Origin of the sequence: Pseudomonas sp. xss_2 (assembly GCF_043104195.1) — a bacterium.
GTDB classification, from domain to species: domain Bacteria; phylum Pseudomonadota; class Gammaproteobacteria; order Pseudomonadales; family Pseudomonadaceae; genus Aquipseudomonas; species Aquipseudomonas urmiensis.
In genome coordinates, this window is record NZ_JBICKL010000041.1 from 56,654 (window position 1) to 114,324 (window position 57,671).

Sequence of the window (57,671 nt, forward strand, 5' to 3'; positions counted from 1 at the left end):
CACGCATCTCAAGACCTGGCAGCGCGCAACGCGATTAAATCAGCCCGCATCTGGCGATGCCGCTTGCCATTGAACACCAACAAGGCCAGCAGAGGCAGCGCCAACAAGATTGCCAATAGCACTGTATTCAAATCGCTGCCCAACAGACTCAAGGCCATCAGCAGCGCCACGAGCGGGACGGGCAAAACAACCCACATGGCCCATTTGCGGCCGCGGATCATCGCGAAGTGCCCAGCGCAGAGCAACAGCGCTAGCGTTGCCGTACCCATCAGGGTGTACAACGGATTATCCGCATGATTGCGCCAGTGACTATCGATCCACATAGCCAGTGACAAAGCCCCCGACATCACACAGGTGAAAAAGCCCAACAAGAACGTTGGGAAGTAACGCCGCATGAAGTCCTGGAACTCGCCAAACTTCATCATCACTCGAACTCCTCATAGAGGCCCACGGCGATGCTCTGCACCGTGGCACTGCCCGCTAAACCAAAAGTGGCACCAAGAGAGTCACGCAAAAGCGTCTGGGTGGCATGGTTGATCTGCGTGGGCGTGTAGCGCTTGGTCATGGTGCCTGCAGCCTGCTGTAACTTGAGCTGCTTGGGCGTGAGACTGGGATGCTTGATCGAAAGCAACTCATCGGTCAGTGCTTTGCGCTGCTGCCGGCTGAGTGATCGGGTCAGCTCAAGCCAGCTGCGCCCGGTCGAGGCCTTGTGCACCTGAAGGTATTTGAGCGTGGTCAGCCCCGAAGCCCCGACGCCCAGCAGCGACGCGCCATCGAGCACCTTGGAAGCCGCCTGGTACCACTGGTTTTCATCCAGTGCATCGTTGGCTGCCGGATTGGTCACTTCGCGCACCGTACGGATAATCCCAATGGCGCACTGGGCAGTACTGGCTGCGGCTGCTGTACCGCCGACATAGGTCAGCACCAGGCTGGTACCTGCAGTGAACGGCGCGGCGATGGTCCCGCTGAAAACCACCCACCAGCCGATGAATGCACCGGCGCAGGAAAGCGAGGTGTTGATCGCTTCCTTGACCACTCGCGACTCACGCGGATTGTTTTGCAACTGCTCGGTGTACTGCGCGGGGGTCTGGTATTTGTTGATTTCCCGCAAAATCACGCGCTTGGGCCTGATGCTGCAGATTGGCTGGAATTCACGCAGGGTAATGACATTGAAGTCGGCGTCAATGTACACAACCCCTGCCCCAACGATGCGGGGGTCGGCATCGATCGCTGCGAACATCTTCGGCAAGTTGATTCGTGCCTGGATTCGCTGACGCGCGAGAAACTGCGAGGTATTACCCAATGGGTTTGCCAAAAGGTCTGTCACGAGTGCTGTCCTTGCAGGAGTAGGCGGGTGTGCCTCATAGGGAGGCGGGCTTGCCCCGCGATGAGTCCGCGTCGTGACGGACTCGATCGCGGGCCAAGCCCGCTCCCACGAGGTACTTAACTGCCTTGAAGATCAGGCATCAAACGTTCGGGCAAGGCACCGGCGCCCAGTCACCCATGTCTGGGTTGCGGCACATACCGTTGACCTGATCCTGGCCAGCCTTGGCCACTTGCTGGGCCTCGGTTTTCTTGCTGGTGGCGTTCTGCAGGGTCTTCTCGGTAGCGACGGCTTCTTTTGGCACATCAGGCAGCTTGGTCTTCTTCACCGCCTTGGCCTTCTTGCCGGTGGTCGCGGCTTTCGGCGCTTCGGCCGCTGCCACCACGGTCACATCGGCGCGCTGTACACCCACCTGCTTGAGGTCCTGCTCGTAGGCTTGGGTGTAGTTGTTGAGGTTCTCACCCAGGCGACCGCTGACAGCGCTGATCAGGTTGTTCGACTCTTGCAGGCCAGCGACGATCTCGGCCAGGCGCTTGCGCCCTTCGGTGTCATTGATGCGGTTGGCCTTGCGCCCGTCCATGAGGTTGGCGAACTCGCGCTGGTAGCAGCTCTGCGAAGCCTTGGCGTAAGTGGTGGTACGGTCCATGTCGGCCGCGCTCTTGTCGATGTCGGTAGCGTACGAGGCGATGCGCTGCTTATCGTCGCTGATCTGCTTCTGACGCTCGGTGTAGTAGCCCGCCGCGCCACCGACCAGGGCACCACCTGCGGCGCCAATGGCGGCATTGCGGCCGCGCTTGTCACCGTCGACCAGGGCGCCGGTCAGCGCGCCGCCGACCGCGCCGAGCAGGGCACCGGTGGCGACCGATTTGGTCATGTCGGAGTCGGTGGAGCGCAGGTGCTGCACAGGCTCGTAGCAGCTTGGGTAGTACTCGACCTTGGTGCTGGCACCGACCTTGGAGACCGGCGAGCCAGCACAGCCGGCCAACAGTACGGTGCTGAAGCCTGCGGCCAGGAGCAGTGCGGTACGGGCCTGGGCGGCATTGATCAGAGCGTTACGGGTGAAAAGCATGGTCAGGTTCTCGCTTGGGTTGTACAGGTCCGGGTGGCGTCATGCCGCCCGGGATGGCTTGCTTGCATTGCAGTCGTTCAAGGGCGCGGGGCGGCCGATGCCAGCAGCTCCTTGAGGATCGTCGCCGGATCGGCCCGCCGTTGCTGGCGGTACTCCCCGACGTGGCGGACGAACAGGGTGGCGCGGCTCTCCAGGCTCTTGCCCAAGACCGGCTTGAGATTGAGTTCTTGCTTGACCCGCTGGAACTGCGCCTGGATCACCGCGTCGGTGTAGCGCGTGCCGCTGGCCAGGTTGTCGATATAGATCGCCACCGCGCCATCGAGGGCGCTGCGGCCGTTGGCGATGGCGGCGCCGTACATGCGCGCGCTGGTCTGATCGCCAGCCGCTTGCGCCTTGGCCTGGGTGTTGCGCAGGTTGGTCAGGCGAATGTTGTAGTTGTTGATGGTTTCGGCCACCAAGGCTGCGGACTGGATCAAGTTGCCGGCGGCCTCCTCGCGCTGCTGGGCGATCAGCGAGACGTTGCGCTTGAGCTCTTCGTTGACCAGGCCCAGTTCGGCTTGCAGGCGCGGGTCGGTGGCGCTGGCGATGATCCCGTCCAAGCGCTTGGTCGGGTCCTGGGCGTCATCGATGGCATCGGTCAGGCTGGCCAGGCGACCCTCCTTTTGCCACTGCTCGAACAGCTCCGGATAACGCGAACGCGGCGCCGACAGCGCGCCAATGGCCAGGCGAAAACCGGTGGTCTCGTTGCGTTGCTCGGTGCCGTCGGCGCCAAACAGCGGGTACTCCCGGCGCATGCCGGTAAACAAGGTGCCCTCGCCTTCCAGGTAGTTGCCGCCCTTGACCACGAAGCCGCCATAAGCGCCCTGGCGGCGCCCGGCATGGACCAGCTGGAACGACTCCTGCACCATTTCCGCAGCGTTGCCGATCACATCGAACAAGCCCAACGGGTTCGGCAGCTTGGTGCCGATTGGCAACAGCCGTGCCGCTTGGCCTGTGCCGCCGGCAACCTGGTTGAACACCGCCCAGTCGGCCAACGGCCCTTCGCTGTCGCTGCCCTCGACTTTGCGCGGGAACAACCTGCCCTCCAGCTCCTGGCGACTGACCAGCGAGCCACCGCGCGCGGCGAACTCCCACTCCACTTCGGTCGGCAGGCGCACGAAGCCAATGCCGCCGTCTTCGGCTTTGCTCCCTCGGCCACTGACCGGCAACAGCGCGCGGTGATGCTGCATCAGCCAGGCGCTGTACACCGCAGCAAAACGCTCGGCCTCAAAGCGCGACAGCTTGACCTTGGGCAGGCGCCCGGCCATGTCGGTGACTGGCGCACACGCCGGCGGCTGCTCGCCACTGGCCAGCGCCTGGGCCTGGGCCATCACCTGGGCATACTGGCGGGCGGTGACTTCGTACTTGCCGATGAAATACATCATCGGCTTGAGCGGGCTTTTCGCGTCGACCTTGGGCAAGTTCGGCGAGACCTGCTGTTGCCACTGCGGGGCCAAGTCGGCCAGGCTGAACTGACCGTTGATGAAGTCGCGCCGATAGCCAGAAATGAACGACTGCTTGTAGCCCGCCTCGCCTTCGCTGAAGGGATAACCCAGGCTCACTTCACGATCGTCGAGGCTGCCTTGGGCCAATACATAGACAGGGCGGAAGACGATTTCGCCGCCACAGGGCAGCGGCAGGCTGACATCCCCGGCCAAGGGTTTGGGGTTGTCCAACTTGTCAGCGGCGAGCGGCTGGCCAGTTTCAGCCTTGGCAGCTGCCTTGGGCTGTTCATCCTCTGCCTGAGAGCAGGCGCCCAGGCTGAGGGTGGCTAGGATCAGGGCCAGCGCCCCGAGGCGAAATTCAGACATCACGGATTCCTTCGCAAGCATCGATCCGCGCCACCCGCCAGCCACCCAGGGCGGCAGCCAAGGTGCTGGCCGAGAGGACGGCGAGCAGCGCGACGAGGTAGTGCAGGGGCAGCAGGTGGCTGGCGTACTCGCCCGGCACCTGGGTGAACATTCGGTTCAGGCCGAGCTCGGCCAGGGCATACAACAGGCCGCCAAGGGCCGCGGCGAACACCCCGCTGTACAACGCCTGGAGCACCACGAACAGCAGCAGTGCGCCAGTGCCGAAGCCAAGCAGGCGTAGCACCGCCAACTCGCGCTGCTTGCGCTCGACCGCCGCCACCGCGCCTGCGCCGATGGCGGCGGTAGCACCAGCGACAGCCAGGGCCGCGATGATCCAGAACACCAGGTCAAGATTGCGGCTCAGCGACTGCACCTGGGCGATCTGCGCCGCCTGGGTCGACACCAGCCATTTGCGCTCGGCAAAGTACTGGCGCAGCGGCTCGACATCGTTCAGCGAACGGGCATACAGGCGAAACGCCGGATACACCCTGTGGGTGGCATCGGCCTCGCGCTCACCGGCCCAGTCCAGGGCAGGCACGGCGCGGCCATCGCGATAATCTTCGGCGGCCTCCAGCAGCGTCAGCGAGGCAAATAGTCCATCGCGTTCAAAGGCTGCCAGCGGCAACACCGCCAGCACCTGCAGCTCGCTCTGGCGCCATTGCAACTGCCCCGCCTGCTGGCGGCTGAAGCTGGCCAGTAGCGAGTCACCGGCCTTGACCCCAAGCTTTTCCGCCGCAGTGAAGCTGAGCACCGCTTGTTGCAGGCCGGTTGGCACTGGCGCCCCTTGCAGCAACGGGTCACCGTCAGCGGTGGGAAGCATTTCCACCGTCACCGCACGGCCCTGAGCCGGTAGCCGCAACTCGGCTGTCGCGGCGATCTGCCGGGTCCGGGCAATGGCGAATGCCACCTCCTCGCGGGTAGCCAGATTGGCGATGGACGCGGCATCGAAACGACCACCGCCCAAGGGGATGATTTCGCGCACGCCAGGATCGCGCTGCAAGCGCTCGGTCAGGCTACCGACCAAGCCGAACTTGAGCCCGAACAGCACCAGCAGCGGCGCAATCACCGCCACCAGCGCCAACACGCTGCAGGCCGACAGCCGTGCATCGCTGCGATAGTCCTGCCAGGCCAGGCTGGCGATCAGCAGCGGGCGCATCAGGCGGCCCTGTCCAAGGTCGCCGTGACACCACCATCGGCATCACGCCGACAGCACATGCGCAGCACCCGCAGGCCAGCGTCACGGGCCTGCTGTTCGTCGTGCGTGGCGATCACGCAGGTCACCCGGCGTGCCTCGGCCTGACGCAGCAACAGGCCCATGACCCGCTCGGCGTTGAGCGGATCCAGCGCCGCCGTCGGCTCATCGGCCAACAGCAGCGCCGGCTGATGGGCCAGGGCGCGGGCGCAACTGACGCGCTGGCGTTGGCCGAGCGACAACGCCCCCGGGCGTTTTTCCAACTGGTCGTGGACATCCAGCGCTTGCGCCAGGCGCTCGACACTGCCGTCCTCGTCCAACCCCAGCAGTTGCCGAGGCAGGCGAATATTGCCGCGCACATCGAGAAAGCCCAACAGCCCACCGGCCTGCAACACATAGCCCAGATGGCGGCTACGCAGGGCGGCCAGACGGTCGAGCCGACGACTGCGCCAGAGCGCGGCGATATCTTCCTCGCGGCCATCGAGGGCGAGGCTGAACGCCTGCGCAGCATCAGGTTCGAGCACCAGCGCGAGCAGGTCGAGCAAGGTGCTTTTGCCACAGCCACTGGGGCCGACCAACGCCACCCGCTCACCCGCCGACAAGCACAGCCGCTCGATCTCCAGGCTGTAGCGCTGGCTACCCTCGCCACGCGTCTTGCGCACCTCGTGCAGGTTGATCATCACGGCAGCGTCGACAGCGGGACACGGTACAAGGCGTCACCCGGCTCGGCGTTGCCGAAACGCACCCAGTTGGCCATGTCGTTGTGGAAGGTTTCGTAGAGACGGATCTTCGAGTCGAGCTCGTCGATGAAGTCTTGCTGCTCGGCGACCGACAGCGACAGCCACAGGTCCTGGCTCATGCTCAGCGACTTGCTGCGGTACGGCAGCCCTTCCAGGTACTCGCCGAGCACACCGCTCTGGGCCAGATTGGTGCCCTTGCTCAGTGCACCAGGATCGCGGCTCATGTAGGCACTGGCGCTGGCGATCTCATTGAAGAAATCGCCAGGCGAGCTACGGGTCTTACGCGCCGCATCGACGATCAGCTTGAGCGACTGCTGCAAATCGTTGAGCTGCAGCTTGGTCAGCATCACGCACACCTGCAAGGTGGGCAGCGCAGGGTTGGTCAGGTCGCGGTCGGCGGTCCAGGCGCTGACCAGTTGCGGCGCCTGGCTGGCGCTCTGGCGGCCAAGGAAATCCATGTGCATGGCATAGCCGATGGCCTGCGACTTGGCTGCCAGGCTCGACGCCGAGGTCAGCAATGGCACCGGCTGGGGCTGCTGGCTACGCACCTGGTGGACCAACTCGGCGAAGGTCGAGCCGATCTCGCGCACGCGCTCGCCAAAGGCGTTGACGTCACCGCCGGGCACCGACACATACAGGTCGCCGATCTGCGGGTTACTGTCGGCCGTCAGCACCCGGTACTGCTGCTCGGCGCCAGCATGATTGTTCTGCCCCGCCGGGGTGCGCAGGTGCAGGGCGTAGATCTTGATCTGCTTGCTCAAGGCGGCCTGGCGCACTTCGGCCTCGTTCATCTGGGTGCTGCTGTAGGGGTCGTTCTTGCGCAGCGCGCCAGCATCGCTGACCAACAGCACGATGCGCCCGCCATAGCCGTTCCAGTCCATGCCTTCAACGGCCTGCATGACCCCGGCAAACGCATCTTCATTGAACGAGTGACTGGAAACGTTGGTGGCCTTCACTTGCGCCGCAGCTTTGAGGAAGCGCGCCGGATCGCGGCCCTGCTCCAGACTCACCAAGGTCTTGCTCAGGTAGTCCAGCCCCGGGGTGCGCTTGGTGCTGTTGCGAAAGCCGATCAGGCCAAAACTGACGCTGTCCAGCTCGCCACGTGCGGCCAACTGCTGTTGCAGCTCGCTGACCACTTGGCGCACGCGGTCGATGTAGGGCTGCATGGAAACCGAGGTATCCACCACCAGCACGATACCGGTGCGGAACCCCTTGCCATCGGCACCCGCCACCCCGGCGGCCTTCGGCGGGGTGGCGCGAGCGCTGGCGCCCGGGTCGATCGAGGCGATGTTGAGCAGTTGCACCGGCTGGCCCTGAGCATCGAAGCTTTCGCGGAAATCGAAGATCGGCATCAGGTAGAACTGCTCTTGCGGCACAGCGCTGGCAGTCGGCTCCAACGCCATGACCTGCGGCACCTGCTCGGGATGGTTCTGCGCCTTGAGCAACTGTTCGCGCGCCTGGCCGGTGTCATCGAGCAGGCGCTGCACGTCGTCGGCATTGCGCATGAACATCACCGGTGAGCGGCCTGAGCGCTCGGTGAGTTTGAGCACCAGGCTCTGTTTCCAATCACTGCTCGCGCTGGCCGGCAGCCAGCCATCGCGCTGACCATCGCTGGAGCTGCCGACCTCGATCCAAGGCTTACCGTCGACCTCCTTGCGTTGGTAGACATAGAGCACGCTGAACGCTGGCAAACGCTCGCCAGCACTGCCGCCAGGCTGATCGAGCAGCTGCGCGCCGGGCTGGCTGAGCACACGCTGGTAGAGGGTCTTCTTGCCGGGCATCAGCAACGGCCGCTGGTCATCGACGGCGGCGAGCGGTGTGCGCTCAGGCGCAGTTTGACCGGCGGTCTGCGCCACTGGCGATGGCTCTAGCGGCGCCTGCGCTGCGGGCTGCTGGTCGCCGCCGAGCAGCCAGAAGAACGCCCCACCCAGGCCCAGCGCAGCAGCAATGGCCAAGGCCAGGACTGCCTTGGCGGGTTTATTCGATGCCGATTTGACGGCTGGCGCAGGGGCACTGTCGACAGTGGCGGCGCTAACCGGCTCGGGCGCTGGCGGCGCCTTGGGGATCTCGATAGACACCGGCGTCAGCCCGGCCAGATCTGGCTTGGCCGGTGCCACTGGTGATAGCGGCAGCGGGCGGATGACAGTGCTGTCAGTGCTTTCTGCTGGCAAGCGGTCCAGCGCTGCCAGCAACGCGGCAGCATCGGCGAAGCGCTCGTTCGGGTCCTTGGCCAGCAGCCCGCGCAGGATGTCCTGGTAACGGCCATGCTCGATGGGCAATTCCGGCAGTGGCTCGGTCAAGTGAGCCAACGCCGTGGACAGCGCATCGGTGCCGTTGTACGGCAGCTTGCCGACCAGGATTTCATACAGCACCACGCCCAACGCGTAGAGGTCGGCGCGGCCATCGATCTCAAGCCCGCGGGCTTGTTCCGGGCTCATGTAGCTGGGTGTGCCCACAGCAAACCCAGCCTGGGTGAACTGGGTGCGATCATCCAGCGACTTGGCGATGCCGAAGTCCGACAGCACGGCGGTGCCATCGGCGCGGAACAGGATGTTGGCCGGTTTGACGTCACGGTGCACCAGCCCCTGGGCGTGGGCATAGCCCAGCGCCTGGGCGATCTGGCGCACATACAACAGGCCCTGCTGCGGCGTCAGGCCGTCAGCGATGCGCTCCTTGAGCGTACCGCTGGGCAGAAACTCCATGGCCATGTAGTACAGCTCGCCCACATTGCCGATGTCGTGAATGGTGGCGATGTGCGGATGCGCCAAGCGGGCCAGGGTACGGCCTTCGCGCAAGAACCGCTCGCAGAAGGTCGGGTCGGCGGCCAGGCTCGCGGCCATGACCTTCAACGCCACCTTGCGCTGCAGTGAGCGCTGGGTGGCCAGGTAGACGCTGGCCATGGCGCCTTGGCCAATCTCGCCGTCGATGTCGAATCCGGGGATGTGCATGTCCATGCTCTGTTCAGTTCGCCTTTACGACCACAGCGGTGATGTTGTCCGGCGCGCCACGGGTCAGGCCCAGATGGACGAGGCTGCGCACCACTTGGTAGGGGTCGGCGTGGCCGAGCACTTCGGCGATCTCGTGATCTTCGGCGGTCTTGTTCAGGCCATCGCTGCACAGCAGGTAGGTATCGCCCGGCTGCACCTGCAAGGTGACGGCCTGCAGCTCCAGGTGATCCTCGACGCCAATGGCGCGGGTGACGATGTTGCCGCGTGGGTGCACGCGCGCCTCAGCCTCGTTGAGCAGGCCACTGTCCTGCAGTTCCTGGACGTAGCTGTGGTCGTGGGACAGGCGCTCGATGCTGCCATCGCGCAGGCGGTACAGCCGACTGTCGCCGGCCCACAGGCCAATCGCCTGGTCACCGCGTGCGGCCAGCACGACGACGGTACTGCCCATCATCGCCACGCCCCGGCGCAGCGTTTCCTCGCGCACCGTGCCATTGACCCAGGCCAGCCCGTCGCGCACCTCATCGGCAAATTCGCCCAAGCCGTCGAGCATCGGCAGACTGCGCAGGCTGTCCACCGCCAGGCTGCTGACATAATCGCCCGCCGCATGCCCGCCCATGCCGTCGGCCACCGCCCACAAGCCCGCCCAGGTCAATTCCAGGCAGGCGTCTTCGTTGATCTTGCGGACCATGCCGACATGGCTGTAACTGGCCGCGGTGTAATGCATGGCGGTCATCTGCAATCTACCTCGTTGCCCAGGAGATACCCGGCGAAATCCTCACTGCGCGGCAACCCCACGCAGCGCATCAGGCCGGCGGCGATCCGCTCCGAACCCCTGCCCCACCACAGGCTCATGCCCTCGCAGGCACACTCGGCCAGGGCCAGTGCACGCCCTTCAGGGGTGGTGACGTGCAGCCTGCGCATCCCAGTGAACGAAGCCCGTGCGCCCGGCAGCTGGGGGCTGGCACCTGGGAAAGGCCGCAAGGCCGCCTCGAACTGTTCAAACGAAGCCTGCGGCTCAAGCGTTGCCAGCAGATCGCTCTCCACCTGCTCGAACCACTCATCCCCCCCAGACACTGCGGCTGCCAGCGACTCACCCGGTGCCAGTAGCTGCGCCACAGTCAGCGGAAAATAGCGCCCGACCCGGTCGATGCTCGGCATTACCACGCCGACCACCGGCGACTCGCCGCATACCCCCGGCGCCAGGGCAAAGCGCCACAGTGGGCTGACCAGATACGCCTGCAACCACTGCTCGCCCAACTGCTGCTGGCTGGCCTGCAGCCCCGCCGCCAGCCATTGATCCCAGGGCTGGATGAAGCTCTGCGGCAAACCGCGACTGACAAAATCGCCGCGACTGGCGAGCTTGCCGTAGAAGCCGAAATCGTTCACAGGCGCTCCGGCAGGCTGAAGCCACTGACGCGGCTGCGGAACGGGTTGAACGCGCTGCTGGCGCGCAGCTCGTACGAGACACTGGCACCATCGACGCGCAGACGCAGGTTGAAGCGCTCAGGCGAGCCGGCGGCGACCAGGTCGGACTGATCGAGCAGGCGGAACCAGGCCCACGGCCCCTCCATGGTCAGCCCGGAGCGGCCGCTGGCCGCAGGCGGCGAGATCGACAGCCGGACCACGCCAATGCTGTTGGGATTAGGCCATTGCAGCGCTACCGGCCGGCTCGGGCCGTGGTCATAGCTGACCTGCTGGCCATCCAGATCGAGCAAGAACTGGGTGATCGAGGCATCCATCGCCACTGGTTTGAGCTCGAAGCGTACCCCCGGCTGCATGCCGCCGCTGGCACGGAAGTAGGCATCGCGAATGGCGGCGGCGCGCTGGAAGGTGGCCAGGACGTTGCTGTTGATACCCAGCTTCTGCGCCGCCCCCGGCTGCCAGCTCCACGGCGTCGAGGAGGTGTTGACGTAGGGTTGCAGGTACTTGCGGAAGTAGTTGTCCATTACCCCACCCACCCCGAAGAACTGACCGAAATCTTCCAGGGTGGCATCGCGCGCACTGCCGGCCACTAACGGATAACGGCCGCTGAGCGACTGGCGGTAGACGTTGAGCACTTCGCTGTTCCAGGCGGCGTTGAGCTGGTTGCGCACCCCGCCCATGACAATGGTGTGGGTCGAGCCGAGCACCGAACTCACCAGGTTCTGCACCACCTCAGGCTGACGCGCAGCGCCCAGGGCGACACGCTGCGCAGCGGCCTGGGCCTGGTTCTTGGCCTCGCCCAGCAGCGCGTCGCCACTGGCGCCGACCATGGCGCTGACCTGCACGTACAGGGCATTGAGGTCGCTGAGCAGTGCATCGATGGCCGCTGGCTGGCCTTCGCTGGTTTCCACCAGGGTGGCCAGCTCGGCGAAGTGCGCGGTCACCGGGTCCAGCTCACGCGCGGCGGGGTCGTCGCTGGGTAGCGGCGCATCACCCAACAGACCGCCCAGGCGCTGACGCAGCTGATCGGCCCCGGCCTGCTCGGCCTTGGCCTGGACCTTGTCGAGGCTGGTCGGCTGCGCCAGGTTGGTTTGCTTGGCCGCCGCCTGCAGCAACTTCTTCATCGGCGAGGTCGGACCGGACAGCACCCGCAACACATCGGCGGCCTGTCCGACACTGGTGATCGGCACGAAGTCGAGGTCGGCCAGCAGCGCATCCCAATGACGGATGTAGTCCTGGTAATACAGCTGCTGCACATCGGCGGCCAACCGCTTTGCATCGCCCGACTCGCTGGCCTCGCGGCCCAGCACCCAGCGTTCTTCGGCCAGCGTCTCGCTGTGCGCAATGCTCGCAGCGAGAAACGCCTTGCGGTAGCCCTCGACGGAGAAGATGCCCGGCAGCGGCTCGTCCAAAGGCTTGCCACTCTTGCGTCGGAACACTAGCGCCGCATCGCGCCCGGCAGCGTCGCTGATACGAAAATCGCTGACCCCAGCCGGCAGTTTCTGCCGTTTGACCCGGTCATAGACGCGCTGGGCCACCGGTAACTGCTGCAGCTGGCGGCGCACGTCCTCGACCAGGCGCTGGTCCAGGCGGGCATTTGGCGGCCGGCGCTCGAACAGCGCCTGCAAGTGCTGCTCCAGGGCCTGGCGCTGCTCGGGCGCCAGGTCACGCGGCAGGCTGCGCTCCCAATCGAGGCTGATCCAGGCCTTGATGAACTCAGGGTCGTAATGCTCGCTGTCGGCGAGCATCAGGTAAGCCTTGAGGCCCTCGTAGAGGTAATCGGACGGGCCACCGGCATACAGCTGCTCCTCGATGCGCGTCACCAGCCGGGGGGCGAACACAGCGATCAGCAATTTGCGATAAACGCTGTTCGATTCGCCTTCGAGCATGTCGCCCTGGTACAGCCCCAGGCCCTCGGCCCAGCTTGGCGGGTTGTCGGCCAGGCCGCGCACGGCATTGAGCAGCCCCAGCACTTCAAGCACGTTGCGCTGCGCCGGGCTCAGCTCCTGAACACTCCTGCCCAACGGCTTGAGCCGGCTGTCGACTTCGGCGATGTACTGCTGGTTGGCGCGATAGCTGAGGGTCCACAAGGTGCCGACCACCAGCACCAAGGCCACGCTCAGGGCCAACGCGCCGCGGGCGATCCACTTGCGCCGGCGCTCGACCTGCGGGTTGTTGCCGACCAACCCGCGCTCGGCGAAGGCTACGGCGCTGAACAGACGCTCGATGAAATAACTGCGGCCGGTACCGCTCTGGCGGGCCAGGTGGGCACGATCCAGGCCCATGCTCTGGGCCATGCTGCCGATCAGCCGGTCGATCGGGCTGCCTTCCTGGGTACCGCTGGTGAAGTAGACGCCGCGCAGCAGCGCGCGGTCTTCGAAGGCGTTGGGTTTGAACACGCCATCGAGGAAGGTCTTGAGGTTGCCGCGCAAGGCCGCGAACTGCTGCACGAAGCCGTACACCAAGTCACGCCTGGCCGGGTCGCGCTCCTGTTGCAGGCGCTCGACCAGACGCTGGTTGAGGCGCTGCTCGAGCAATGCGAACTCGCTGCCGAACTGGGCCAGCGGGCCTTCGCCGTGCTGGCCGTCGTCCAGGCCAAAGGTCATGCCCCAGACCTGGGCGCGCTCGTCCTTGCCGAGGTTGTCGAAGAACTCCATGAAGCCCGGCACCAAGTCGAGCTTGGTCAGCATCAGGTAGATCGGGAAGCGCACGCCCAACTGGCTGTACAGCTCCTGGATCCGCGTGCGGATCGCCACGGCATGCGCGGCGCGCTCGGCCTCGCTGCCCAGCAGCAGGTCAGACAGGCTGATGGCGATGAACGCGCCATCGATGGGCCGGCGCGAGCGCTGGTTCTTCAGCAGGTCGAGAAAGCCCAGCCAGGCCGCCTTGTCGACTTGCGCGTGGCTGTCCTGGGTGGTGTAGCGGCCAGCGGTGTCGAGCAGCACCGCCTGGTCGGTGAACCACCAGTCGCAGTTGCGTGTACCGCCCACACCACGAATGGCGCCCTCGCCCATCTGCGCCGCCAGCGGAAAGTGCAGGCCGGAATTGACCAGCGCCGTGGTCTTGCCCGAACCGGGTGGGCCGATGATCACGTACCACGGCAGCTCGTACAGGTTGCGCCGCTCATCGCCCCCCAGGCGGGCCTTTTTCAGCAACTGCAAGGCTTCGTCCATGCGCTGGCGCAGGGTCGCCAGCTCTTCGGCGGTGGCGACGCTGGCAGGGTCGGGCGCGCTCTCTGCGGCCAGGCTCTGGATCACCTTGGCCGCCTGCCGGCGGGCCTGGACGATGCGCCACAGGCGATAGCCGAGCCAGCCGGCGAACAGCAGGATGATCAACACCCAGCGCGGCGCCGCTGGCACCAGCACATCGAGCAGCGGGCCGACGAACCAGATGATCAGGCTCAGGGCCAACAGGCCCAGCAGCGGAATCACCCAGCGGATGACAAAACTGAAAAACGCCTTCACTCGACGCCCTCCGCCAAAACGGTGATTTCAACCCGGCGATTCTTCGCGCGGCCTTGGGCGCTGTCGTTCGACGCCAGCGGTTCGGTATCGCTCAGGCCTTGCGCGGTGAAGCGCTCAGGCTGGCCAGTACGCGCCGCGAGGATTTCGCGCACTTGTTCGGCGCGGGCTTGCGACAGTGCCCAGTTGGAGGGGAAGCGCAGTGTCGCGATCGGTCGGTTGTCGCTGTGCCCGGAGACCCGCACGTTGCCCTTGACCTTGGCTACGGCCTCGGCGATGCGCAGCATCAGCGGCTCGAAATCGCCCTTGATGCTGGCGCTGGCGGAGGCAAACAGTTCATCGCCACGAATGGTCACCACCGAGCGGTCGACCGCATCCTCGACACTGACTCGACCGGCCTTGATGTCGTCTGCCAGGAACCCCGCCAGGCGCGGGCGCTCCACCGGTTTTGCCTGGACCACTGGCCGGTCCATCGCCTGCACCGGGATTTCCCCCAGCGCATGGATGCCACGAAACACCGGCTCGGCATCGGCGGCCAGCTTCAGGCGCAGGCCGAACAGCACCAGCAACAGCAGGGCCAGGGCCACCGCCAGGCCAACCCAGGGCGGTACGAACTGCGCCAAGCGATCACGCGTCACCGTCACCCCACGCCAATGCGGCGACAGTTCGCGCTCGACCTCACCGCGGGCACTACGAATCGCCGAGGCGGTGCGTTCGCGCAGCGCTTCCAGTTGCGCCCGGCCGCCGTTCATCACCCGGTAGCGACCTTCGAAACCGAGGCTGGTGCACAGGTACAACAGCTCCAGCAGGTTCAGCCGCTCACGCGGGCTCTGCAGGCAATGTTCGAGCAGTTGGAACACCTTCTCGCCGCCCCAGGCCTCGTTGTGCACGGTGATCAACAGGCTCTGCTTGCTCCAGTCACTGCTGCTGCCCCAAGGCGTGCTGAGCACCGCCTCATCGAGCGCGGTGCACAGGGCGTAGCGCGCCAGCAGCACCTCGTTGCGCGCCACCCCGGCAGCCTCGGCGCGCTCCTCGAACTGGCGCAGGTAGGCCAGCAGTTGCGCGCGCAAACTGGCCGGAGCCGGGTGCGCAATGGTATTGCGCAAGCGAGTGAGCAGTGCCAGCAGCGGACCCGCCGCCTGCTCCAGCGGATTGAGCCCCTGGGCCTGGCCCAGCGCCAGTGGCTCGGCGGGCAGGTTCAGCGGCGCCGGGGCTGGCTGGGCCGCTGCGGCCGGTTGCGGGCCACGGCCACCGGGCCTGGGCATGAACTGGGTGCGGTCGAACGCCTGCGGATCGTCGGAGTGCATCGCGGCTTATCCTCGAATGGCCCAGAAGGCCAGGCTCAGGCCGGGGAACTCGCCGGCGACATAGAAGGCGAAACCACCGGAATGCTGCAATTGCTTCCAGTGCTCGCTGCCGCGGTCCAGCTCAAAATAGGTCGAGCCGGCATGGAACGGGATCTGCCGTGGCGCCACCGGCAACGGCAGCAGGCCGATACCCGGCAGTTGCAGGTTGACCATGTCGCGGATGTGCTCCACCGAGCCGACCTTGCTCTGCTGGCCGAACCGGCTACGCAGGGTCTCGCTGGGCACATCGGCGCGCACCACCAGGATGAAGCTGGCGCTGTCGAGCAGGCTGCGGTCGGCGAGCATGGCCACGTGGATGCCGTAGGCCTTCTCGATGATCGGGATGGCTACCGCCTTGCTGTCGATCAGCATCGACAGCGCTTCGCGCAACGCGCTCATGACCGGGGTGAAAGTCGCCGCAAGATCGTCGTGCTGGTACACCGGATAGCTGGCCGGACGCCGGCCTTCACTGCAGAAGGTGGCGAATTCACCGGCCAGGCTGACCAGCTCGCTGTACAGCCGCTCGGGGTGCAGCGGGCTGAGCTGGTTGAGGTGCTCGAGCAGTGGCTGGGCGCGGTTGACCAGTTGCAGCAGCATGAAGTCGGCAATTTCCGAGGCGCCGCCGTTGGCCGAGGCCACCACCCGCCCGGCCAACGCTTCGCCACGCTGGTGCAGCAGGCCCAGCAGTTCGCTGCGAAACCCTGAGAGCACGTTGTTGGCACTGACATCCAGTAGCGGCGCAATGTAGTTGTCGTCGAGCACCAGGGCGCGGTCGGCGCGCTTCTCACGGATACGCACCACACCCAGCGCGGCATGATCGCTGACCCCATCGACCTCACTCAGCAAGCGCAGGGCGCGGCTGCCCAAGGCCAGCGGCGCTCGGTTCTCGAACGGGGCGTTATCGTCACGCACCTCGCTGATACGGCTGACGTAGCGCGCCCCCTCGGCAGCTTCGCCTTCATCGACGGTATCGCGGGCGCCAGAGCGCTTGAGCGGCAGGCCCAGGTAGATCAGGCCATCGCGCAGGTCATCAGGAATCTCCAGCGGCGGCGGCGGCAGGTCATCGCGAGGGATATCGAACGGCGTGCCGTCAGGCAGCAGGCCGCGGGCGCTGAGGATCGCCAGCTTGCCCTGGGCCAGCAGGCCCTGGTCGATCAGCAGCTCGGAGAAACCCCAGGCAGCGCAGGACAATGGCCGGCTGCGGGCATCGATGAAGTTCTCCAGGTAGCGGTCTTGCTGCTGGAAGTGCTGGGTCGTGATGAACATGCCTTCCGACCAGACCACGCGATTGTTCCAGGACATGGGTTCTCCGATTGCCTAGCGGGCAGACTCAATGGGTTGGACGGCCACGGCGCTGCGCACGGCGCGCACATCGAGGCTGATCTGATAATCGCGCGGTGGCACAGGGAGCACGCTGCGCCACTGGGCCTGGTCGATTTCGCGGTAGCCGACCACCAGGCCAATCTGGCGGGTGGCCGGGTCAAGGGGGCGCTCGACGCTCAATTGTTCACCGGGCTGCAGCAGCACCTCGTCCTGGTCGAGCAGGTCGGCGGCCAAGGTCGCCTGGGCGCGCTCGGCCAGGGCGAAGTAGTCGGCGCGGGCAAACGCCGCGCTGTTTTTCAGCTCGTAGATACGCACCCGGACAGGCGCAGGTACACCGCTGGCACCTGGGTTGAGGCCTTCGGCGGCGCTGAAGTACAGGGTCACGGCATGGCCGGCGGCGGCCTGTTCGGCCACTGGCGCTACGCTCGCATCCTTGCTGCAGGCACTGAGCAGTGCGAGAGCCGCGACTGCGATCAGTCTTGTTGCATTCATCCTCGTCCTCATGACGTCTTGGTGTTCTTCCTGTCCTGCTGCGTGTGCCTCAGGAGCGTTGCAAGCGAGCGCTGTGAGCCTCGTAGGCGCGGCTGAACTCGCGGCCGAACAAGTCTTGGAAATCGTCCTCGGCCTCGCGCGAAATCTGCCCGTAAAGTTCGGTGAACTGCTGCCAGCAATGGGCTTGGCGCGAGCCACCGAACAGCTTGGCCAAGCCTGCGGCGGGGGCTAGACGCGCCTCCAGGCGAGCAGGTTCGAAGCGCGTCAGCAGGTGCTTGATCGCGGCTTCCACGCCAGCCATCACGGCCAACTGATGGGCGCGCAGGTCATCGAAGCTGTCGCGTACCGCCTGGTCCGGAGCGAGAAACGCCTGATTGCCATGACGCAGCAGCAACAGCAGGGCTTCGTCAGCGTTGGGGGCGAACTTCAGGGGGTTGTTCTGCACCGGGGCGATGGAGGTCTGTTGCATGCGGAACTCACCCTTGAGGCTGCTGCGTGCACGCAATACGTCGATCAGCCCTTCGACCATCAGCCGGTAGCTGCGGCCGATAGCTTCCATCTGCGCCGTGGCGTCACCGCCATCGATACGCAGATGCTCGATGCCCGCACCACGCAGGAAGGCCTGCAGCAGCGCATCGCCATCGACCGCCTGTGCCGCTGCACGCGGCACAGGCTCAGGTGCCTGCTGGGGCAGCTCTGGTGGCACAGGCGCAGTAGTTTGCGCTGGCGCCAGCGGCGCAGCGGCCGGGGCAGGCGGCACAGCTTGCGCCAGTGCAGCAGCCGGCGGCAGGTCATCGAGCAGGTGCCAGTCCGCTGGAATCACCCCTGGCCCAGCAGGTGCGGGCGCAGCCTCTGCTGGCGCGGGTGGCGCCACCGGCGTGGGTGGACGGAAATCGTGTTGCTGGGCTGGCAGGTGATCGGCTTGACTGGCCGCAGGCACGGAAGATGGGCCGAGAAAGTCGAACAGATCCGGCAGGGTGTCGTGGCTCGACGCCCCCTGCAAGAACGCCGCAGGTGCCGGGGCAATCGGTGAGCTGGAGGCACTCGCCTGATTGGCCATCAACGCTTCGAAGCTCTGCGCTTGCGGCTGTCCGCCATCACCCAGGGAAAAGCCCGCATCGACCCGCGCCTGGATCTCGTAATCGCCAATCCGAATAACTTCGCCATCCATCAATGGCTCACTGTTGCCGCGGCGCAGGCGAATCCCGGCGTGAACTAACTCCACACCGTTTGTACTGTTATCGGTCAGATAGTATCGGCCATCCCTGAATTGGATGACGCAATGTTGTGAAGATACCAAGCGTTCAGGATCGGGCAGTACCCAGTCATTATCAGGGCCACGACCAATAGTGATGGCACTACTTTCCACGACCTTCTCCGAGCATTGTCCCGGGGTGATCTTGTGGTAACTAGTAATTGTTAGGCAAAGTGCCACCACGCCTCCTGCATATATTGCAACGCTCGATTCCATTCATTTGAGTGTTTCAGCACAATCGTCCAAAAAACTCAGTAAACCCATTGAATTTCCTGGGTATTCTTGCGGTTCTTTGCGCTTGGATCGTGAATTCTAACCACACGAAACTCGCACTTTGCTGGCAGTCGACCAATGGCGCTCAACACCTGCCAACTCGATCACACCCCCACTCGAGGGCGGCTAGCTTACCTTGACAGCAATTTGGAAATAAACCATAAATGCGCAACTTGAGAGTGCCAAAGTGATATCACTGTGATGTCAACTTCGCATTCTTTGACAAGTTTGTGCGCCAGTTCACATAACGCAACTCGCGCCAATCAAGCCCCCACCACGGGCCGATATGGAGATCGAATTCTGGTGAACTCGCCGTTGCTGCTCGCCGCTGTTTGCGCAGACTTTCCTTGCGGCGAAGACCTCGAATACGACCCGGACTTCCTGCAACTGGAGCGCGATGCCCAGGGCCGGCCCGAGCGTGTCATGGGCGATGCCATCCAGCCTGCCGAGCCACCACAGTGGCGTGCTATCGAAGCGTCTTGCAGCGCGTTGCTGCAACGCAGCAAAGACCTGCGCATCACCCATTTTTTGCTGCAGGCCAACCTCGCCCTGCACGGCTTGCCAGGCCTGGCCGCCAGCCTCGAACTGATCCGCGACTTGCTCGATGAGTACTGGCTGCACGTGCACCCGCAGCTCGATGCCTCCGACGACAACGACCCTACCGTGCGCATCAACGCCCTCGCCGGGCTGACCTGCGATGCCAACATTGCCCTGCTGCGCGAGGCCGTGCTGGCCCGCTCGCGCGCCTTTGGCCCGGTGAGCCTGCGCGCGGCACTCAATGCCGCCGGTGTACAGCACTTCGCCAGCGAGCAGCTGAGCGTCGAAGAACTGGCCGCGGCCCTGCGCGACGCCGATCCCGAACAACTGGCCCAGACCCGCCAGGCCCTGGCCGCAGCCCGCGAAGCCTGCGAGGCCATCGAGCGGCGCGTCAGCGATCAGGTCGGTTCGGCCAGCGGGGTCGACCTCAGCGCCCTCAAGCAGCCACTGCGCCAGGCGCAGCAAGTGCTTGGCGATTACGCGCCAGGCGGCGAACTGCCATTGGGCGAAGCCCAGAGTGGCGCTGACGACAGCCCTGGCAGCGACCAGCAAAACGCCGCGCAGCCTGCGCAAAGCCTGCGCCCTTCAGCTCGCCCCGGTGAGGTCAGCAGCCGCGAAGAGGTGCTGCAAAGCCTGGACCGCCTGCTCCAGTACTACGCCCGTCACGAGCCGTCGAGCCCGTTGCCGGTGCTGCTGCGCCGGGCCAAGAACCTGGTCAATGCCGACTTCGCGACCATCGTCCGCGACCTGATCCCGGACGGTCTCTCGCAATTTGAAAACCTGCGCGGTCCCGAGGCCGACTGAGCTCCCACGCGCACCGCTTAACCGACGCCCGCAACAGACGAAGCCGCCGCACCGGCGACCAGGAGGAACAACGTGGCGAACACCAGCTCCCAGAAATTCATCGCACGCAACCGTGCGCCGCGGGTGCAGATCGAATACGACGTCGAGCTGTATGGCGCCGAGAAGAAAGTCCAATTGCCGTTCGTCATGGGCGTGCTCTCGGATCTTGCCGGCAAACCCGCCGAGCCGCTGCCGGCTGTGGCCGAGCGCAAGTTCCTGGAGATCGACGTCGACAACTTCGACTCGCGCCTCAAGGCCATGCAGCCACGGGTAGCGTTCAACGTGCCCAACGAGCTGACCGGTGAAGGCAACCTGAGCCTGGATATCACCTTCGAGAGCATGGACGACTTCAGCCCTGCGGCCGTGGCGCGCAAGATCGACGCGCTCAACCAGCTGCTCGAAGCGCGCACCCAGCTGGCCAACCTGCTGACCTACATGGACGGCAAGACCGGCGCCGAGGACATCATCCTCAAAGCGATCAAAGACCCTGCCCTGCTGCAGGCCCTGGCCAGCGCGCCAAAGCCTGCCGACGTTGACCCAAGCGCCTGAGGAGACCGCCCATGAACGATCCATTGCGCGACACCCAGTCGCAACCGGCCACCACCCAGGAGCCGAGTGAATTCGCAGCGCTGCTGCTGCAAGAGTTCAAGCCCAAGACCGAGCGCGCCAAGGAAGCCGTCGAGAGCGCCGTGCGCACCCTCGCCGAACAAGCCCTGGCACAGACCAACCTGGTCTCCAACGATGCCATCGGCTCGATCGAGCAGATCATCGCCGCCATCGACGCCAAGCTCACCGCCCAGGTCAACCAGGTCATCCATCACCCCGACTTCCAGCAGCTGGAAAGCGCCTGGCGTGGCCTGCACTACCTGGTCAACAACACCGAGAGCGACGAGCAGCTGAAGATCCGCGTGCTCAACATCTCCAAGAACGACCTGCACAAGACCCTGAAGAAATTCAAGGGCACCGCCTGGGACCAGAGCCCGGTGTTCAAGAAGCTCTACGAAGAAGAGTACGGTCAGTTCGGCGGCGAGCCTTATGGCTGCCTGGTCGGCGACTACTACTTCGACCAGTCGCCACCGGATGTCGAGCTGCTCGGCGAGATGTCCAAGGTGTGCGCCTCGATGCACGCGCCGTTCATTTCCGCCGCCTCGCCGACGGTGATGGGCATGGGTTCGTGGCAAGAGCTGTCCAACCCACGTGACCTGACCAAGATCTTCACCACCCCGGAATACGCCGGCTGGCGCTCGCTGCGTGAATCGGAAGACTCGCGCTACATCGGCCTGACCATGCCGCGCTTCCTCGCACGCCTGCCATACGGGGCCAAGACCGATCCGGTGGAAGCCTTCGCCTTCGAAGAAGACACCGACGGCGCCGACAGCAGCAAGTACACCTGGGCCAACGCGGCCTACGCGATGGCGGTCAACATCAACCGTTCGTTCAAGTACTACGGTTGGTGCTCGCGCATCCGTGGCGTTGAATCGGGCGGCGAGGTACAGGGCCTGCCGGCGCACACCTTCCCCACCGATGACGGTGGCGTGGACATGAAGTGCCCGACCGAAATCGCCATTTCCGACCGCCGCGAGGCAGAGCTGGCGAAAAACGGCTTCATGCCGCTGCTGCACAAAAAGAACACTGACTTCGCCGCGTTCATCGGCGCCCAGTCGCTGCAAAAGCCGGCCGAATACGACGATCCGGACGCCACCGCCAACGCCAACCTGGCTGCGCGCCTGCCGTACCTGTTCGCCACCTGCCGTTTCGCCCATTACCTCAAGTGCATCGTTCGCGACAAGATTGGCTCGTTCAAGGAAAAGGACGAGATGCAGCGCTGGCTGCAGGACTGGATCCTCAACTACGTCGACGGCGATCCGGCGCACTCCACCGAGACCACCAAGGCCCAGCACCCACTGGCGGCTGCCGAAGTGGTGGTCGAGGAAGTCGAGGGCAACCCGGGTTACTACAACTCGCGCTTCTACCTACGCCCGCACTACCAGCTCGAAGGGCTGACCGTGTCGCTGCGCCTGGTTTCCAAGCTGCCATCGGCCAAGAGCGCCTAAACCCCGCTAAGGGCGGCACCGCCGCCCTCTAGCACTGCCAAACGACGCGACATTCCGGAGACATCATGGCTGTAGATATTTTCATCAAGATCGGCGACATCAAGGGCGAGTCCATGGACAAGGCCCACAAGGACGAGATCGACGTGCTCAACTGGAGCTGGGGCATGTCCCAGTCCGGCAACATGCACATGGGCGGTGGCGGCGGTGCCGGCAAGGTCAATATCCAGGACCTGTCGATCACCAAGTACGTCGACAAATCCAGCCCGAACCTGATGGCCCACTGCTCCAGCGGCAAGCACATCGACAAGGTCAAGCTGACCGTGCGTAAAGCCGGCGGCGAAAGCCAGGTCGAGTACCTGATCATCAACCTTGAAGAAGTGCTGATCAGCTCGCTGAGCACCGGCGGCTCGGGCAGCGATGATCGCCTGACCGAAAACGTCACCCTGAACTTCGCCAAGGTCACCGTCGACTACCAACCGCAGAAGGCCGATGGTTCCAAGGAAGGCGGGCCGATCAAGTACGGCTGGAACGTGCGCTCCAACGTCAAGATCTGATCTGGGCGTCGGCCTTTTCGCGGGCAAGCCCGCTCCCACAATGGCCATCGGTTGCCCCTGTGGGAGCGGGCTTGCTCGCGAAGCAGGCGACGCGGTCCCGAATTGTTCCAGCGGAGTTTTTCCGTGGTAGCCAACATCGCCGCCCGCGACCTTCTGCAACCCTCGTTACTGGATCGTCTGACCGACGACGAGCCCGGCAACCTGCAGGAAGCCGCCGACAAACGCGTGCTGTCCTTGCAACAGCTCAAGGCCTCGGTGCTGCGCGACCTGACCTGGCTGCTCAACACCACTTCGCTGCTCGACACCCAGGCGACCCTGAACACACCAGCCGGCGCCTCGGTGATCAACTACGGCCTGCCCGCCTTGGCCGGCAACAGTGCCTCGAATATCGACCTGTCCGCCCTGGAGCGCATCATCCACCAGGCCATCGCCACCTACGAACCACGCATTCTTGCCCACACCTTGAAAGTGCGGGCCCAGGCGGCACCTGGCGAGATGAACGCCAACGCCCTGAGCTTCGAGATCGAAGGCGACCTGTGGGCGCAACCGGCCGCCCTGCCCTTGCTGCTGCAGACTGACCTGGACCTGGAGTCGGGCCATGTGCGCGTGGCCCCCGCCGACCGCCGGAGACGTGCATGAACCCGCGCCTGCTCGAGCTGTACAACCAGGAGCTGCAGCACATCCGCGAAAGCGCGGCAGAGTTCGCCCAGGAATACCCAAAGATCGCCGGGCGCCTGACCCTGTCCGGCATCGACTGCGCCGACCCGTATGTCGAGCGGTTGCTGGAAGGTTTTGCCTACCTGACTGCGCGGGTGCAGTTGAAGCTCGACGCCGAATACCCGACCTTCACCCACAACCTGCTGGAAATCGCCTACCCGCACTACCTGGCGCCGACGCCGTCGATGACTGTGGTGCAGATGCAGACCGACCCCGACGAAGGCTCGCTCAGCGCCGGTTTCCAGCTGCCGCGGGGCAGCGTGCTGCGCGCCAACCTTGGCCGCGATACGCAAACACCCTGTGAGTTTCGCAGCACCCAGGACGTCACCCTGTGGCCCCTGCAAGTGGCCCGCGCCGAGTACTTCGGCAACCCCGGCGCGGTGCTCGGCAGGCTTGCCAGCAGCGAGCCCAAGGCCCGCGCCGGGCTGCGCCTGACCCTGCGCAGCGGCGCTGAAGTGCCGTTCGCCAGCCTGCCATTGAAGCACCTGCCGCTGTACCTCAACGGCGCCGACGAAACGCCGTTTCGTCTTTACGAGCAACTGCTGGGCAATGCCTGCGCGGTGTTCGTTCGCCAGCCAGGGGCTGACTGGGTCGAGCGCATCCCCGTCGAGCAAGCCTTGCTACCCTGCGGCTTCGATGACCAGGAGGCGGCGCTGCCGGTGGTGCCCCAGGCGTTTCAGGGCTACCGCTTGTTGCAAGAATACTTCGCCCTGCCACAGCGCTTTCTGTTCGTCGATTTCGCCGGCCTGGAGCGCGCGGTCAAACGCTGCAGCGGCCAAGAGCTGGAGCTGCTGATCTTGTTCGAGCGCTTTGACCAGAGCCTGGAAAGCAGCGTCACGGCCAACCAGTTCGTGCCCTTCTGTACCCCGGCGATCAACCTGTTCCCGCGTCGAGTCGACCGTATTCACCTGAGCGACAAGGTCAACGAACACCATGTGATTGCCGACCGCACCCGGCCAACCGATTTCGAGATCCACTCGCTGCAACGGGTTACCGGCCATGGCACCGGCGCTGATCAAGAATTCCTGCCGTTCTACGCCGTACGCGATCCGTCGCGCTATGGCCGCGAGCAGTCCTATTACATCGTGCGCCGTGAGCCGCGCGTGCTGTCCAGCGAACAGCGGCGCAATGGCACCCGTTCGAGCTACATGGGCAGCGAGACCTTCGTCAGCCTGGTCGACGGCCAACAGGCGCCCTATCGCCACGACCTGCGCCAGCTGGGCATCAGCGCGCTGTGCAGTAACCGCGACCTGCCGCTGTTCATGAACATCGGCGACGGTCGTAGCGACTTCAGCCTGGCCGACAGCGCCCCGGTGTCGGCCGTGCGCTGCCTGGCCGGGCCGAGCCGCCCGCGCGCCAGCCACGCCCACGACAACCGCGCCTGGCGGCTGATCAGCCAGCTGTCGCTGAACTACCTGTCGCTGACCGAGCAAGGTCAGGGCGCAGCGGCCCTGCGCGAGTTGCTCCGGCTGTATGGCGACAGCCAGGACAGCGCGCTGCAATTGCAGATCGACGGCCTGCGCGAGGTCAGCAGCAAAGCCTGCACCCGGCGCCTGCCGATGCCCGGGCCGATCGTTTTCGGTCGTGGCCTGGAGATTACCCTGGCGTTCGACGAGAACGCCTTCCGCGGCACCGGGGTGTTTCTGCTCGGCGCGGTGTTCGAACGTTTCCTCACCCGTTACGTGTCCATCAACAGCTTCACCGAAACCGTGCTGCGCACCACTGAGCGCGGCGAGATCATGCGATGGAAAGCCAAGCCCGGACGCCGACCGACCCTGTGAACACGCTCGAGGCCATGCAGGCCGAGCCCTGGGAGTACGATTTCTTCCAGGCCCTGCGCCGGCTCGAAGCAGAACACCCCGACCTGCCGCGCTTCGGCCATTCGCTGCGCCTGGCCGATGAGCCGGTGCGCCTTGGCCAGCGCCTGGACTGCGCGTTCGCCCCGGCAACCCTGGCCTCGGTAAGCCCAGCTGAAGAACAGCGGCCTGCGCGCCTCGAGCAGTTCTTCTTCGGCCTCGGCGGCCCCAACGGGCCACTGCCGCTGCACCTCACCGAGCACATGCGCGAACGCCAGCGCAATCACGCCGACCATACCAGCAAGCGCTTCCTGGATATTTTCCACCACCGCTTGCTGAGCCTGTTCTACCGGGCCTGGGCCGAGGCGCGGCCAACGGTCAGCCACGACCGCCCGGGGGATGACTACTGGGCCGCGCGCCTGGCCGCCCTGAGCGGCCGTGGCCTGCCGGCCCTGCAAGGCCAGGGGCCGTTGGCCGATACCGCCAAGCTGCATTTCTCCGGCCACCTGGCCGCGCAAACCCGCTACCCCGATGGCCTGTGCAGCATCCTGGCCAGTTACTTCGGCGTGCCGGTGAAACTTGAAGAGTACGTCGGCCAATGGCTTGAGCTGCCCGAGCGCAGCCAGCTTGGCGTGCGCGCCAATCGCCTGGGGGTGGATCTGTGCCTGGGCCGCTACGTCTGGGACCGCCAGCACAAGTTCCGCCTGTGCCTGGGCCCGCTGACCCTCGACCAGTACCACGCCCTGCTGCCCGGCGGCAGCGCATTCATCGAACTGGCCGCCTGGGTCGCTGAGTACCAGGGTCACGAGCTGGACTGGGATTTGAACCTGATTCTGCAACGCGAGCAGGTCCCCGCCCTGCAACTCAATGCAGGCCAACGCCTGGGCTTCGATACCTGGCTCGGCCAGCCAGCACGCGATGCCAACGATCTCAAGCTAGCCCGGTATTACGCCGAGCAGCCACTCACACCACCGGGTACAAGGAGTCAGCAACATGGGTGAAATCAGCCGCGCCGCGCTGTTCGGCAAACTCAACAGCGTCGCCTACAAGGCGATCGAAGCCGCCACCGTGTTCTGCAAGCTGCGGGGTAATCCGTACGTGGAACTGGCGCACTGGCTGCACCAGTTTCTGCAACTCCAGGACTCGGACCTGCACCGCATCGTACGCCAGTGCAACATCGAACCTGCGCGCCTGGCGCGGGATTTGACCGACGCGCTGGACCGCCTGCCACGCGGCTCGACCTCGATCACCGACCTGTCATCGCAAGTCGAGGAAGCGGTCGAGCGCGGCTGGGTCTACGGCAGCCTGATGTTCGGCCAAAGCCAGGTGCGAACCGGCTACCTGTTGCTGGGTATCCTCAAGACACCAAGCCTGCGCAACGCCCTGCTGGGGCTGTCCAGCGAGTTCGCCAAGATCAAGGTCGAGGCTTTGAGCGAGCGTTTCGATGAGTATGTCGGCGACTCGCCCGAAAACAACCTGGGTGCCAGCGACGGCTTCACTGCCGCCGCTCCCGGCGAGGCCAGCGGCGCTGTAGCGCCCGCGGCAATGGGCAAGCAGGAAGCGCTCAAGCGCTTTACCGTCGACCTCACCGAGCAGGCCCGCAGCGGCAAGCTCGACCCTATCGTCGGCCGCGACGAAGAGATTCGCCAACTGGTCGACATCCTCATGCGCCGCCGGCAGAACAACCCGATCCTCACCGGTGAGGCTGGGGTTGGCAAAACGGCGGTGGTCGAAGGTTTCGCCCTGCGCATCGTGGCTGGCGACGTACCGCCAGCGCTCAAGGACGTCGAGCTGCGCAGCCTGGATGTTGGCCTGCTGCAGGCCGGCGCGAGCATGAAAGGCGAGTTCGAACAGCGCCTGCGCCAGGTGATCGAGGATGTCCAGGCCTCGCCCAAGCCGATCATCCTGTTCATCGATGAAGCGCACACCTTGGTCGGCGCAGGCGGCGCAGCCGGTACCGGGGATGCGGCCAACCTGCTCAAACCGGCACTGGCGCGCGGCAGCCTGCGCACCGTGGCCGCGACCACCTGGGCCGAGTACAAGAAGCACATCGAGAAAGACCCGGCCCTGACCCGCCGCTTCCAGGTAGTGCAAGTGGCCGAGCCGAGTGAAGACAAGGCGCTGCTGATGATGCGCGGCGTTGCCTCGACCATGGAAAAACATCATCAGGTGCAAATCCTCGACGAAGCCCTGGAGGCCGCGGTCAAGCTGTCGCACCGCTACATCCCGGCGCGTCAGTTGCCCGACAAGTCGGTCAGCCTGCTCGACACTGCCTGCGCACGCGTGGCGATCAGCTTGCATGCGGTCCCGGCCGAGGTCGACGACAGCCGCCGACGCATCGAGGCCCTGCAGGTAGAGCTGCAGATCATCGCCCGCGAAAGCGCCATCGGCGTCGACACTGCCCAGCGCCAGACCAAGGTCGAGGCCAGCCTGAGCGAAGAGCGCCAGCGCCTCACCGAGCTGGAAAGCCGTTGGACCGAAGAAAAAGCCCTGGTCGATGAGCTGCTGGCCACTCGCGCGCAATTGCGCGAACACGTCGGCGTGGTCGATCAGGAGATCGACGTTCAGGGCAGCCATGCCCTGCGCGAGCAATTGATCGACCTGCAACAGCGCCTGAGCGCGCTGCAAGGCGAGTCACCGCTGATTCTGCCAACCGTGGACTACCAAGCGGTGGCTTCGGTGGTCGCGGACTGGACCGGCATTCCGGTCGGACGCATGGCGCGCAACGAAATCGAGACGGTGCTCAACCTCGACAGCCACCTGGCCAAGCGCATCATCGGCCAGGACCACGCCCTGCAAATGATCGCCAAGCGTATCCAGACCTCGCGCGCAGGCTTGGACAACCCGAACAAGCCGATTGGCGTGTTCATGCTCGCCGGCACCTCTGGGGTAGGCAAGACCGAGACCGCCCTGGCCCTGGCCGAAGCGCTGTATGGCGGGGAGCAGAACCTGATCACCATCAACATGAGCGAGTTCCAGGAAGCCCACACCGTGTCGACCCTCAAGGGCGCGCCACCCGGCTATGTCGGCTACGGCGAAGGCGGGGTACTGACCGAGGCGGTGCGTCGTCGGCCGTACAGCGTGGTGCTGCTCGACGAGGTGGAAAAGGCCCACCCGGATGTGCACGAGATTTTCTTCCAGGTGTTCGACAAGGGCGTCATGGAGGATGGCGAAGGTCGCCAGATCGATTTTCGCAATACCCTGATCCTGCTCACCACCAACGCCGGCACCGAGCTGATCGCCAGCACCTGCAACGACCCGCAAGCGCTGCCCGATCCCGAGTCGGTCGCCAGCTCGTTGCGCAAGCCGTTGCTGGAAATCTTCCCGCCGGCGCTGCTCGGCCGGTTGGTGACCATCCCTTACTACCCGCTCAGCGACGCCATGCTCAAGGCCATCACTCGCCTGCAACTGGAGCGCATCCGCAAGCGCGTGGAGAACACCCACAAAGTCGGCTTCGCCTACGACGAAGGCGTGGTCGAGCTGATCGTCTCGCGCTGCACCGAGAGCGAAAGCGGCGGACGCATGATCGACGCGATCTTGACCAATGGCCTGCTGCCGGACATGAGCCGCGAGTTCCTCACGCGCCTGCTGGAGGGCAAGCCGCTGGCCAGCGTCAGCATCAGCCGCCGCGACAATGACCTGCACTACGACTTCAGCGCCGCCAGCTGACAGGACCTTTCATGCTGTTCAAGCAACTCACGCGCCTGGCGCAGATCAACAGCCCCCTGGGCCCGGACGTGCTGCTGCTCAGCGAGATGGGCGGCAGCGAAGAACTCGGCCGCCTGTTCGACTATGAGCTGCAACTGACCAGCGACGATCCGGCGATCGACCTCAACCAACTGCTCGGCAAGCCGATGAGCCTGTCGTTGCAGCTGAGCCTGGGTGGCTCGCGCTATTTCCATGGCATCGTCGCGCGCTGCAGCCAGTCGGTCGACCGTGGCCAGTTCGCCAGCTATCGGGTGACCCTGCGCCCGTGGCTGTGGCTGCTGACGCGCACCAGCGACTGCCGGATCTTCCAGCACCTGAGCGCGCCGCAGATCATCAAGCAGGTGTTCCGCGACCTGGGTTTCTCCGATTTCGAGGACGCCCTGAGCCGCAGCTATCGCGAACGCGAATACTGCGTGCAGTACCGCGAGACCAGCTTCGAGTTCGTCAGCCGGCTGATGGAGGAAGAAGGCATCTACTACTTCTTCCGCCACGAACAAGAGCGCCACGTACTGGTGCTGGCCGACGCCTACGGCGCCCACCACAAGGCGCCGGGCTACGAGTCGGTGCCCTTCTATCCCCCGGATGGACAGCACCGCGAACGCGACCATATCAATGACTGGCACCTTGCCCAGGAAGTGCAGCCAGGCTCGCTCGAGCTCAACGACTATGACTTCCAGCGCCCCAGCGCACGCATCGACGTACGCTCGGCGATGCCACGCCCGCACCAGGCCGGCGACTATCCGCTGTTCGACTACCCCGGCGCCTACGAACAGTCGCAGGACGGCGAGCACTATGCGCGCACCCGCCTGGAGTCGCTGCAAAGCCTGCACGAGCGGGTCGAGCTGCGCGGCAACGCCCGCGGCCTGGGTAGCGGCCATCTGTTCAGCCTCAGCGGCTTTACCCGCCAGGACCAGAACCGCGAGTACCTGATCGTCTCTGCCCGTTACTACGTGGTCCAGGAGCGCCTGGAGACCGGCGGGGGCAGCGGCTCGGCGCAGTTCGAAAGCAACCTCAGCTGCATCGCTGCGCAGCAGAGCTATCGGCCGGTTTCGAGCACCATGCGACCGATCGTCAAAGGTCCGCAGACCGCCGTGGTAGTAGGCCCCGCCGGCGAAGAGATCTGGACCGACCAGTACGGCCGGGTCAAGGTGCATTTCCACTGGGACCGCCATGACCAATCCAACGAAAACAGCTCCTGCTGGATTCGTGTGTCCCAGGCCTGGGCTGGCAAGAACTGGGGTTCGATGCAGATCCCACGAATTGGCCAGGAGGTGATCGTCAGTTTCCTCGAAGGCGACCCTGACCGACCGATCATTACCGGGCGCGTCTACAACGCTGAACAAACGGTGCCTTACGACCTGCCCGGCAATGCCACCCAGAGCGGCATGAAGAGCCGTTCGAGCAAGGGCGGCAGCCCGGCCAACTTCAATGAAATCCGCATGGAAGACAAGAAGGGGGCCGAGCAGCTGTACGTGCATGCCGAGCGCAACATGGACACCGTGGTCGAGCAGAGCGAGACCCTTTCGGTAGGCATCAACCGCACCCAGAGCGTCGGCATGCTGGAGACCATCACCATCGGCCAGGATCGCTTGCGCGCAGTGCGCCGCGACGAGGTCCTGCTGGTCGGCGCGAGCAAACGCGACAGCATCGGCAACAGCTACCTGCTGGAAGTGGGTGACAACCTGCGGCTGGTCTGCGGCAAGAGCGTGATCGAGCTCAATGCCAGTGGGCAGATCAACCTCAGCTGCGTGCAGTTCAGCTTCCACGCCAGCAAAGATGCCGAGATCAACACGGACGGCACCCTCGACCTGAACGTTGGCAGCGGTGCGCAAACCGCAGCGAATGAGCAAGGTGTGCAGAAAAAAATCCAGGACTCGGTCAAGGCCATGTTCCCCGACTCCAGCAAGTAACGAGATGCCCCATGAGCTACCGCCTCAACGAATTCCGCTTCGCCCTGCCTGACCCCACTGTGCAGGACTCCACGATCAATATCCTGCGCTTCGAGGCCTTGGGCACCTCCTTGATCGTCAGCCGTAGCCTGTTGGCCGAGGGCGAGACCCTGCAAAGCAACTTCGATGGCCAATTGCAGCGCCTGCAACAGCAGGTCAAGGACCTCAACTTCCAGCCCGCCCAGGCGGTGCGCGTGGGCGCCACAGGCATTGACGCGATCGAGCTGAGCAGCCAGTTCAGCAAGGGCCAGGAGAAGGTCTACCAGTACCAGCTGGCTTTTGTGCTGCCCGGCACTCGCCGGATGTTCGCGCTCAGCTACGTCAAGCCGCAGCCGCTGGGCGAAGTTGAGGCAGCGCATTGGCTGGCGATCAAACAATCGCTCGACTTCGACAACCTCGGCTGATCCCCTTCCATGTCTGACGCTCTGTGGGCGGCACGCGAAGGCGATGCCCTGTTGCACACCTCGATGATGGCCGACATCGTCGGCGGCGTGCTGGAAGTTGCTGCCACCGTGGCCATCGGCGCCCTGGCGACGGCAGCCGTCGCTGCGGCCCTGGGCATCACCGTAGCCACTGGCGGGCTGGGCTGCTTCGTGCTCGGCGCAGTGGTGGGCCTGGTGGTGGGTGTGGCCATGGCGGCGACCGGCGCCGACACTGGGCTCAGTCGATTATGTGAGGGTATCGGCAATTTTTTGTTTCCGCCCTCGGTGCAGGCGACCATCGCTTCAGGCTCCCCCGACACCAAGACCAACGGTAAACCGGCAGCCCGCGCAGCAGGTGTGGTTATCGCGCCCCCCGCGCCACTGGAAGGCGGCGCAGAGGGTACCGATGAGCCTGAGGAATCCTTCCTGGACATGGCCAAGGGGTTCTTCTCGCAGATGTGGCGCCCCACCGTCGCCAGCCCCGCCGCCAACACCCAGGAAGCCAACGACGACAAGGTCGTGTGCAGCAAGCACCCGCCGATGCCGCCGCAATACCTCGCCGAAGGTTCGAGCAAGGTATTGATCAATGGCCATCCGGCTGCGCGCAGTGGCGACCGCAGCACCTGTGAAGCGGTGATCGTCGACGGTGGGCTGGTGTCGAACAATGTGCGCATCGGCGGCGAGCCTATCGTGGTCCGCGAGATACGCAGCGGCAAGACGCCTGGGATCGGCCTGGCGATCACCGCCTTGATGCTTTTGCGCGGGCGCGGTGGCAAGTTCTACAGCCGGTTTGGCTGCATGCTGATCGGTGGCGTGAGCAGCTATGTCAGTGGCCAGGTCACCAGCGCCCTCACCTCTGCCATCGTCGGCTCGCCGAATCCGGTCCACGCGCCCACTGGCGCCAAGTTGCTCAACGGCGAGGAGGACCTGGACTTCAACCTGCCAGGCCCGATCCCGCTGCCCTGGCAGCGCTACTACAACAGCCGCGATGAACGCCGCGACGGGCTGTTTGGCCCCGGCTGGAGCGTGGCTTACGAAGTCTTCGTCGAGTTCAAGCGTGACGCGGGCACAGAACGCCTGCTGTTCACCGATGAGCAAGCCAGAGTCATCGACATGGGGCAGATTCCCAAGGGCGATGCGGTATTCAGTGCCAGTGAAGGCTTGAGCGTGCGTCACGCCCTCAATGGCGAACTGCTGATCGAAAGCCTGCAAGGGGTGTACCGGCTGTTCGAGCCTACGCCGGGCAACCCTGATCGCCTGCGCCTGAGCCAGCTGGGCGACCGCAACGACAACCGCCTCTACCTGGAATACGACGACCTCGGCCGTCTGGCACGCTTGCGCGACAGTAGCGGGCAGATCGAGATCCACTTGCGTTATTGCAGCCAGTGGCCCCAGCGGCTGCTCGCGGTTGATCGTCACTATCCTCAGGCAAATCAGCCCCAGCCCAGCCGGGAAACGCTGGTCAGCTACCGCTATGACGCCAACGGCAACCTGGCCCAGGTTGAAGACGCCCTGGCCCGCCCCACCCGACAGTTCGGCTACGATGGCGGCGCTCGCCTGACCCTGCACCAGACCTACGACGGCCTGCAGTGCTGCTATGAGTGGGCGAGTTTCGACGATGGTTGGCGGGTGGTCCGACACTGGACCAACGAAGGCGACGAGTATCGCTTCGAGTATGACCTTGGCGCGGGCATTACGCGTATCACCGATGGCCTGCAACGGGTCTCGACCCGTCGTTGGAACCCGCAGTATCAGGTCACCTCGTTCACCAATGCGCTGGGCGACACCTGGCACTTCGAGTGGAACGATGAGCGCCAACTGCTCGGCGCCCAGGCGCCCGATGGCGGCCAATGGCAGTACTTTTATGACGAGTCGGGCAACCTGGCCGAAAGCATCGACCCGCTTGGCCGCAGCGAGTCGTTTCAGTGGCTGGAGCACTGGGCCTTGCCGCGCGCGCGCACCGACAGGGCGGGCAATCGTTGGCAGTATCGCTATGACCCGCGTGGCAATCGCACCCGTGAGACCGACCCGCTGGGCCAGGTCACACGCTACCGCTACGACGCGCACGGCCAGGTCGTGGAAATCATCGATGCGGCAGGCAAGCACAAGCAACTGCACTGGAACCCACTGGGCCAACTCAAGCGCTATACCGACTGTTCTGCTGCAACAACCCGCTTCGACTACGATCACCGCGGCCACTTGCAGGCAGTGACCAATGCCTTGGGTGAATGCACCACCTATGAGCGGGATATCCGTGGCTACCTGACCGCCATCGTGCAACCTGACGGTCGTCGGGAGCACTTCGAGCACGACGCCCTGGGCCGGCTGGTGCGCTACAGCGATACAGGCGGGCAGACCAGCCTCTACAGTTTCAATCGGCAAGGCAAAGCCTGGAAAAGCATCGACCCACTCGGTCACCAGGTGGAGTATCGCTACGATCCCTACGGTCGCTTGAGTGCCCTGAGCAATGCCAACGGCGAGCACTATCGGTTCAGCTGGGACCCGCTCGATCGCTTGATTGACCAGCAAGAGCTGGACGGCGGCGGACGCCGCTACCGCTATGACGCCACGGACAACCTGATCGCGCTGGAGTTTTACCCCTCGCCCGCGTTCGCCGAGGCGAACCCAGCGGCAATCGTCCATCAGTACACCCGCGATGCCGTTGGGCGAATGGTCACCAAGACCACCGACGATGGTTTCACCGAGTATCGCTACGACGCGTTGGACCAACTGCTGGAAGTGCTCGGCACTGACCGCGACGGCAACACGCAACGGGTAGCGTTCGCCTATGACGCCTTGGGGCAAAACACCGAGGAGCACACTGCAGGCGGGGTACTGAGGCGGGTCTACGATGAACTGGGCAATCCCCTGCAAACCCAGTTGCCTGACGGCCGCTGGCTCAATCGGCATTTCTACGGCAATGGCCATCTGCACCACATCAACCTCGACGGCCTGTTGCTTTGCGACTTCGAACGCGACCGCCTGCATCGCGAGACCTTGCGCGTGCAAGGTCGCCTGGCGACGCAAAGCGAGTACGACCGCAGCGGGCGGCTGCACAGACGCCAATCTCGCCAGCTCGACCAAGCCTCCCAGCTGCTGGCGCCGTTCCAGGAGAGCTACCAGTGGAGCTTGGCCGATGATCTGGCGGGGCATTTCAGCCAGCAGCCCGGCCAACAGCATCAACAGTGGCTACGCCACGATGCGGCCGGCCGGATAATCGCCCGCCAGGATGCTCACGATGGCACCCATGAAGCCTTCGCCTACGATGCTGCCGCCAACCTGATAGACCCCGCGCAGGCGCCGGCCAAACCGGTTCGCCATAATCGCCTGAGCCACTACCAGGACAAACGCTACCGCTATGACGCCTTCGGCCGCTTGCTGGAAAAACGCAGCCGTCGCTGGGGCACGCAGCATTTTCACTATGACGCCGAGCACCGCCTGATACGGGTCGACAGCCATCAGGCAGGGCGCGAACGCGTGCTGCGCATGCGCTATGACCCGCTGGGACGCAGGCTGGAAAAAACCGAGTACGACGGCCAGGGTCGGCTGTTGAACCAGACCTGCTTCACCTGGGAGGGCCAGCGCTTGCTGAGCGAGCGACGCAATGGCCGCGCTAGCGTCTACGTCTATGCCAACGACGGCTTCGAGCCACTTGCGCGCATCGACGGCCAGGGCCAGACGCAGCAGGTCTGCCACTTCCACAACGACGTCAATGGCCTGCCGAACAAGCTGACCGACGACCAGGGTAAGCTGCTCTGGCAAGCAAGCTATCAGGTGTGGGGCAATACCCTGCGCGAGGAGCGCGAGGCGCGCTTCATCGACGAGCAGAATCTGCGCTTTCAGGGTCAGTACCTTGATCGCGAAACCGGCCTGCACTACAACCTGCACCGTTACTACGACCCCGATATCGGGCGCTTCACCCAACCGGACCCGATTGGCCTGTACGGTGGCCTGAACCTGTATGCCTATGGGCCCAACCCGTTCACCTGGATCGACCCGCTCGGCCTGGATGGCATCTTCACCCGAACGGTGTTCGAGGCGCCTTCTGGCAATGTGCATACGGTCTATCAGCAGGAGATCGACTGGGACTTGAAGGTCAAGACCAAGAATGGCGTGAAGACCAACATGCAACTGGTGCTGGAAGAAAATCGCAGCCCCATGATCGTCAAGAACGGCAAGTACCAAGTGGTGCACCTGCATCACTCGAAACAGGATGGGCTGGGGTCCTTGTTCGAACTTTCGGCGAAGACCCATAACCGCTTCCGCAAGAGCAATGCCCTGCATCCGCACTTGCCCAACGCTCACCCCCACAATCCGGTCAATCGGAGCGCTTTCGACATTGACCGTGATGCATACTGGAAACAACGCGCTAACGCGGCCATGAAGGCCCGTGGCAAACCAAACCGATGTGGAGCCTGACATGCTTTCCAAAAAACTGATCGACCATTGCAAAGCCAAGGGCTGGTGGTTCGATGATGCCTTCGAGGACTACCAGCAAGCCCTGAGCGACCTGGGTATCCCCATGGACTCCGATTTCGTCGAGTTCTTTTTGCATGTCGAGGATTCGCCTACCTTCCTTAGCCGCCACACCGAGATCTTCCAGGTAGGCTGGTTCCTGGTTAACTCCAGCTACGAAGACTCGATTGAAGCCGCACGGGATATGGGCCTGCCGGAGGAGTACCTGCCGCTGGATGATTTCCAGGCTGAGCACGGTTTCTTCTATAACACCCGCACTGGGGAAGTGCTGGAGCTGGAGGCAGGGCCGTTGCTGGTGGACTTCCTCGCCGGCAAGGTCAAGCCTCAATACCCAGATTTCAACGCCTTCCTCGAGTGGTACTTCGAGCTGGCGTGAACCTGTGCGAGCGGCCCGGGGCGATCCCGGGGCGCCAAGCGAGCACGGCGTTAGCCCAGGGCGACGATTGAACGCAAGTCGCGCGCGCGCAAGAGTCTTTTACCGAAACCCCTGGTTTTCCGCGCGCTTGCTTTGCCTATCCTAGGTCGGGTCATCCTGCCTGCGATGGACCCATGAAAGAGTCGCTCCCCAGCCGCTACGCCTGCCTGGCCGCCTGCCTGATCTTCACCTTTGCCAGTATCCCCTTGCTCGCCCAGCACAGCTGGCTGTGGCCGTTTTGCGTGATCACTGCCCTGCTCAGCCTGGTCGGCCTCAACGACCTGCGCCAGAGCCATCACGCGGTGCGGCGCAACTACCCGATCCTGGGCAACATCCGTTACCTGATCGAAACCATTCGCCCGGAAATCCGCCAGTACCTGATCGAAGGTGATGACGACAAGCTGCCGTTCTCCCGCGCGCAACGTTCACTGGTGTATGCCCGCGCCAAGAACGAGAGCGCCGAGAAAGCCTTTGGCACGCTCAATGACGTCTACAAGACCGGTTTCGAGTTCATCAGCCATTCGATGCTGCCGGTGCAAACGCCGGATCCGGCGTCGTTTCGCATCCGTATCGGCGGGCCGCAGTGCCTGCAACCCTATGCGGCATCGATCTTCAATATCTCGGCGATGAGCTTCGGCGCCCTTAGCGCCAACGCCATTGCTGCCCTGAACAAGGGCGCACGGCTGGGCCGCTTCGCCCATGACACCGGCGAAGGCAGTATCAGCCCCTACCATCGCGAGCACGGCGGCGACCTGATCTGGGAGATCGGCAGTGGCTACTTTGGCTGTCGCACCGACGAGGGCCGGTTCGATCCGCAGCGCTTTGCCGAGCAGGCGCGCGATGGGCAAGTGAAGATGATCGAGATCAAGCTCAGCCAAGGCGCCAAGCCTGGCCACGGCGGGATCTTGCCGGGGCATAAGGTCAGCCCGGAAATCGCCGCCACCCGTGGCGTGCGCGAGGGTGAGGACTGCATCTCGCCGGCCGCCCACAGCGCCTTCCGCACCCCGGTCGAGCTGCTGCGCTTCGTCGCGTTGCTGCGGGAACTGTCTGGCGGCAAGCCGGTGGGCTTCAAGTTTTGCCTGGGGCATCCGTGGGAGTTCATGGCCATCGCCAAGGCCATGCTGGCCACCGGCATTACCCCGGACTTCATTGTCGTCGACGGCAAGGAAGGCGGCACGGGCGCGGCGCCGCGGGAGTTTTCCGACAATATCGGCGTACCGCTGCGGGAGGGCTTGATGTTCGTGCACAACACCCTGGTCGGCTTGAACCTGCGTGATCGGGTACGCATTGGCGCAGCGGGCAAGCTGGTCAGCGCATTCGATATCGCCAGCGTATTGGCCATTGGCGCCGACTGGGTCAACTCGGCGCGCGGCTTCATGTTCGCCATTGGCTGCATTCAGTCGCAAAGTTGCCATACCAACAAATGCCCGACTGGCGTGGCGACCCAGGATCCTCTGCGCCAGCGTGCGCTAGTTGTGCCGGAGAAGGCCGAGCGCGTGGCCAGCTTCCATCGCAACACCTTGCATGCCCTGGCCGAGATGCTCGCCGCCGCAGGGTTGGAGCATCCCTCTGAGCTCAAGCCCAAGCACCTGGCGCGGCGTATCAGCCCCAGTGAAATTGGCCTGTTCTCGCAACTGCATACCTTCCTCAAGCCAGGCGAATTGCTCAGTGGCTCGATCGAAAGTGAGTTCTATGCACGGATGTGGCGGATGGCGCGCAGTGACAGCTTTGCGCCAGAGACGGGAGAGAGTGAAAAAGCGCCAGCCGTGGCTACGGTACGCCGCAAACAAACAGCCCCGGCATAGGCCGGGGCTGTTTGAGACGCCAAGTCAGGATCAGAAGATGCTGATCGGGTACTCGACGAATACGCGGACTTCGTTGCCGTCGTCGTTGTAGCCGTTTTGCTGAACGGCGTTGTTGGTACGCACGAACGAGCTACGCAGCTTGATCGACAGGTCCTTGGCCGGACCGTCTTGAACGACGTAACGGAGCTGGTTGAAGATCTCGCGCTCTTTACCCTCGCCGTAGCCTTGTGGGGCACCGACTTTACGGGTGTTGATGTTGTCACCAACAACGTAGGCAACCTTGTAGGTCAGGCCCGGTACGCCGAAGGCGCCGAAGTCCAGGCCATAGCCCAGCTGCCAGGAACGCTCGTCTTCAGCGTTGAAGTCAGACCAGTAGGAGTTGGCCAGGTAGATGGTCGAACCACCGTCACCCACGCCGCCATCGTTCTGGTACCAGCCGTAGTTGTAACCGGTGCTGCCGGTGCTGCGCTGGTGCGCCAGGGTGAACGAGTGCGGACCGTAGGCGTAGGTAGCAGCCAGGCTCCAGATGGTGTTGGAGTCGCCATTGAGCTTGGCGGCGCGCACGTACTTGTTGTCGATGTCCGACTTGTAGCCGTTGAAGTCCAGGGTCAGCGACTGGTCAGCAGCAATCGGGAAGACGTAGTTCAAGCCCAGGTAGTGCTTCTTCATCACGTCTTCGTTGTCTGCGGTGTACAGCGAAGCGGTGAAGTTGTCGGTAACTTTGTAGCTACCACCGAGCACGTTGATCGACTTGAGGCCGCCGCCGTCACGGCGCTCGGCGCTCTTGCGCGCTTCCTGGGTGAAACGACCGGCGTTCAGCTCCAGGCCTTCGATCTCCTTGGAGGTGATCAGGGTACCGGTGAAGCTTTCTGGCAGCAGACGGGCATCGTCGTATTGCAGAACCGGCAGGGCTGGCATCTGGTCACCGTACTTGAGCACGGTGTTGGAGATGCGGAACTTCACGGCCGCGCCAGCGCGGGCCAGGTTGTGCGGCGAGTTGGTTTTTTCGCCGTCGAAGGTGGGGTCGGAGCGCTTGAAGAAGTCGACGCCGCCACCTTGGTTGCGACCTTTACCACCGTCCAGACGCACCGCGTACAGGCCGAAGGCGTCAACGCCTACACCGACGGTGCCTTGGGTGAAGCCGGAGGAGAAGTTGGCGATGAACGCTTGGCCCCATTGGGACTGATCGTTGGTGCCGTGTTTTTTGTCACGATTGATGAAAGCGTTACGCAGGAGAACGTTTGCGTGGCTGTCTTCGATAAAGCCCTTGCTGTCGGCCTGCTCGTTGGCCTGTGCCTGGGTCGCGGCGATCATCGCCAAGGCGACCAGGCTGATCCTGGTTTTCAACATGTTATTTTCCTTATTTCTTAATCAAAAACGCTCTGCATTCTGACGCCAGGAACCAACGCCCCTTCGTAGGTTCGACGCTATGCGGATCCAACTGGAAGGCCCCACCGATACTCGCCTGGCGGGCCTTGTGCAGCTGCATGGCCAAGTCATGGCCGGCAGGCGTTGGCCGAATCCTATCCGCCCGCGCTTGAGGATGTCAAAAAATCGTGAAATGCAGGTCGATATAACCAAAATCACGCTTAGGTCTGGTGCATTTCAATGCATATCTGCCATTGCCTGGGGCAATCTGTCTCTTGTGCTGACATCCTGACTGTGGCCTGGCATTTACAAACTGATACATATGTAAAGACGAGTCTTTACAAATACCCAAGCACAAGTAAATGGCACGCATTATCATCCGCACCCTTTTTCCAATTACTGCCTTATGCGGATGTTTCCATGCGTGCTGCCTGCCGTCTTTCTCCTGTAACCCTCGGCCTGTCGCTGCTGTGCAGCGCAGGCGTTGCCCATGCTGCTACCACTACCCTGCCGGAGTTGTCGGTCACCGCCGACAGTGAACGCGAGCGCGATAACCCCAGAGTGAAAGAAGTAAGCACCGCGACCCGCACCTCGACCCCGGTGCGTTACGTGCCGCAGGCGATCGACACCCTCAAGACGCAAAATGTGCTGGACTACGGCAGCAGTTCGCTGGGCAAGGCACTCGAAGGCATCCCCAACGTCAGCAGCAGCGCCGACACGCGCTTCGACAGCGTGCGAATCCGCGGCTTCGATAGCAGCAACGACTTCTATCTCGATGGCGTGCGCGACGACAGCCAGTACATTCGCGACCTGCACAACATCGAGCGGGTCGATGTGCTCAAGGGCCCAGCGGCAGTGCTGTATGGTCGGGGCAGCCAAGGCGGTATCGTCAACCGGGTGAGCAAGGTGCCAGAACATGGCCGCCGCTCGAGCATCGAGGTCCAAGGCGGCAGCGAGGACCTGCGCAGCCTGTACGCCGACCTCAACGCCGACCCTAGCGATGACATCAGCCTGCGCCTGAACCTGGGCAACCAGGACAACAACAGCTTCCGCGACGGTATCGATGGCAGCCGCCAGCTGTTCGCCCCCTCCATGAGCTGGCAGCTGAGCGAAGATCTCAACTGGCTGGTGCAGTACGAATACAGCCGCTTCAACCGCACACCTGATCGCGGCATCCCAGGCGTCAATGGACGCCCGGCCGACGTTGGCCGCGACACTACCTATGGCGACACCCAGCGCGACTTCATCGACGACAAGAGCCAGTCGCTGCGCTCGCGCCTGAACTACCAGCTCAGCGACACCTGGCAGCTGCGCCATACCCTGAGCCTGTTCCAGCTCGACAGTGATTTCGACAACACCTACGTGACCGCCTACAACGCCAGCAACAACACCGTCACTCGCCAGCGTTGGCAGCAGGACCTGAAGACCCGCAACCTGTTCAACAACCTTGAAGCCGAAGGCAACTTCGCCACCTGGAGCCTGGAGCACAAGCTGCTGGTGGGCCTTGAGTTCGGTCATCAGCGCCGCGATCCTCTGCTGTACACCGCCGCAAAGCCCAAGGACGGCGGCACCCTGGTTCCGAGCCTGGACCTGAACAACCCCGACCGTAACCTGCAACACAACGGCCGCATGGTGGTGTCGAGCAACAACCACAGCGTGGTCGACAGCCGCGGCCTGTACTTGCAGGACCAGATCCGCCTGAACGATCAGTGGCAGATCCTCGCTGGCGTGCGCTTCGATCAGTTCGAGGTGGAGACGACCAACCAGATTCGCAACCTGAGCGAAAAACAGGACAGCAACACCACCAGCCCCCGTCTGGGCGTGGTGTATTCGCCATGGCAAGACCATTCGTTCTATGCGTCCTGGAGCAAGACCTTTTCGCCGGTTGGCGGCGGGCTGATCGGCATCACCCCAGGCGCGCCTGGCAATGCCAACGACACCGGGCCAGAGCTCAGCCGGCAGAAGGAAATCGGCGTCAAGAGCGACTGGCTGGATGACCGCCTGACCACCACCCTCGCCATCTATGAACTGGAACTGTACAACCGCCGCACCCGCGACGCGAACAACCCAGAGCTGATTCAACTGAGCGGCCTGCAACGGTCGCGTGGTATCGAGCTGACCGCCACCGGCAATATCGTTGGCAACTGGTACGTGCGCGGCGGGATCGGTATCCAGGACGCGATCATCGTCGAGGACAACAACGGCCAGGAGGGCAACCGGATCAACGACGTGGCCAAGCGTAACGGCAGCCTGTTCATCACCTGGAAGCCAGAGTTGGGCTGGTACGCAGAAACCGGCCTGACCCTGGTGGGCGAGCGTTATGCCGATAACCAGAACACCACGGTGTTGCCGGGCTATGGCCGCTGGGATGCACTGGCAGGGTTCCGTACACGCGACTGGGATGTGCGCGCGGCGTTGAATAATATTGCCGACAAGACCTACTACGCCTCGGCGACCAGTGCGGCGCAGATTCAGGTGGGCGATCCGCGCAACCTGGTGGTGACCGGCACGTACAATTTCTAGATTTGCAGGGTGCGTACCGCCCTCGGCCGGCACTGACCCCCACAAACAAAAACGCCACCGCATGATCGCGGTGGCGTTTTTCATTCATCCGTAAGTACTACCCGGTCAATGCCAGACAGCCATCAGAGCCTCAAGCTCTGCTTCACTGATCAAGCCTTGCGGATAGCGCCCATCCAGCAGACGTCGCGGGTCGGTCGTCCTGACCCGTTTGCTTCCATGGTGTCTCAACCACTGCGTCAATATTTTGAGCGATTCGTGATTCACTGCCGATGGGGGCAAAGCCGACTCACTTGCTGCATTCATCTCTACACAAACTCCCTGGGCCCGTGAGCGGCTAACTTACGTGGGTTTTGTTACAGATCGGAGTAGTCCTATCTGTTTGAAACACAATGGAAAACAATACAAAACGTATGCCATTCCCCGCGCCAGCCGTCGCACCCACAAAAAAGCCCGTCATCGCGACGGGCCTTTTCATTTGCCAAGAGGTTAGCGCTTGATCGGCGCCGGTTGCTGCTGGGTCAGGCAGTGAATGTTGCCACCGCCCAGGAGCAACTCACGACCCGGGATCATGACCACTTCATGATTAGGGAAGACCTTGGCCAGAATCGCTCTAGCTTCAGCATCTGCCGGATCGTCGAAGCTCGGCGCGATGATCCCGCCATTGACGATCAGGAAGTTCACATAGGAGCCAGCCAGGCGCACCGATGGATCACGCTCCTGGCTGCCGGCGACCTGATCGACCCCGGCGCACTCTTCTGCAGTCGCGAACAGTGGTCCAGGAATGGGCATCTTGTGCACCACGAACTCGCGCCCTTTGGCATCACGGGTGTTTTTCAGCACCTCGAAGGCCGCGTGGCAGCGGGCATAGTTGGGGTCGTTGGAATCATCGGTCCAGGCCAGTAACACTTCACCTGGGGCGACGTAACAGCAGAAGTTGTCGACGTGGCCGTCGGTCTCATCGTTGTACAAGCCATCTGGCAGCCAGACGATGGTATCGACTGCCAACTGCTCGCGCAGGATCTGCTCGATCTGCTCGCGGTCCAGGTGTGGGTTGCGGTTGCGATTGAGCAGGCATTCCTCGGTGGTGATCAGGGTGCCTTCACCGTCGACGTGGATCGAGCCGCCTTCGAGCACGAAACCTTCGGTCTGGTAGCGCTGGCAGCGCTCCATTTCCAGCACCTTGGCAGCCAGCTCTTCATCGCGGTTCCACGGTGCATAGAGGCCGCCGTCGAAGCCGCCCCAGGCGTTGAAGCCCCAATCCACCCCACGCACTTCGCCGTGGTCATTGATGACGAAGGTTGGGCCGGTGTCGCGCACCCACGCATCGTCGTTGCTGATTTCCACCACGCGGATGTTCGGCACGTCGAGTTGGCGCCGAGCGTTCTCGTATTGGCCGGCGGAAACGCCGACGGTCACCGGCTCGAAGCGGGCGATGGCCTTGGCCAGGGTGACATGCGCAGCCTGTGCTGGCTTGCCGCCCAGACGCCAGTTGTCAGGGCGCTCCGGCCAGACCATCCAGACCTGGGTCTGCGGCGCCCATTCGGCTGGCATGTGGAAGCCGTCGGCACGCGGGGTCGAATTGAGGGTTTTCATCAGTAGCCTCTGGAAAAACTGTCGGAGGGTCTGGGTCGCGCTGCGGCCCGAGGGTCAATGACCCGCATTTATATCCGATAAATATCGGCTTTAAAAGCGATCAAAGAGACCGTTTAGATATAAAAAGCTCGATCTAACCGATATGAATCGATTTGACCGAGCCATTCGCCCGCTGTTAGAGACCTTCAGCCAAGATCCTATCCACACAATCGACGAAGTAATCCACACTCGCCCGCGTGGTGCACATCGGCGGTTTGATCTTGAGGATGTTCAAGTAATCGCCGGTTGGCTGCATGAAGATGCCCAGATCGCGCAGGCGATTGCACAGGATCATGGTCTCTTCACTGGCCGGTTCCAGGGTGTCGCGATCGCGTACCAGTTCCAGGCCCAGGTAGAAACCCGAACCATGGGCGGCGCCGGCCAGCGGATGTTTATCGACCAAAGCCTGCAGACGCGCCTTGAAGTAGGCGCCGACCTCACGGGTGTTCTGCCACAGCCCCTCGTCGTGCATCACGTCCAGCACTGCCAGGCCGATCCGGCAACTGACGGGGCTGCCGCCTGCGGAGGAGAAGAAGTAGCCCTCGGCTTCCAGCGCCTCGGCGATTTCACGGCGAGTGATCACCGCGCCCAGCGGCTGGCCGTTGCCCATGCCCTTGGCCATGGTGATGATGTCCGGGACCACGCCCTGCTCCTCGAAACCCCAGAAGTACTCGCCCAAGCGGCCGTAGCCGACCTGTACCTCATCGGCGATGCACACCCCGCCACGGGCGCGCACCTTGGCGTAGGCATCGCGCAGATAGCCTGCCGGCAGCGAAATACCCCCGGCGTTGCCGTACACCGGCTCGCAGATCATGCCAGCCAGCTGGCGCCCGCGCGCGTCGAGGTCGGCAAGTTTGGCGTCGACGTCACGCAGGTAGTCGCCAGCACTGTCCGGCCCACGATAACGGCCACGGAAGGTGTTCGGCGCCTCGACCGGGTGGACCCAATCCGGCCGGGTTTCCAGCGCTTGCGGGTTATCGGCGATGGAGGTGGAAATAGCATCGGTGGCCACCGACCAGCCGTGATAGGCCTCCAGCACGCTGAGCAGGTCGCGCCCGCCGCTGTAGGCCCAGGCCAGGCGAATTGCCAGGTCGTTGGCCTCGGTGCCGCTGTTGACCAGAAACACCCGGTCAAAGCCAGGTGGCGCCAGCGCCAGCAGGCGCTCGGAGAACTCAGCGATGGCCGCGTAGTGAAAGCGCGAGTTGGTATTGAGCAGCGACCACTGGCGCGCCGACTCTGCGGCCATACGCGGGTGACCATGGCCGAGCACCGCCACGTTATTGAGCATGTCCAGGTACGAACGGCCATGCATGTCGATCAGGTAGTTGCGCCAGCCCCGCTCGATATGCGGCGGCTGGGCATAGTAGTGCTTCTGCGAACGGGCAAAGCTGGCGTCGCGACGGGCCAGCAGCGCTTGGGCGTCGGGCAATGGCTCGGCATCGCAGGCAAAGCCGAGCAAAGGCTGCGGAGACGGGCACAGGGCCAACCAGGCGGCGGCTGCCGACGGCTTGGCGAAGAACGGCGGCTGCAGCGCATCTTCGCGACACAGCTGCACACTCAAAAAGCCACAGGCCGTACCCAGCGTCTGCCCCTGTGTCACCACCTGGCCATCGGCCGGAGTGTCTTCCAGGCCCTTGAGCCACAGGCTCCAATCGGCCGTGCGCAAGCGTCCACGACCCTCGCCAGTGCGCTGCCAGATGCCGTCCTGCGGGGCTTGCACCACACTGCCAGCTGGCACTTTCAACTCCACGCCAAGCGCGCAGGTGGCGGGCTCGTCCGGCCGATCGATATGGGTCTGCGACAAGCGATACTGGCCATGCAGGCTGCATGCAGCGCCGAGCTGCGCGGCCAGTACGGCCTGGTCAAAGCCGGCCTGCTCCCAGTTACCCGCCTCGCAATGCGGGCTGAGCACGCCAAGATCGACCCTGGTCACCGCCTGACCTGCCAACTCCGGCAGCAAAGGCGCGCAGCCAGATAGCTGCACGGGCGGCAACTGGCGACCAGCGGCTTGCACAATCGCCGCTTCCATCAGCGCCGCGGGCACAGCATTGGCGGTGTCGAAGATTTGCCATTCATGGGCGATGTTGTCGCGGGTGTACTGGTTGTCCGGATCGACCGCCAGCTGCTGTTCACTGCTCAGCACCAACACCGCGGCGCGCATCCGTACCAGAGGCCAGAGGGCACGCAACTCTGCATCACTGAGCGGATAGACCGCCTGATAAGCGCTGACCGCTGGCAGGATGCGCAGCGGATCGCCCTCGGCATGGTGTAGCAACGCTGCACAGGTCACCGATAGATCGGCAATGCGCCAGGTACGCAGCAGGTCGCCGAAATCGATCACCCCTTGCAGCTGCCATTGGCGCTGGGCGTCGCGGCTCCAGACCACGTTGTCGTCGGTGATATCCAGATGCACGGCCTGGGTCGGCAGTTGATCGACCAGGGTTGCCAAGGTTTGCCCGGCCTCACTCGCCACCCGTGCGACCTGCTCGCGGCGGGTTTCATCACGCAACACTGGCAGCAGATGCGCGATCAGTGCCTGGGCATGGCGCGGGTCCCACTGCAAGGTGCGCTCAAGCCCCGGATGGTCGAAGTCGGCCAGGGCCTGGTCGACCCGGGCACAGAGTGCGCCGAGCTCGGCCATCAGCCTGGCTGGCAGGTGCTTGAGGCGGGTCAACGGCTGGCCGTCGATGTAGTCGAGCAGGCGCACGCGCAGCGGTTGGCCTTCGCTGTCCAGCGCCAGCAAGGCTGAACCATTGCGCGCGGGACGCACCACCGGCACCGGCAAGCCCTGCTCACCCAGGTAGGCCAGGGCGGCATGCTGGGCCTGCAGCTCGACCTCGGCATAGCTGCCATGGCACACCTTGAGCACGTAGCGCGCGTGACCGCTGTCGACACGGAAATTCAGGTCCTGCTGGCTACCCAATGATTGCAGGCTGCCCTCAAGGTCGTAGTGCGCCCTCAGCAAGGCATGCGCCTGGGCTTCGCTCAGCGAAGGACTGGGCTGGCTGGAACGTTGAATCAGGGTGCTGAGGGGCATGTGCAAGTGACCTCGGTTTTTTTGTCGCTTATATCGCCACTGCTGCTGGCGATATTCAAGAGGCGTGTGCGTAAAGACGACGGAGCACCTGAACCCGCACAATCCGCGAGCGCCCAAGGAAGGCCCCAAGTAGCGCATAATTGCCGCAGACTCTTCTGGCATAACTGGCGATGATGCAGATTTCCACCCCACCTCGGCGCCCCCGCTGGCGCAGCCTGGCGATACTTGCCGTGTGCCTGGCACCGCTGCTCTGGCCGCTGCATCACCTGGCCGAGCGCTACTACCAGGACGAACTGGCTTCGCAGAATCGCCAGACCCTCGACCTCTACGTGGCCAACCTGCTCGGCACCCTGCACCGCTACGAGACCTTGCCGCAGATCCTCGGCGACCTGCCGGCGCTGCGCCAGGTGCTGGCCGATCCGTTCAAGCTGGAGGCGGTGACCAACGCCAACCGCCTGCTCAAGGGCATCACCCAGCAAACCGGCGCCGAGGTGATGTACCTGATGGACGTCAGCGGCAACACCCTGGCCGCCTCCAACTGGGACAAGCACGATAGCTTCCTGGGGCGTAACTTCGCCTTCCGCCCGTACTTCATCGAAGCGATGGAGGGCCGCCTGGGGCGCTTCTTCGGCCAGGGCACGACCTCGGCCAAGCGTGGCTACTTCTTCGCAGCCGCCGTGCATGATCGCGACAAGGTGATCGGCGTGCTGGTGGTGAAAGTCGACCTGGACCACACCGAAACGCTGTGGGGGCGCACCCCGGAACAACTGTTGCTGACCGACCAGAACGGCGTGGTGGTGCTGACCTCGCGCCCGGACTGGCGCTTCCGTGCCACCCGCGCCCTGACCGACGCCGAACGGGCCGCCATGCTCGCCATCCAGCCTTACCCGACCCAGGCCCCACAGCCGTTGAACCTCAATCCCGATGCCTGGCTGATCCAGACCCGCGACATCAAGGAAACCGGTTGGCAGGTGAGCATCCTCGCGCCTCACATCCTCATCGATCGCTCGGTGCAGACGGTCATGGCCATCGGTGGCGGCGCGTTGTTGGTACTGATTCTGCTGACGGGTCTGGTGATGCAGCGGCGGCGCCACTACATCGACCGGATCGACTTCGAAGCCCGGGGCCGCCAGCAGTTGGAAAAGCGCGTGGCCGAGCGTACCGCCGACCTCGAAGGGCTCAATACCCGGCTCAAGAGCGCCGTGTTGGAACGCGAAAATGCCCAGCAGGAGCTGGTGCGCGCCCAGGACGAACTGGTCCAGGCGGGCAAGCTGTCGGTGCTCGGCACCATGTCGGCGAGCATCAGCCACGAACTCAACCAGCCGCTGGCGGCGATCCGCAGCTATGCCGAAAACGCGGAGATCCTGCTTGACCACGAGCGCACCGAAGAGGCTCGCGGCAACCTCAAGCTGATCGGTGAGCTGACCGGACGCATGGCCTCGATCATCGCCCACCTGCGCGCCTTCGCCCGCCGCGACCGCCATGCCCCCGAGAGCGTGGCCTTGCAGCCAGCCCTGGATGACGCTCTGGCCCTGCTGGCCAAGCGTCGCCGAGCGATGGCGGTGGAGCTGATCCGCGACTTGCCCGATGCGCCGCTGTGGGTCCAGGCCGGCGAAACCCGCCTGCGCCAGGTGCTCGGCAACCTGCTGGCCAACGCCCTCGACGCGCTCACCGAAAAAGCCAACCCGCGCCGGCTGTGGCTGAGTGCCGAACGGCGCGATGAGTACGTCTACCTGTACATTCGCGACAATGGCCCTGGCTTTACCCGCCAAGCCCTGGAGCACGCCAAAGAGCCGTTCTTCACCACCAAGACCCGTACCCAGGGGTTGGGCCTGGGGCTGGCCATTTGCGAAAGCCTGATGCGCACCCTGGGCGGCGAACTGCTGCTCGGCAACCACCCAGAAGGTGGCGCCCTGCTCACGTTGCAGATGCGCGTCGCCAAGCCCGGCGCGACCTTGCCCACTTCGGAGGACCCCTCGGCATGACGTCCGAGACATTGATCGACAGCCGTACCCAGGTGATCCTGGTCGACGACGACCCGCACCTGCGCCAGGCGCTGGGCCAGACGCTGGACCTGGCCGGGCTCAAGGTGGTGACCCTGGCCGACGCCCAAGGCCTGGCCGAACGCATCGAGGCGGACTGGCCCGGCGTGGTGGTCAGCGATATCCGCATGCCCGGCATCGATGGCCTGCAACTGCTGGAACACCTGCGCGGGCGTGACCACGAGTTGCCGGTGTTGCTGATCACCGGTCACGGCGACGTGCCGCTGGCGGTGCAGGCGATGCGCGCGGGGGCCTATGACTTCCTGGAAAAACCCTTCGCCAGCGATGCCCTGCTCGACAGCGTACGCCGTGCCCTGGCCCTGCGTCGGCTGGTGCTGGACAACCGCAGCCTGCGCCTGGCCTTGAGCGACCGCCACGAGCTGTCCACCCGCCTGGTCGGCCAGTCGCCGGCCATGCAGCGTCTGCGCGAGCAGATCGGTGCCCTGGCCGCAACCCGCGCCGACGTGCTGATCCTCGGCGAAACCGGCGCCGGCAAGGAAGTGGTGGCCCGTGCCCTGCACGACCTGTCCAGCCGCCGTGACGGCCCGTTCGTGGCGATCAACGCCGGTGCCCTGGCCGAATCGGTGGTCGAGAGCGAGCTGTTCGGCCATGAGCCCGGCGCCTTCACTGGCGCGCAGAAGCGCCGCATCGGCAAGTTCGAATTCGCCAACGGCGGCACCTTGTTCCTCGACGAGATCGAGAGCATGAGCCTGGACGTGCAGGTCAAGCTGCTGCGCCTGTTGCAGGAGCGGGTGGTCGAGCGCCTGGGTGGCAATCAGCTGATCCCGCTGGATATCCGCATCATCGCCGCGACCAAGGAAGACCTGCGCCAGGCCGCCGATCAAGGGCGTTTTCGCGCCGACTTGTACTACCGCCTGAATGTCGCCCCGCTGCGCATCCCGGCCCTGCGCGAGCGCGGCGACGACATCCTGGTGCTGTTCCAGCATTTCGCCGATGCCGCCAGCCAGCGCCACGGCCTGCCGCCGCACACCCTGCAACCGACGCAACGGGCGGTGCTGCTGCGTCACGACTGGCCAGGCAACGTGCGTGAGCTGCAAAACGCCGCCGAACGTTTCGCCTTGGGCCTGGAGCTGGCGCTCGATGGTCAGGTGGCGGCTGCCCCGCAGGTGGCTGCGCCCGTGCTCAGCGGCAACCTCAGCGAACAGGTCGAGCAGTTCGAGCGCTCGCTGATCGCCGCTGAGCTGACCCAGCCACACAGCTCCATGCGCAGCCTCGCCGAAGCGCTCGGCATCCCCCGTAAAACCCTGCACGACAAACTGCGCAAGCACGGCCTGAGCTTTGCCGACAGCAATGGCAGCGGGCCTGACGACCACGAGGACAACCGCCCATGAGCAGCGACAGCCAATACCTGCAAGGGGTGTTGCACAGCGACATCCCGCTGACCCGCGAAATGGGCCTGCAAGTGCTCAGCTGGCAAGACCACTGCTTGCAGCTGCAACTGCCGCTGGAAGCCAACGTCAACCACAAGAGCACCATGTTTGGCGGCAGCCTGTACTGCGCGGCGGTACTGGTGGGCTGGGGCTGGCTACACCTGCGCTTGCGCGAGGCCGGCATCGACGATGGGCATATCGTCATTCAGGAGGGGCAGATCAGTTATCCACTGCCGGTCACCGGCGCGGCGGTCGCTCGCTGCCAGGCGCCGGACGACAGCACCTGGCAGCGCTTCGTGACGATGTACCAGCGCCGTGGCCGCGCCCGCCTGACGCTGGCAACGGTGGTGAGCAACAGTGGCAGCGACGAGCCCGCGGTCAACTTCAGCGGGCAGTACGTGCTACATCGCTGAGGCGAGCTGGATCAACGCCTGGCGCCACTGCGCGGCGCTGGGCAGGGCGAGGAAGAACGGATTGAGCAACGATTCACGCGGTGGATAGCGAAACGGCTGGGCGTCCAGGCCGATCACCTCGCCGCCTGCTCCTTCCAGCACGCCCTGGGCGGCCGCGGTGTCCCACTGCGAGGTCGGTGCCAGGCGCGGATAGCAATCGGCGGCGCCTTCGGCCAGCAGGCAGAACTTCAGCGAGCTGCCGATATTGGCCAGTGCCAACTCGCCCACGGCACCCCTCAGGCCGGCAAGCAAGGCTTCCTGCTGAGGGCTGGAATGGCGGCGGCTGGCGACCACGGTGAACTGGCCATCGGCTGGCGGCGTGTTGCGCACCCGGATCCGTTCGGCGTGAGCGCCTCGATCAACGCGCCAGGCGCCCAGCTCACGACCGCCGAAGTAGCAGCGGCCATTGGTCGGCATCGCCACCACACCGAACACCACTTCATCGTTGTCGATCAGGGCGATGTTGACGGTGAACTCTTCACTGCCGGCGATGAATTCCTTGGTGCCATCCAACGGATCGACCAGCCACCAGCGGCTCCAGCTTTGCCGCTCGGCCAGGGAGATCTCACAATCTTCCTCGGACAGCACCGGGATCTCAGGCGCCAACGCTTGCAGACCGTCGGCGATGACCCGGTGAGCGGCCAAGTCAGCTGCGGTGACCGGTGAATCGTCGGCTTTGGCGGTGACCGCCACGTCTGCGCGCCAGTACGGCAAGATCGCCTCGCCGGCAACCAGGGCGAGCTTCACCACTTCGTGCATCAGCTGTTGGTCGTTCATGCGCTGAGCAGCCCGCGTTGAGTCAGCATGTCACGCACCAGGTACAGCGCTGCCAAGGCTCGACCTTCAGTGAATTGCGGATGCATGGCCAAGGCCGACAGCTCGCGCAAGTTGACCTTGTCGACCCGCATCGGCTCAGGCTCATCGCCTTCCAGGCGTTCTTCATAGAGGTCGGTGGCCAACACCACCTGGATCTTTTGGCTCATGTAGCCGGGCGAGAGCGACAACTCGGTCAGATGTTCCAGCTGGCGTGCGCCGAAACCGGCTTCTTCCTTGAGCTCACGGTTGGCTGCGGCCAGCACATCCTCGCCCGGTTCGATCAGGCCTTTGGGCAGCGACAGCTCATACTCGTCGGTGCCGCCGCAGTATTCTTCGACCAGCACCGCATGCTCGGCATCGAGCATCGCCACGATCATCACCGCGCCGTAGCCATTCCCCCGCCCGACCAGCCGTTCGTAGGTCCGCTCGGTGCCGTTGGAGAAGCGCAGCTGTACCGCTTCGACCCGGAACAGGCGGCTACTGGCGACGATTTCGCGGCTGAGGACGGTGGGTTTCTGGCGCATGGGGCGGCTCCTTGGCGTGAACGGGTTACTATACCGTGGCTTGCCGACTGATCGAGAGTTTCCCATGCCGCAAATTCAATGGTCCGATATCGATACCGTCCTGCTGGACATGGATGGCACCCTGCTCGACCTGCATTACGACAATCAATTCTGGCTGCAGCACCTGCCCCAGCGCTACGCCGAGCTGCATGGCGTGAGCCGGGCAATGGCCGAGATGGAGTTGCAGCCATTGTTCGAAGGCAATGCCGGTACGCTGAACTGGTACTGCATGGACTTCTGGAGCCGCGAGCTGAAGCTGCCGGTCTGTGAGCTGTCACGCGAGCTCGCTCACCTGATCGCCCTACGCCCGGATGCCGACACGTTCCTTGCTGCGATTCGCAAGGTGGGCAAGCGGGTGATACTGATCACCAATGCCCATCGCGATTCGCTGTCGCTGAAGCTGGAGCGCGTCGAGCTGGCGCCGTATTTCGAGCGGCTGATCAGCTCGCATGATTATGGCTATCCCAAGGAGAGCCCACAGTTCTGGGACGCATTGCAGGCGGATATCGGCTTTGAGCCTGCGCGCAGCCTGTTTATCGACGACACCCTGGCGATCCTGCGCAGCGCGCAGCGCTTTGGCGTGAGGCACCTGCTAGCGGTGCGCCAGCCGGACAGCAAGGCAGCGCCGCGTGATACCCAGGAGTTCGCGGCGGTTGAGGATTATCGGGAGTTGCTGGCGGGGATCGAGTAAGCGAAACAGACATTCATGGATTGAACAGGATCCTGTGGGAGCGGGCTTGCCCGCGAACAAGGGCGCAGCCCTTGCCCGTACATAGCGCTTGATCGCACTGGCCTCTTCGCGGGTAAACCCGCTCCTACAGACTGCTGGCCCCCCGCGAAGGGGTTAAATCAATTGATGAATAGCCTTCAATCCGGAATCCGCAGCACCTGCCCCGGATAAATCTTGTCCGGATGCGACAGCAACGGCTTGTTGGCTTCGAAGATCTTCTGGTACTTGTTCGGGTCGCCATACACCCGTTTGGAAATAGCGCTCAGGGTGTCGCCCTTCTCGACCGTGACGAACTTCGCCGCCTGGGCGATCGGCCCGGTCACGGTGATCTGGTCATCGACGCTGGCCACACCACTGATGTTGCCCGCTGCGAGAATGATCTTTTCTTTCTCCTCCTGGCTGGCCACCTCGCCCTTGAGAATGATCTTGTCGCCCTCTACAGTGGCGGTGATGTTCGGATTACCCAGGCCGACCTTGCTTACATGCTCTTTAAGTTGCTCTTCGGCATTGGCATTGCCAGGGGTAAGCAGGTCGATCAACTTCTCGCCGGCTTCCTTGACGAAACTGAACAGGCTCATGACGCGCTCCTTGTTGATGAATCCTCGGAAGCACGAGTCTAGGCCAGGTTTGCCAACCTCGCCCTGCTGCGACTCATCGACGCGCTCTATCAAGGCATAGACCCTAGCGATTAGACGGCGCCAGCCCACGGGCCTAGGCTTGTGCTGGTAAAAAGCTGCCAGTGATCCGCCCTGATGAACAGCAAACCTCCGGTCTGCTCGGCGTCCACGCCTTTGTCCCTGCCTGCCGCCAGCAATACCTACGACTATCTCCAGCTCAGCGATGACGCGCGCGCCAGCACGCCGCTCGCCGAGGAAGTCGCCTTGGCCATCGCCTATAACGGCCTCAATCAGGCCGTGATGCTGGTCAGCCCTACCGATATGGAAGACTTTGCGGTCGGCTTTAGCGTCGGCAGCGGGATCGTCGAGGGCACGGCGGAAATCTATGACATGAAGTTCTCAGGCTCAGGCTCGGCGTTGTATGCCGACCTGGAGATCTCCAGCCGCGCCTTCTGGAACCTGAAGAACCAGCGCCGCCAGTTGGCCGGCACCAGCGGCTGCGGCCTGTGCGGTGTCGAAGCCTTGGAGCAGGCGCTGCCAGAGCTCGACAAACTGCCTGGGGCACCGCTGCCACCCGCCCATTGGCTGAAGGACCTGCGGCAACGCATCGACCAATTCCAGCCGCTGGGCCAGCACTGCGGCGCGGTGCACGCCGCGCTGTACATGGACAGCAACGGCGAGCTGTTGATGGGCCGTGAGGATATCGGCCGGCACAACGCCCTGGACAAGCTGATCGGCGCCCTGCTGCGCCAGCAGATCGATACCCGCGGCGGCCTGGCCATCGTTACCAGCCGCTGCAGCCTGGAGTTGATCCAGAAGGTCCTGCGCGCGGGCATTCAAACCCTGGTCAGCCTGTCGGCGCCCACCGGTCTTGCCCTGCAATGGGCGCGCAAGCACAACCTCAATCTTATTCACCTGCCTAAACACAGTGCACCACGGGTGTTCAGCCCTGTGGCGGAGTAGTCGTAGACGTGACCTCGCATCAGCAACTCCCACAAGAACAAATCACTCCTCGCTACAAGCCCTACCACGGTGCCGCCGGAGGCTGGGGCGCCTTGCGCAGCGTGGCCAAGGCCTGGGTCGCCAGCGACAACGCGCTGAAGAACATCCGCGCGCTGCTCAAGACCAACCAGAACGGCGGCTTCGACTGCCCGGGCTGCGCCTGGGGCGACTCGCCGGAAAGCGGCATGGTCAAGTTCTGCGAGAACGGCGCCAAGGCAGTCAACTGGGAAGCCACCAAGCGCCGCGTCGATGCGGCGTTCTTCGCCCGGCATAGCGTCACTTCGTTGCTCGAGCAGAGCGACTACTGGCTGGAGTACCAGGGCAGGCTCACCGAGCCGATGGTCTATGACCCAGCCAGCGACCGCTACCAGCCGATCGACTGGGACAGCGCGTTCGCCTTGATCGCCCGCCATCTGAACAACCTGGCCAATCCCGATCAGGCCGAGTTCTACACCTCCGGCCGGGCCAGCAATGAGGCGGCGTTCCTCTATCAGCTGTTCGTCCGCGCCTATGGCACCAACAACTTCCCTGACTGCTCGAACATGTGTCACGAGGCCAGCGGGGTCGCCTTGGGCCAGAGCGTCGGGGTCGGCAAAGGCACGGTGACGTTCGATGATTTCGAGCACGCCGACGCGATCTTCGTCTGGGGCCAGAACCCGGGTACCAACCACCCGCGCATGCTCGATCCGCTGCGCGATGCGGTAAAACGCGGTGCCCAGGTGGTTTGCGTCAACCCGCTCAAGGAGCGTGGCCTGGAGCGCTTCCAGCACCCGCAGAACCCGCTGGAGATGCTCACCAACAGCGACCGGCCGACCAACACCGCCTATTTTCGCCCAGCCCTGGGTGGCGACATGGCGCTGCTGCGCGGCATGGCCAAGTTCCTCTTGCAGTGGGAGCGCGAGGCCCAGGCCAAGGGTGAACCAGCGATCTTCGATCATGTGTTCATCGCTGAACATGGCCACGGCATCAATGAATACCTGGCCGTGGTCGATGCCACCCCCTGGGAGCAATTGCAGGCCCAATCTGGCCTGACCTTGGCCGAGATCGAACAAGCGGCGCGCATGTACTGCAAAGGCAAGCGGGTGATCATGTGCTGGGCGATGGGCATCACCCAACACCGTCACTCGGTGCCGACCATCCAGGAAATCGTCAACCTGATGCTGCTGCGCGGCAACATTGGCCTGCCAGGTGCAGGTTTGTGTCCGGTGCGTGGCCACAGCAACGTGCAGGGCGACCGCACCATGGGCATCAACGAGCGGCCACCGGCATTGCTGCTCGATGCCCTGCAAAAGCGCTTCGACTTCGCCGTGCCGCGCCACAACGGCCACAACACGGTCGAGGCGATCCACGCCATGCTCGAAGGTCGAGCCAAGGTCTTCATCGGCCTGGGCGGTAACTTCGCCCAAGCCACCCCGGACAGCGAGCGTACGGCTCGCGCCCTGCGCAATTGCGAGCTGACCGTGCACATCAGCACCAAGCTCAACCGCAGCCATTTGGTCCATGGCAAGCAGGCACTGATCCTGCCGTGCCTGGGGCGTACCGATATCGACCTGCAAGCCGAAGGCCCGCAAGCGGTGACGGTGGAAGATTCGTTCAGCATGGTGCATGCCTCCAATGGCCAGCTGCACCCACTGTCAAAACAGATGCGCTCGGAGCCTTCGGTGGTCGCCGGTATCGCTGCCGCCACGCTGGGCAAGCAGCCGGTCGACTGGAACTGGTTGGTAGCCGACTACGACCGCATTCGCGAGCTGATCGCCGACACCATTCCAGGCTTTGCCGATTTCAACCAACGCCTGCGCCATCCTGGTGGTTTCTACCTGGGCAACAGCGCTGGCAGCCGCCAATGGCAAACCGCGACCAAGCGGGCCAACTTCAAGGCCAACCTGTTGCCCGACAGCTTGCTCGACCCACGCGTGCGCGCCAGCGGCCAGCTACCGGACCTGATCATGCAATCGATGCGCTCGCATGATCAGTACAACACCACCATCTATGGCTTGGACGATCGCTATCGCGGCGTCAAAGCGCAGCGCGATGTGCTGTTCGTCAATGAGGCCGACATCATTCGCCTTGGCTTTGCGCCGGGACAGAAGGTGGATATCGTCTCGCTGTGGGACGATGGGCTTGAACGTCGGGTGCAGGGCTTCACGCTGTTGGCCTATGACATCCCGGCAGGCCAGGCAGCGGCTTACTATCCAGAAGTGAACCCGCTGGTGCCGCTGGAGAGCATCGGCGACGGTAGCCATACACCGACCTCGAAATTCGTCGCCATCAAGCTTGAGCGTGCTGGCGATAGCGGGCGCATCATCTAAGACCGCGATAGGGTCAGAACATCCACCCGAAGCGGACCTGCCCTCAAACCCGCGAAAAAGCCAAAAAAAAGCCCTGTCCGCAATGGCCAGGGCTTTGTCTCAAGTAACCTATGACCGCCGAAAATCGAGAAAGTTTCACCGAAAAAACAGTAACTTAGAGAATTGTGTACAACTCGTGTTACTCGTCGGATTTCGATTGCCAGACGCCCTGCCGAGCCTCAAATTCGCCCTCGTCATCCCTATGAGGCTCTCTTGATGAAGAAGTACTCCTCGATTCTGTTGTTGTCTCTTGGCCTGCTCAGCGGCGTTGCCATGGCGGGCGGCACCACCGAAGCCGGTATTGGCGGCGCACTGGGTGGGGTACTCGGCTCAGTGGTCGGCCAGCAAATCGGTGGCAGCACCGGTGGCGCCATCGGCGCAGGCCTGGGCGGTGCGGCCGGTAGTGCGGTCGGTGCCGACAAACGCCAGCGCGGCGAAGCGGCAATCGGCGGCGCCCTGGGCGCGGCTGGCGGTAACGTACTCGGCCGCAGTGTCGGCGGCACCAACGGTAGCTACATCGGTGCAGCCGCTGGCGGCGGTGCAGGTGGCGCCCTGGGTAACTACATGGGCAACAAGGCCGATGAAGACGAGCGCCATGAACGCCGCTACCGCCGTGGCTACGACGACGACCGTCGTCACTACGACCGCGGCCACCACTACGGCCATCGCAAGAACAAGCACAAACGCCACTGGCGTCACTGATGCCTGACGGCTCAGGCGTGCAACTCTAAGCCAGGCACCTAAGGCCCCGCCCCTATCGGCGGGGCCTTTTCATTTGTCCCGCGTACAACAGGATTAAGGGTGGCCCCGATATGGAGGCAATGTGCCACTAGCTATCATCCCTTATTGAATAATTACGCACAGGACGCGGGGAATGCGCACGATCATCGTCGATACCATAGGTCAGATCACGACCTGGGCCAGCTGAACCATGCCCAGCCGCTCCCGCCCGCCACTGCTCGATCAAGCCAACTACCAACAGATCCGTCTACTGGTCGAACAGGCCAGCGGCGTGCACTTGGCCGATGACCGTCGCGCGGTGGTCGCGGCGCGCCTGCACAAGCGCCTGAAGCTGTATCAACTGTCCGACTTCGACGCCTACCTGGCGCTGCTCGGCAACGCTCAGGACGATAGCGAACA

Annotated in this window: 42 protein-coding genes (1 of these 42 cut by a window edge); 22 read left to right on the forward strand and 20 right to left on the reverse strand. The window is 64.0% G+C overall.

Going from position 1 to position 57,671, the window contains the following annotated elements; translation table 11 throughout:
• Positions 1–8: 8 nt before the first annotated feature.
• From ACF8K2_RS06425 to tagH, 14 genes are all read right to left on the reverse strand, one after another.
• On the reverse strand, positions 9–425 hold the full coding sequence (locus ACF8K2_RS06425) for a hypothetical protein (RefSeq protein ID WP_392463962.1): 417 nt from the start codon (positions 423–425) through the stop codon (positions 9–11).
• Positions 425–1,315 carry an NAD synthetase gene (locus ACF8K2_RS06430; RefSeq protein ID WP_392464024.1) on the reverse strand — a complete coding sequence of 297 codons (891 nt, stop codon included), beginning with the start codon at positions 1,313–1,315 and terminating at the stop codon, positions 425–427. The genes ACF8K2_RS06425 and ACF8K2_RS06430 overlap by 1 nt, the downstream gene beginning before the upstream one ends.
• Before the next feature lie 151 nt (positions 1,316–1,466).
• On the reverse strand, positions 1,467–2,393 hold the full coding sequence (gene tagQ, locus ACF8K2_RS06435; RefSeq protein ID WP_392463964.1) for a type VI secretion system-associated lipoprotein TagQ: 927 nt from the start codon (positions 2,391–2,393) through the stop codon (positions 1,467–1,469).
• A 77-nt stretch (positions 2,394–2,470) separates the two neighbouring features.
• Positions 2,471–4,243: an SUMF1/EgtB/PvdO family nonheme iron enzyme gene (locus tag ACF8K2_RS06440; protein WP_312155701.1), complete on the reverse strand. Its 1,773-nt coding sequence runs from the start codon at positions 4,241–4,243 to the stop codon at positions 2,471–2,473.
• Positions 4,236–5,438 carry an ABC transporter permease gene (locus ACF8K2_RS06445; RefSeq protein ID WP_392463968.1) on the reverse strand — a complete coding sequence of 401 codons (1,203 nt, stop codon included), beginning with the start codon at positions 5,436–5,438 and terminating at the stop codon, positions 4,236–4,238. The genes ACF8K2_RS06440 and ACF8K2_RS06445 overlap by 8 nt, the downstream gene beginning before the upstream one ends.
• Entirely contained in the window at positions 5,438–6,154 is a 717-nt protein-coding gene (locus ACF8K2_RS06450; protein ID WP_392463970.1) for an ABC transporter ATP-binding protein, read from the reverse strand. The genes ACF8K2_RS06445 and ACF8K2_RS06450 overlap by 1 nt, the downstream gene beginning before the upstream one ends.
• Positions 6,154–9,168, reverse strand: a complete 3,015-nt coding sequence (locus ACF8K2_RS06455) for a protein kinase (protein WP_392463972.1) — start codon at positions 9,166–9,168, stop codon at positions 6,154–6,156. Before ACF8K2_RS06455 ends, ACF8K2_RS06450 begins: the two co-directional genes overlap by 1 nt.
• A gap of 7 nt (positions 9,169–9,175) precedes the next feature.
• Positions 9,176–9,895 carry a PP2C family protein-serine/threonine phosphatase gene (locus ACF8K2_RS06460; RefSeq protein WP_392463974.1) on the reverse strand — a complete coding sequence of 240 codons (720 nt, stop codon included), beginning with the start codon at positions 9,893–9,895 and terminating at the stop codon, positions 9,176–9,178.
• On the reverse strand, positions 9,892–10,548 hold the full coding sequence (gene tagF, locus ACF8K2_RS06465) for a type VI secretion system-associated protein TagF (RefSeq protein WP_186552826.1): 657 nt from the start codon (positions 10,546–10,548) through the stop codon (positions 9,892–9,894). The genes ACF8K2_RS06460 and tagF overlap by 4 nt, the downstream gene beginning before the upstream one ends.
• Positions 10,545–14,048, reverse strand: a complete 3,504-nt coding sequence (tssM, locus tag ACF8K2_RS06470; protein ID WP_392463977.1) for a type VI secretion system membrane subunit TssM — start codon at positions 14,046–14,048, stop codon at positions 10,545–10,547. The genes tagF and tssM overlap by 4 nt, the downstream gene beginning before the upstream one ends.
• Complete coding sequence (locus ACF8K2_RS06475) at positions 14,045–15,352, reverse strand: DotU family type VI secretion system protein (RefSeq protein WP_186552828.1); 1,308 nt, start codon at positions 15,350–15,352, stop codon at positions 14,045–14,047. Before ACF8K2_RS06475 ends, tssM begins: the two co-directional genes overlap by 4 nt.
• 6 nt (positions 15,353–15,358) lie before the next feature.
• Positions 15,359–16,693 carry a type VI secretion system baseplate subunit TssK gene (gene tssK, locus ACF8K2_RS06480; protein ID WP_392463980.1) on the reverse strand — a complete coding sequence of 445 codons (1,335 nt, stop codon included), beginning with the start codon at positions 16,691–16,693 and terminating at the stop codon, positions 15,359–15,361.
• 15 nt (positions 16,694–16,708) lie between these two features.
• On the reverse strand, positions 16,709–17,206 hold the full coding sequence (gene tssJ, locus ACF8K2_RS06485; protein ID WP_312155496.1) for a type VI secretion system lipoprotein TssJ: 498 nt from the start codon (positions 17,204–17,206) through the stop codon (positions 16,709–16,711).
• A gap of 49 nt (positions 17,207–17,255) precedes the next feature.
• Positions 17,256–18,641, reverse strand: coding sequence for a type VI secretion system-associated FHA domain protein TagH (tagH, locus tag ACF8K2_RS06490; protein ID WP_392463982.1), 1,386 nt, complete (start codon positions 18,639–18,641; stop codon positions 17,256–17,258).
• 396 nt (positions 18,642–19,037) lie between these two features.
• Between tagH and tssA the strand changes: the two genes are divergently transcribed.
• The 13 genes from tssA (at position 19,038) to ACF8K2_RS06555 (ending at position 38,010) form a co-directional block, all read left to right on the forward strand.
• Positions 19,038–20,075 carry a type VI secretion system protein TssA gene (tssA, locus tag ACF8K2_RS06495; RefSeq protein WP_392463984.1) on the forward strand — a complete coding sequence of 346 codons (1,038 nt, stop codon included), beginning with the start codon at positions 19,038–19,040 and terminating at the stop codon, positions 20,073–20,075.
• A gap of 72 nt (positions 20,076–20,147) precedes the next feature.
• On the forward strand, positions 20,148–20,663 hold the full coding sequence (gene tssB, locus ACF8K2_RS06500; protein ID WP_186552833.1) for a type VI secretion system contractile sheath small subunit: 516 nt from the start codon (positions 20,148–20,150) through the stop codon (positions 20,661–20,663).
• Between the two features lie 11 nt (positions 20,664–20,674).
• Positions 20,675–22,168, forward strand: a complete 1,494-nt coding sequence (tssC, locus tag ACF8K2_RS06505) for a type VI secretion system contractile sheath large subunit (protein WP_186552834.1) — start codon at positions 20,675–20,677, stop codon at positions 22,166–22,168.
• A gap of 65 nt (positions 22,169–22,233) precedes the next feature.
• Positions 22,234–22,722 (forward strand): type VI secretion system tube protein Hcp, encoded by a 489-nt coding sequence (locus tag ACF8K2_RS06510; RefSeq protein ID WP_186552835.1) that lies wholly within the window; start codon positions 22,234–22,236, stop codon positions 22,720–22,722.
• Positions 22,723–22,845: 123 nt separating this feature from the next.
• Positions 22,846–23,361 (forward strand): type VI secretion system baseplate subunit TssE, encoded by a 516-nt coding sequence (gene tssE / locus ACF8K2_RS06515; protein WP_186552836.1) that lies wholly within the window; start codon positions 22,846–22,848, stop codon positions 23,359–23,361.
• Entirely contained in the window at positions 23,358–25,220 is a 1,863-nt protein-coding gene (gene tssF, locus ACF8K2_RS06520) for a type VI secretion system baseplate subunit TssF (protein ID WP_186552837.1), read from the forward strand. The genes tssE and tssF overlap by 4 nt, the downstream gene beginning before the upstream one ends.
• The gene (gene tssG, locus ACF8K2_RS06525; protein WP_264235233.1) at positions 25,184–26,236 is read left to right on the forward strand and encodes a type VI secretion system baseplate subunit TssG; all 1,053 of its coding nucleotides are present in this window, start codon (positions 25,184–25,186) and stop codon (positions 26,234–26,236) included. Before tssF ends, tssG begins: the two co-directional genes overlap by 37 nt.
• The gene (gene tssH, locus ACF8K2_RS06530) at positions 26,229–28,904 is read left to right on the forward strand and encodes a type VI secretion system ATPase TssH (RefSeq protein WP_392463988.1); all 2,676 of its coding nucleotides are present in this window, start codon (positions 26,229–26,231) and stop codon (positions 28,902–28,904) included. The genes tssG and tssH overlap by 8 nt, the downstream gene beginning before the upstream one ends.
• Positions 28,905–28,915: 11 nt before the next feature.
• Entirely contained in the window at positions 28,916–30,853 is a 1,938-nt protein-coding gene (locus tag ACF8K2_RS06535) for a type VI secretion system tip protein VgrG (protein ID WP_392463989.1), read from the forward strand.
• A gap of 11 nt (positions 30,854–30,864) precedes the next feature.
• Entirely contained in the window at positions 30,865–31,296 is a 432-nt protein-coding gene (locus ACF8K2_RS06540) for a DcrB-related protein (protein ID WP_392463990.1), read from the forward strand.
• 9 nt (positions 31,297–31,305) lie between these two features.
• A complete protein-coding gene (locus ACF8K2_RS06545; protein ID WP_392463992.1) occupies positions 31,306–35,733 on the forward strand; it encodes an RHS repeat-associated core domain-containing protein in 4,428 nt (1,475 codons plus the stop codon).
• 1 nt (position 35,734) lies between these two features.
• Positions 35,735–36,166: a hypothetical protein gene (locus tag ACF8K2_RS06550; protein ID WP_392463993.1), complete on the forward strand. Its 432-nt coding sequence runs from the start codon at positions 35,735–35,737 to the stop codon at positions 36,164–36,166.
• 173 nt (positions 36,167–36,339) lie between these two features.
• Positions 36,340–38,010, forward strand: a complete 1,671-nt coding sequence (locus tag ACF8K2_RS06555; protein WP_186552844.1) for an FMN-binding glutamate synthase family protein — start codon at positions 36,340–36,342, stop codon at positions 38,008–38,010.
• 30 nt (positions 38,011–38,040) lie between these two features.
• Here ACF8K2_RS06555 and ACF8K2_RS06560 read toward each other — a convergent pair whose 3' ends face one another.
• Entirely contained in the window at positions 38,041–39,360 is a 1,320-nt protein-coding gene (locus ACF8K2_RS06560; RefSeq protein ID WP_392463994.1) for an OprD family porin, read from the reverse strand.
• Positions 39,361–39,798: 438 nt separating this feature from the next.
• On the opposite strand from ACF8K2_RS06560, the gene ACF8K2_RS06565 reads away from it, so the two are divergent.
• Positions 39,799–41,901 (forward strand): TonB-dependent receptor, encoded by a 2,103-nt coding sequence (locus ACF8K2_RS06565; RefSeq protein WP_392463995.1) that lies wholly within the window; start codon positions 39,799–39,801, stop codon positions 41,899–41,901.
• 486 nt (positions 41,902–42,387) lie between these two features.
• On the opposite strand, the gene aguA is transcribed toward ACF8K2_RS06565, so the two are convergent.
• Positions 42,388–43,494, reverse strand: coding sequence for an agmatine deiminase (gene aguA, locus ACF8K2_RS06570; RefSeq protein ID WP_392463996.1), 1,107 nt, complete (start codon positions 43,492–43,494; stop codon positions 42,388–42,390).
• A gap of 175 nt (positions 43,495–43,669) precedes the next feature.
• Positions 43,670–46,570: an aminotransferase gene (locus tag ACF8K2_RS06575; RefSeq protein WP_392463997.1), complete on the reverse strand. Its 2,901-nt coding sequence runs from the start codon at positions 46,568–46,570 to the stop codon at positions 43,670–43,672.
• Positions 46,571–46,740: 170 nt separating this feature from the next.
• On the opposite strand from ACF8K2_RS06575, the gene ACF8K2_RS06580 reads away from it, so the two are divergent.
• From ACF8K2_RS06580 to ACF8K2_RS06590, 3 genes are read left to right on the forward strand one after another with little or no spacing between them, the layout of a single operon-like run.
• Positions 46,741–48,555, forward strand: coding sequence for an ATP-binding protein (locus tag ACF8K2_RS06580; protein WP_264235221.1), 1,815 nt, complete (start codon positions 46,741–46,743; stop codon positions 48,553–48,555).
• Positions 48,552–49,964 carry a sigma-54-dependent transcriptional regulator gene (locus ACF8K2_RS06585; RefSeq protein WP_392464000.1) on the forward strand — a complete coding sequence of 471 codons (1,413 nt, stop codon included), beginning with the start codon at positions 48,552–48,554 and terminating at the stop codon, positions 49,962–49,964. Before ACF8K2_RS06580 ends, ACF8K2_RS06585 begins: the two co-directional genes overlap by 4 nt.
• Positions 49,961–50,416: a YiiD C-terminal domain-containing protein gene (locus tag ACF8K2_RS06590; protein WP_186552851.1), complete on the forward strand. Its 456-nt coding sequence runs from the start codon at positions 49,961–49,963 to the stop codon at positions 50,414–50,416. Before ACF8K2_RS06585 ends, ACF8K2_RS06590 begins: the two co-directional genes overlap by 4 nt.
• On the opposite strand, the gene cysQ is transcribed toward ACF8K2_RS06590, so the two are convergent.
• Complete coding sequence (cysQ, locus tag ACF8K2_RS06595; protein WP_392464001.1) at positions 50,405–51,232, reverse strand: 3'(2'),5'-bisphosphate nucleotidase CysQ; 828 nt, start codon at positions 51,230–51,232, stop codon at positions 50,405–50,407. The genes ACF8K2_RS06590 and cysQ overlap by 12 nt on opposite strands.
• Positions 51,229–51,795, reverse strand: coding sequence for an ADP compounds hydrolase NudE (gene nudE / locus ACF8K2_RS06600; RefSeq protein ID WP_186552853.1), 567 nt, complete (start codon positions 51,793–51,795; stop codon positions 51,229–51,231). The genes cysQ and nudE overlap by 4 nt, the downstream gene beginning before the upstream one ends.
• Positions 51,796–51,859: 64 nt before the next feature.
• Between nudE and yrfG the strand changes: the two genes are divergently transcribed.
• Positions 51,860–52,525, forward strand: a complete 666-nt coding sequence (gene yrfG / locus ACF8K2_RS06605) for a GMP/IMP nucleotidase (protein ID WP_392464002.1) — start codon at positions 51,860–51,862, stop codon at positions 52,523–52,525.
• 176 nt (positions 52,526–52,701) lie between these two features.
• Here the strand turns inward: yrfG and lysM are convergent, their stop codons facing one another.
• Complete coding sequence (gene lysM, locus ACF8K2_RS06610; RefSeq protein ID WP_186552855.1) at positions 52,702–53,142, reverse strand: peptidoglycan-binding protein LysM; 441 nt, start codon at positions 53,140–53,142, stop codon at positions 52,702–52,704.
• A 174-nt stretch (positions 53,143–53,316) separates the two neighbouring features.
• Here lysM and fdhD point away from each other — a divergent pair, with 174 nt between their 5' ends.
• From fdhD to ACF8K2_RS06630, 4 genes are all read left to right on the forward strand, one after another.
• Complete coding sequence (gene fdhD, locus ACF8K2_RS06615) at positions 53,317–54,144, forward strand: formate dehydrogenase accessory sulfurtransferase FdhD (protein ID WP_186552856.1); 828 nt, start codon at positions 53,317–53,319, stop codon at positions 54,142–54,144.
• Positions 54,145–54,152: 8 nt separating this feature from the next.
• Positions 54,153–56,492, forward strand: coding sequence for an FdhF/YdeP family oxidoreductase (locus tag ACF8K2_RS06620; RefSeq protein WP_392464003.1), 2,340 nt, complete (start codon positions 54,153–54,155; stop codon positions 56,490–56,492).
• A gap of 255 nt (positions 56,493–56,747) precedes the next feature.
• Positions 56,748–57,233 carry a glycine zipper domain-containing protein gene (locus ACF8K2_RS06625; protein ID WP_186552858.1) on the forward strand — a complete coding sequence of 162 codons (486 nt, stop codon included), beginning with the start codon at positions 56,748–56,750 and terminating at the stop codon, positions 57,231–57,233.
• Between the two features lie 229 nt (positions 57,234–57,462).
• Positions 57,463–57,671: the beginning of a CheR family methyltransferase gene (locus tag ACF8K2_RS06630; protein WP_392464004.1), read on the forward strand. 604 nt of this gene lie beyond the right edge of the window; only the first 209 of its 813 coding nucleotides appear in the window; its start codon is at positions 57,463–57,465; its stop codon lies beyond the right edge, outside the window.

Excerpts from the sequence above, each read along its gene's own strand:
- ACF8K2_RS06460 (WP_392463974.1), bottom strand. The coding sequence starts at position 9,895 with ATGACCGCCATGCATTACACCGCGGCCAGTTACAGCCATGTCGGCATG.
- ACF8K2_RS06550 (WP_392463993.1), top strand. The coding sequence starts at position 35,735 with ATGCTTTCCAAAAAACTGATCGACCATTGCAAAGCCAAGGGCTGGTGG.
- tssJ (WP_312155496.1), bottom strand. The coding sequence starts at position 17,206 with ATGAATGCAACAAGACTGATCGCAGTCGCGGCTCTCGCACTGCTCAGT.
- ACF8K2_RS06585 (WP_392464000.1), top strand. The coding sequence starts at position 48,552 with ATGACGTCCGAGACATTGATCGACAGCCGTACCCAGGTGATCCTGGTC.
- fdhD (WP_186552856.1), top strand. The coding sequence starts at position 53,317 with ATGAACAGCAAACCTCCGGTCTGCTCGGCGTCCACGCCTTTGTCCCTG.
- ACF8K2_RS06565 (WP_392463995.1), top strand. The coding sequence starts at position 39,799 with ATGCGTGCTGCCTGCCGTCTTTCTCCTGTAACCCTCGGCCTGTCGCTG.
- ACF8K2_RS06580 (WP_264235221.1), top strand. The coding sequence starts at position 46,741 with ATGATGCAGATTTCCACCCCACCTCGGCGCCCCCGCTGGCGCAGCCTG.
- ACF8K2_RS06535 (WP_392463989.1), top strand. The coding sequence starts at position 28,916 with ATGCTGTTCAAGCAACTCACGCGCCTGGCGCAGATCAACAGCCCCCTG.
- ACF8K2_RS06625 (WP_186552858.1), top strand. The coding sequence starts at position 56,748 with ATGAAGAAGTACTCCTCGATTCTGTTGTTGTCTCTTGGCCTGCTCAGC.
- ACF8K2_RS06575 (WP_392463997.1), bottom strand. The coding sequence starts at position 46,570 with ATGCCCCTCAGCACCCTGATTCAACGTTCCAGCCAGCCCAGTCCTTCG.
- ACF8K2_RS06445 (WP_392463968.1), bottom strand. The coding sequence starts at position 5,438 with ATGCGCCCGCTGCTGATCGCCAGCCTGGCCTGGCAGGACTATCGCAGC.
- nudE (WP_186552853.1), bottom strand. The coding sequence starts at position 51,795 with ATGCGCCAGAAACCCACCGTCCTCAGCCGCGAAATCGTCGCCAGTAGC.
- ACF8K2_RS06475 (WP_186552828.1), bottom strand. The coding sequence starts at position 15,352 with ATGCACTCCGACGATCCGCAGGCGTTCGACCGCACCCAGTTCATGCCC.
- tagQ (WP_392463964.1), bottom strand. The coding sequence starts at position 2,393 with ATGCTTTTCACCCGTAACGCTCTGATCAATGCCGCCCAGGCCCGTACC.
- ACF8K2_RS06455 (WP_392463972.1), bottom strand. The coding sequence starts at position 9,168 with ATGGACATGCACATCCCCGGATTCGACATCGACGGCGAGATTGGCCAA.
- ACF8K2_RS06425 (WP_392463962.1), bottom strand. The coding sequence starts at position 425 with ATGATGAAGTTTGGCGAGTTCCAGGACTTCATGCGGCGTTACTTCCCA.
- ACF8K2_RS06540 (WP_392463990.1), top strand. The coding sequence starts at position 30,865 with ATGAGCTACCGCCTCAACGAATTCCGCTTCGCCCTGCCTGACCCCACT.
- ACF8K2_RS06545 (WP_392463992.1), top strand. The coding sequence starts at position 31,306 with ATGTCTGACGCTCTGTGGGCGGCACGCGAAGGCGATGCCCTGTTGCAC.
- ACF8K2_RS06510 (WP_186552835.1), top strand. The coding sequence starts at position 22,234 with ATGGCTGTAGATATTTTCATCAAGATCGGCGACATCAAGGGCGAGTCC.
- tssF (WP_186552837.1), top strand. The coding sequence starts at position 23,358 with ATGAACCCGCGCCTGCTCGAGCTGTACAACCAGGAGCTGCAGCACATC.
- tssG (WP_264235233.1), top strand. The coding sequence starts at position 25,184 with ATGGAAAGCCAAGCCCGGACGCCGACCGACCCTGTGAACACGCTCGAG.
- yrfG (WP_392464002.1), top strand. The coding sequence starts at position 51,860 with ATGCCGCAAATTCAATGGTCCGATATCGATACCGTCCTGCTGGACATG.
- ACF8K2_RS06560 (WP_392463994.1), bottom strand. The coding sequence starts at position 39,360 with ATGTTGAAAACCAGGATCAGCCTGGTCGCCTTGGCGATGATCGCCGCG.
- ACF8K2_RS06555 (WP_186552844.1), top strand. The coding sequence starts at position 36,340 with ATGAAAGAGTCGCTCCCCAGCCGCTACGCCTGCCTGGCCGCCTGCCTG.
- tssC (WP_186552834.1), top strand. The coding sequence starts at position 20,675 with ATGAACGATCCATTGCGCGACACCCAGTCGCAACCGGCCACCACCCAG.
- aguA (WP_392463996.1), bottom strand. The coding sequence starts at position 43,494 with ATGAAAACCCTCAATTCGACCCCGCGTGCCGACGGCTTCCACATGCCA.
- ACF8K2_RS06440 (WP_312155701.1), bottom strand. The coding sequence starts at position 4,243 with ATGTCTGAATTTCGCCTCGGGGCGCTGGCCCTGATCCTAGCCACCCTC.
- tssH (WP_392463988.1), top strand. The coding sequence starts at position 26,229 with ATGGGTGAAATCAGCCGCGCCGCGCTGTTCGGCAAACTCAACAGCGTC.
- cysQ (WP_392464001.1), bottom strand. The coding sequence starts at position 51,232 with ATGAACGACCAACAGCTGATGCACGAAGTGGTGAAGCTCGCCCTGGTT.
- tssK (WP_392463980.1), bottom strand. The coding sequence starts at position 16,693 with ATGTCCTGGAACAATCGCGTGGTCTGGTCGGAAGGCATGTTCATCACG.
- lysM (WP_186552855.1), bottom strand. The coding sequence starts at position 53,142 with ATGAGCCTGTTCAGTTTCGTCAAGGAAGCCGGCGAGAAGTTGATCGAC.
- ACF8K2_RS06590 (WP_186552851.1), top strand. The coding sequence starts at position 49,961 with ATGAGCAGCGACAGCCAATACCTGCAAGGGGTGTTGCACAGCGACATC.
- ACF8K2_RS06450 (WP_392463970.1), bottom strand. The coding sequence starts at position 6,154 with ATGATCAACCTGCACGAGGTGCGCAAGACGCGTGGCGAGGGTAGCCAG.